The following is a 57,671-nucleotide window of genomic DNA, read 5'->3' on the forward strand; positions in this document are numbered from 1 at the left end:
GTTTAGTTAAATAACCACGAGCGCCAGAGTCTAGTGCACTTTGAACAAAAGCAGGGGTGTCATAGATGCTTAAAATAATAGTGCGAAAATCAGGGCGCTTTTGTTTTAAGCGACTTTGGAGTTGTAGACCACTTTCGCCGGGCATAGAGAGATCCATAACCGCAACATCAATATCGTCATGTGCTAAATAAGGCCATGCTTCTTGCCCATTAGAATATTCACCCACGATGTGAATATCAGGCTCTAACATTAAGAGTTGTGCAAAACCAGAACGCACAACAATGTGATCATCTACTAAAGCAACTTTTATCATAATTTTTTATTAGTCAGAGGGTAGTTAGACAATACTTATATGATTTATAACAATCTACTGAAAGATAAGCGAGGAAAAATGGAGAAGAAACTCTGTTTTGAACCTGATATCTCGTTTTTATTAAGGGGGATCGTGACAAGCAAATAATAATGGGTTATTTATTGTTCTTGTTAATTGTTTCCCATAAGCAGGGAACCTCTGCCTATGGGAAGTGGAGCAATCATTTATGGGTTAAGCCACTTGGACGGGGACGGCTTTGGCAATGCGCTTCATTTCATTATTGTCTTCAAAATAGGCGATATTGGGTTTATGACTGCGTGCATCACTATCAGGGATCTGCACATAAGAACAAATAATTAAGCGATCACCAACCGCAGCTTTACGTGCGGCAGCACCATTGACCGAAATAATACGCGAGCCTCTTTCTGCGCAAATGGCGTAAGTTGAAAAACGTTCGCCATTATCAACGTTATAAATATCAATGGCTTCATTTTCAAGAATGCCCGCGGCATCCATAAAATCCTGATCAATTGCGCAAGAGCCTTCATAGTGAAGATCGGCTTGTGTGACTTTTACGCGATGTAGTTTGCCTTGTAACATTGTGCGTAGCATGGTTGTGTTTCCTATTGTTCTAATTATGAAGATTAAACAAGGTTAACTTGTTGGTTATCAATTAAGCGAGTATTACCCAGCCATGCTGCCATTAGGATCACTGCTCGACGGCTCTCTTCATTTAATGGAGTGAGGGTATCTGCATCACAAATAAAGCACTCATCTGCACGAAAACCTTTCTGCTCTAAGGTGTTTTTGGCACTTTGCAGTAGCTGATTAATGTCATGATTACCTGATGCTAATTGTTCTGCGATTTCTTGCATCGTTTGATAAAGTGCAGGCGCTTGTTGTTTTTCGTTATCAGATAATAGGCGATTACGTGAACTGAGTGCTAAACCATTTTTGTCACGTACGATAGCAACAGGAATAATACTCGTATCCATACATAAATCGTTTACCATCTTTTTGATGATTTGCAGTTGTTGGAAGTCTTTTTCACCAAACATTGCAACATCAGGTTGTACAAGATTAAAAAGTTTACTGACAACGGTTGTGACACCACGGAAATGACCTGGTCGACTTGCCCCTTCTAATACGCTAGATAATACAGGTACATCAACAGTAGTTTGATTTTCCATTCCGTGCGGATACATCTCTTTTGCTGAAGGCGCAAAGATAATATCGACTTGTTTATCACGCAGTAACTCACAATCTTCTTGTAAAGTACGAGGATAGTTTGCTAAATCGGCTTCTCTATCAAATTGAAGTGGATTAACAAATATAGATGTGATCACGACATCTGCGTGAATACGGGCTTCTTCAATGAGTTTCAGGTGACCTTCATGAAGATTACCCATGGTTGGAACCAATGCAATGCGTTTACCTTCTTGCTTTAACCGCTTGATTTCTCGGCGTAAGATAAGCGTAGTTTCAATAATTAGCATGGCGTGACTCCTTTACGATATTGATAATTAAGATAGTAAATTAGTTAAATGAATGTTTTTCTTCGGGAAACAAGCCTTGTTCAACGTGTTGAACATAAAGGCTAACAGCCCCTTTTAATGAGCCTGCTTCTTGTAAAAAATCTTTTGAAAACTTAGGCGCTTGAGGTGTTAAGCCCAATAAGTCATGCATTACAAGAATTTGTCCATCAGTGACATTACCTGCGCCGATACCAATAACAGGCATCGTTAATGCGTCTGTAATCGCTTTAGCCAGAGTAACAGGAACACATTCTAATACTGCCAATTGTGCTCCTGCATTTTCAAGGGCGATAGCATCTTGCTTTAACTGCTCGGCTTCATCATGTTCTCTGCCTTGGACTTTATAACCGCCAAAAACATTGACAGATTGTGGTGTTAATCCTAAATGGATACAGACAGGAACCGCACGCTCAGCCAGCATTTTTACTGTTGGAATTAGCCAGCGACCTCCTTCAATCTTCACCATATTAGCCCCTGCTTGCATCAGAATGCCGGCATTAAGGCAAGCTTGTTCAGGTGTTGAATAAGACATAAAAGGCATATCAGCAATTAAGAAAGCATTCGGCGCACCCGCTCTGACACAACGGGTGTGGTAAGCAATTTGTTCAACCGTAACAGGTAACGTGCTGTTATGACCTTGTAGTGTCATTCCTAAGGAATCACCAATCAACATCGCTTGAATACCTTCTTGTGCAAAAAGGCGAGCAAAACTTGAATCATAAGCGGTAAGTGTGGCGAATTTTTTCTTTTCTTGCTTATAGCGATTCAGCGTTGAAAGCGTAGTGGGTTTCATTGCAACAAACTCCATCATTGTCGTTTTTTGTGTGTAGATAACATTATTGCTTAGTGTAATATATTGTTTATTAAGGAAAATATTTAGTTATCAAAATAAAGCCGCTTTCGATTGTAGCATTTAAGGATTAAAAACGAAGAAAAAGTAACGCAATGAGCAATAAAAAATAATAATTGTTAATTTTTATTTATATTTATCAATCGATTATAGGTTAAAAATAAATATGAAAGAGTTTAAAGATTGAGAAGAAGAGGTGAGTTTGAAAAATCGAGGGAAAGAAAAAGCGAAGTGATAGGTTGATACTGTTTATATTTTTTTACAGTATCAACCTTTAGCATTAAAGGCGTATTAGTGTGAAATTACCACTTTTCCATGCCATTTTCAGGCACTAGTGCCAATCTATCTGCTAATAACTCGCCATCAGGAAAGCGAAGATCTGGGGCTAATTCAGCTAATGGATAAAGCATAAATTCGCGTACTTTAAGTCCGTAATGAGGTACGGTTAATCGCTCAGTTTGGATCACATCATCACCAAATAACATAATATCAAGATCAAGCGTTCTTGGCCCCCAACGATGGCCTTCTTTTCTGACACGACCTTGTGCTAATTCAATCGCTTGTGTGTTATTAAGTAACTCTTCTGGTGTTAATGTTGTATCAATCGCAACAGCAACATTAAGGTAATCAGGCTGATCTTGCGGCCCCATTGGGCGAGTACGATACCAAGATGATTGTGCAATCAATGTTGTGTGCGGGATCTCACTGATTGCCTTAATCGCTGAATTCACCTGATTTTCAGGTGAATCCAAATTACTTCCCAAAATGATATAAACACGTTTTTTCTGCTTATTCATTGGTGTTCTCTTGTCTAGATGCAGATTTAGCACTTGGATGGCGAGGGCGTTTACGAGGACGCGGACGCCTGCGAACAGGTGCTTGACCTAATTCAGAGACCATTGAGCGTTGTTGCGTATTGTTAGATGCTTGGAAATCAGCCCACCAATTTGCTAATGCTTCAAGATCGGGATTACGTTGTACATTGGCACGTAATTCCAGTAAATCGAACGCGGCACGGAATTTAGGGTGTTCAAGTAATTTATTCGCACGACGACCTTGGCGTTTAGGTAAGCGTTGTTGTAATTGCCAGATATCACGCATTGTTGTGGTAATGCGTTTTGGTATTGCAATAGTACGGCATTGCTCATCTAAAATATCATTCATCGCCATAGAGAAAGAGTCATAGTAAGAAAGACCGCTTTCTTGGACTAATTTTTCAGCATGTTCAATTAATGGATACCATAGCATCGCGGCAAATAAGAATGCGGGATTAACTCGCATCTCTTTATTGATGCGGTAGTCCGTATTTTTGAGAACTTGATCTAGCATTCTCTCCATCGGCGTATCATGTTGCTCTGTCATTTTTGACGCAATCAGAGGAAACAGTGGCTCAATTAATTGATAACGGCACATTAACTTGTAAGTTTTATAGCCTTGCCCTGTTTGTAATAGTTTTAGTGACTCTTCAAAAAGACGAGCTGATGGAATATTACGCAATAAAGGGGCGAGTCTGCTAATTGGCGCTGCAGTTTCTGGCGCAATTTGCATATCTAATTTGCTGGCAAAACGAATGGCTCTCAGCATTCTGACGGGATCTTCGCGATAACGCGTTTCAGGATCGCCAATTAAGCGAATAATTCCCGCTTTTAGATCTGCTAAACCACCAACGTAGTCACGCACAGCAAAATCATCAACACCGTAATAGAGGCTGTTTAATGTAAAGTCACGACGAATGGCATCTTCTTCAATTGAGCCAAAAATATTATCGCGCAGTAACATGCCACTTTGTGCTTGCTGAGATTGGTTATTATCTGAAACTTCATGATCTTCATGAGATCCGCGGAAAGTCGCAACTTCAATCACTTCAGGACCAAACATAATATGAGCAAGACGGAAACGACGACCGACTAAACGGCTGTTACGGAATAATCGACGTACATCTTCAGGTGTTGCATTAGTGGCAATATCAAAATCTTTTGGTTTTTTTCCCAATAATAAGTCACGGACACCACCACCAACTAAATAAGCCTGAAAGCCAGAGTTATTTAAGCGATAAAGTACTTTTAATGCATTATCACTGATGTCTTTACGTGAAATTGGGTGTTGATCTCTTGGGATCACAGTCATTGGCAAATCACTCCCGTTCGCCTTTTCTTTATTACTCTTTTTTTTACGGGGACGGTCTGCGGATATAGCAGGACGCCGACGCACAGGTTTCTGTGTTTCTTGTATTGGTCGGTCAGATGCAGTGACTGGCCTTTCACTTGCTACCGGTTGTGTGTCTGATGACGTTGTTTGTCGCCCTAGCAGATTACGGCAGAAATGTGCTACTCGATTAAAAATATGACACCTCGAATAATAAATTCTAATAATTAAAAAAAATTAAGCGGCTAATCATAGCCTACTGAACATTTTTTGAGAATGCTTTGTGTGGTTTATTCATATCCTTGTTGCTGATGATTTTGTTTTAAAATCTCAGAAGGTGACCACTTCGCTATCGCAATCTCTAACAATGATGCTAACGAATAATCTTGCCAACCCGCAATAATAGGCTGATTTAGAAACTGTAAAGCATCGATAATGACAGGTCTTGGATCCGTATCAGGTAACGCATGTGCGTGATTTTGTTTTGATAATTTATTACCGTCATGATTTATTGCTAAAGGTAAATGAGCATAACGCGGAATAGGTAAATTCAGTTGTTTATGTAAACTGATTTGTCGCAATGTGGGATCAAGTAGATCGGCACCTCTAACAACTTCGGTTACACCCTGATAATTATCATCAATCACCGTTACTAGATTATACGCAAATAAGTTATTTTTTCTGTGAATAATCATATCTTCTAACACGATAGATGTATTCTTTGAATAATATGTACCTTGAATGACATCTTCAAAATGATAAACAGGGTGCTGTTGGATCAATCGCCATGCACTTTTTTTATCAAAGGGGGTCACATTATTTGTAAGCGGATGACGATGACGGCAGTGGTTATCATACGCGCCCCCTAGGTCATGTAAACGATGACGGCTACAATGACAGTGGTAGCAAACACCTTCTTTCCAAAGTGTGTGTAAAATTTCACGGTAAGCATCATGACGTTGCGATTGATAGAGGATCTCATCATCCCAGAACAAACCATAATGTTCTAATGTACGAATAATTTGGAATGCAGCGTCAGGAGGTTCTCTAAGAGGATCGATATCATCGATGCGCAGAAGCCAACGCCCATTGTGAGCGCGAGCTTGAAGATAACTGCCGAGTGCAGTAACCAATGAGCCAAAATGAAGTTGACCTGTTGGTGATGGCGCAAAGCGCCCAATATAGTCTGTAATCTCGTGCATCGAAAGATTCAGATTAACGCCTCAACGTATTAGGCTGAGGCGTTTACTTATTATTAGCCAGCCATTTGTTTTTCACGGATTTCAGCTAATGTCTTACAGTCGATACATAAGTCGGCAGTAGGACGAGCTTCTAAACGGCGAATGCCGATTTCTACTCCGCAAGATTCACAGAAACCAAAGTCATCATCTTCGACTTTTTTCAGTGTTTTCTCGATTTTCTTAATGAGTTTACGTTCACGATCACGGTTACGCAGCTCAAGACTGAACTCTTCTTCTTGTGCAGCACGGTCAACGGGATCTGGGAAGTTTGCCGCCTCATCTTGCATATGAGTAACGGTGCGGTTGACTTCATCCCTGAGCTGATTGCGCCAAGATTCAAGTATTAGCTTAAAATGCGCTAATTGGGCTTCGTTCATGTACTCTTCGCCCGCTTTTTCCTGATATGGCTCAACGCCAGCAATAGCGAGAATGCTCATGGACGATGTTTTACGCTTTTGCCCTTCTTGCATAATGCTTCTCCTACATACGCATTTCTGAATAATCCCCACCTTCAAAATAGGAAGGGGAAAAAATAGGGCGCTATAAATAGCAGATGCCCGCGCGGATAGCAATTATTCCTTTAATAAGTTTTCTCATGGTGTGAAGGCACGCAAGTAAATGTCCTTTTTTAGTTAAAAAATGCTTAACTAACACCATGAAAATCAATTAACCATTTGAAATAAAAGGTAATTGCTGTCCAATTGTTAAATCGTATTCACTAATATTGATGCGATAACACAAGATTTCAACCCCTGCATCAGTTGCTTCTTTTAGCAGTGAAGCATAGTTAGGGTCAATCTCTTTAGCAACAGTCACTTCCGTAATTCCAGTATGGGGAACTGCGTAGAATAAGACAGCCCTTAAACCCAATTTTGCGATGGCGGTCAACTCTCGAAGATGTTTCTGACCACGTTCTGTCTTTGCATCAGGGAAATAGCCCATACCGTTGTCAAGTAAGGTGACTGACTTCACTTCAATATAACAGTCAACTTTATGATTTGATTTAAGTAAAATGTCAATACGGCTGTTCTCACTACCGTATTTCACTTCTCGTTTTATTTCGTCATACTCAGATAATTCTGGAATGTCACCCGCTTCAATTGCATCAGCAATAATCCCATTCGCTCTTAAGGTATTTACACAAATCCAATCATCGGTTTGAGTTTGAGTTAATTCCCAACTATGTGGATATTTTCTTTTTGCATTTGTGGAGGTGGAGTACCAAACGGTATCACCGGGTGTCGCACATCCTGTCATTGCTCCAGTGTTGGCGCAATGGAGCGTGAATTCTTCCCCATTAGGGGTAACAACGTCTGCTAAAAAACGCTTATATCGTTTTAGTAAAGTGGCGGATTGTAGCGGTTGCTCAAATTTCATAACGACTCCGATGAAAATACGACCTTTAATAAAGCGCTAATGCTACAATGCCGAGCCAAGAAAGTTAATGAGCTATGGAGCCTCTGTGCATTTATTGCCAATCTTTGATGTAACAGAAAAAATCGTTACTGCGTTAAAACAATCCCCACAAGTTTTGCTGCATGCACCCACTGGTGCAGGTAAATCGACGGCACTCCCCCTCTATTTACTGGAGCAAAATGGCTTTGATGGCAAAATCATTTTATTAGAGCCAAGGCGAATAGCGGCTAAAAGTATTGCTTACCGTTTAGCAAGCCAGCTAAATGAAGACGTTGGAATTACGGTAGGTTATCGTATGAAGGCGGAAAGCAAAGTTAGCTCAAGAACTCGACTTGAAGTGGTCACCGAAGGCGTATTAAACCGGATGTTACAGCAAGATCCAGAGTTGACTGGCGTAAGTCTTGTGATTTTAGATGAATTTCATGAGCGTAGCTTACAAGCGGATTTAGCGCTGGCGCTATTGCTCGATGTACAGACAGGGTTACGTGAAGATTTGCGTGTTTTGATTATGTCAGCGACCTTAGATAATCAAAAACTGACCTCTTTGCTACCCAATGCCCCGATGATCAGTGCACAAGGACGCAGTTATCCCGTCGAAAGAGTGTATTCTCCTATCAGTACACATCAACCCTTTGAGCAAGAAATTGCCACAATGGCATTGCGATTATTGGCACAAGAAACCGGCTCTATGCTGATATTCTTGCCGGGAAGTGCGGAGATCATACGCGTGACTGATATTCTAAAAGATAAAGTGGATGACAATATTTTGCTATTTCCGCTTTATGGCGCGCTTTCATTAGCTGAACAACAAAAAGCGATTGAGCCAACTGAAAAAGGTTATCGAAAAATTGTCCTTGCCACCAATATTGCCGAAACCAGTCTGACCATTGAAGGGATCCGCTTAGTCCTTGATAGTGCTATTGAAAAACGCGCTCAATTTGATTTGAAAAGTGGTGTCACTAGCTTATTACGACAACGAATTAGCCAATCATCACAAACACAACGAGCAGGGCGAGCAGGACGTCTTGAGGCTGGCATCTGCTGGCATTTAATAAGCCAAGAACAGGCAGAACGCGTTGCTTCTCACCAGACACCTGAAATATTAAGTAGTGATTTATCATCGTTATGGCTTTCTGTTTTGCAGTGGGGATGCCGTGACATTCATCAGTTGAGTTGGTTAGATACACCGACATCACAAGCTTTACATGCCGCTAAAGATTTATTGTATCGTTTAGGTGCGATAAATAAACAAGGTGGATTAACATCACGAGGTTCACGCATGGTGCAATGGGGCATTGAGCCTCGATTAGCGGCAATTTTGGATTATGCGAGTGAGCAAAGTGACAATCATCTTGCGACGGCTGCACGTTTATGTGCAATCTTAGAAGAACCGCCACGAGGGCAAGAAATTAATCTTGAGTGGATTGTTCAACAAAAAAATGCCTTCTGGTCGCGACGTGAGAAACAGCTTTCTCAACATCGAAAAGGGACGTTTTGTCCTGAATTATTAGGTTTATTATTAGCGGTTGGATTTCCTGATAGGATTGCTAAAAATCGTGATAACCAAGGGCGATTTCGTTTAGCGAATGGGCAAGGCGCTATGATGGATGACAGGCACTCAATAAGTGATACTCAGTGGATCTTAGCGCCATTATTACTACAAAATGCACATTATGCCGATGTACGCATTTTATTAGCGCTACCCATAGATATTGATGAAATATCAGCGACCTTTCCTGCGCTTATTGAAAATAACACGACAGTTGAGTGGGATGAAAAACGCGGTACATTAGTTGCTTGGCAACAGCGTCAATTAGGGCGATTAACCTTAAGTCAGCGTCAATTCGATAAGCCCAATAAACAGCAAATACAACAAGCGCTATTGAATTGGTTAAGAGATAACGGTTTAAATGCGTTAGCACTGAGTGAAGAGACTCAACAGCTTTTTACTCGTCTTTCTTTAGCGAAAAAATGGTGCCCAGAAGCCTCATTACCTGATTTAAAAGAAACGGTGTTGCTTGAAACTTTAGAAACATGGTTGTTGCCTGAGCTGGGAGAAGTTCAGACATTAAAAGCATTACAACAAATTGATATTAATACCATTATTAAAAATCAATTAACATGGCATGAAAATCAGTTGCTTCAACGCTTATTTCCGACGCATTATTTGGCGCCAACAGGTACAAAAGTGATTATCAACTATGATTTGGAGTTACCTCCTGTGATTGCGATCCGCATTCAAGAGGTTTATGGCGAACAGCAAAGCCCTATTGTAGCGAACGGTCAATTACCTGTTGTGATGGAATTATTATCACCTGCTCATCGACCCATTCAGAAGACACAAGATTTAGCGACATTCTGGGCAGGAAGTTATAAAGAGGTGCAAAAAGAGATGAAAGGGCGTTATCCCAAGCATTTATGGCCTGACTCACCCGCAGATACAGCACCCACACGACGAGTAAAAAAATATAGCCAATAAATGAATATTCGTTTTACCCTAGTTTTATTCGTATTTGAGAGCTTTCTTGTGGGATCACACAGAAAAATAGCGACAATGTTAGGCTTCTTTATCCCGTGATAAAGGGGTTTTAATGAGAGATACAGTTCATGAGTAGAAAGAAAAGACCAGTGAAACAAACCAAAAGAGGTCGTTCTTGGTTTTGGTTATTTGTCAAAATCGCCATTGTGGTTGCGGTTTTAATGGGTATTTATGGTGTTTATTTACATTCTCAAATCAAAGAGCGCCTTGATGGTAATGTTTGGGAATTACCTGCTGCGGTTTACGGACGTACCGTTAACTTAGAGCCGGGCATGAATTATAGCCAAAAAGAGATGGTGAGCTTACTTGAGGGTATGCAATACCGCAATGTGAACAAAATCACTCGTCCTGGCGAATTTGTGGTAAGAGGCAATACAATTGAAATGTTGCGCCGACCTTTTGATTTTCCTGATGGTCATGAAGAGCAAATTTTAGCTAAATTAGCCTTTGAGCAGAATTCACTGGTTAGTATTACTAACATGGATAATCAGCGGCAGTTTGGTTTTTTCCGTCTTGATCCTAAGTTAATTACCATGATGCAATCTGCAAATGGTGAACAACGTTTATTCTTAGCAAGAGATAAATTCCCTCAATTATTAGTGGATACATTAATTGCAACAGAAGATCGCCGTTTCTATGAGCACGACGGTATTAGCTTTTATTCAATTGGACGAGCTGTCTTGGCGAATTTTACTGCGGGTAAAGCAGTTCAAGGTGGCAGTACCTTAACGCAACAGTTGGTAAAAAACCTGTTTTTGACTAACGAAAGAACGTTAAAAAGAAAGCTGAATGAAGCCTATATGGCGATCATTATGGATGCGAGTTATAGCAAAGATCGTATTTTAGAACTGTATCTTAATGAAGTCTTTTTAGGGCAAAGTGGCGATGAACAAATTCGAGGTTTCCCTTTAGCTAGCCTCTATTATTTTGGTCGTCCCGTTGACGAATTAAGCCTTGATCAGCAAGCACTTTTAGTGGGTATGGTTAAAGGGGCATCTGCTTATAATCCATGGCGTAACCCTAAAGCGGCGTTAGAGCGTCGTAATGTGGTATTAAAACTGCTGCAAACTCAAGAGATAATCGACCAAGAGCTTTATAATGTGCTTAGTGCACGTCCTTTAGGTGTGAAGCCACGTAGTGAAGCGTTGACGCCTCAACCGGCATTTATGCAATTAGTTCGCCAAGAGTTACAAACAACTCTTGGCGATAAAGTGAAAGATTTATCAGGTACGAAAATTTTCACCACATTAGATCCTGTTTCACAAGATGCAGCTGAAAAAGCGGTTGAAGTGGGTGTCGCGGATATACGCAAAGTGCGTAAAATTGATGATCTTGAAGGGGCAATGGTGGTTGTGGATCGCTTAAGCGGTGAAGTGAGAGCATTAGTAGGAGGATCTCAACCACAATATGCGGGCTTTAACCGTGCATTATCGGCTCGTCGCTCTATTGGCTCTTTGGCAAAACCCGCAACTTATTTAACGGCATTAAGTGAACCCGATCGTTTTCGTTTGAATACATGGCTTGCTGATGAGCCTATTTCCGTTCCTATTCCGGGAGGTAAGCCTTGGCAACCACGTAACTACGATCGTGGTTATAAAGGTAAATTAATGCTGGTGGATGCATTAGCAACCTCACGCAATATACCTACTGTGAACTTGGGTTTAGAAGTGGGATTAGACCAAGTTATCAAAACGTGGATTAACTTAGGTGCACCAGCAGAAAATCTGGAAAAAGTACCAGCGATGCTATTAGGTGCATTAAACTTAACGCCAATGGAAGTCGCTCAAACTTTCCAAACAATTGGTAGTTTAGGTAATCGTGCAAAACTATCATCATTGCGTTCTGTGATTGCTCAAGATGGCACGGTGCTTTACCAAAGTTATCCTCAAGCTGAAACGACAGTTTCACCCCAAGCGGCTTATATGACGCTATTTGGTATGCAACAAGTGGTGAATTCAGGAACAGCATGGCGTGTATTAAAACCGAAATTTGGTAATTACCATCTTGCAGGTAAAACGGGTACGACTAACGATTTACGTGATAGTTGGTTTGCGGGGATTGATGGCAAGGAAGTGACGATTTCATGGATGGGGCGCGATAATAATGGCCCAACGAACTTAACGGGTTCAACAGGGGCATTATTGCTGTATCGTAATTATTTAGAAAATCAGGCACCACTGAAATTAAATCCACCTGCACCAGAAGATATCGCAGAGATGTCTGTTGATGCTCAAGGTAACTTTGCTTGTTATGGTGGTGGTGTTCGTACTCTACCTGTATGGACAGCAAATCCAGATGGATTGTGTACGCCTGTTCAGCAAGATACCGATGAAAGTGGTGCGCCAAAGTGGTTACAAGATCTGTTTTCTGAATGAGTGATCCTGTCAGTGGGCTAAAATAAAAAACGGCACGTAACGTGCCGTTTTTATTGACTATAATGTCATTATTTTTAGTCAATTTATCAAAAAACTAATTGAATCTTAGCCTTTCATTTTATCAAAAGCATACTCTGCGGCATCAATAGTACGTTGAATATCTTCTTTGGTATGCGCAATAGACATAAAGCCAGCTTCAAATGCCGATGGTGCAAGATAAACACGTTTTTCTAACATTAAGTGGAAGAATTGTTTAAAGCGTTCAACATCGCAGTTCATTACATCTTGATAGCAAGTCACTTCTTTAGCATCTGTAAAGAACAGACCAAACATACCACCCACATGGTTGATAACCATTGGAATACCCGCTTGTTGTGCTTTTTCAAGTAAGCCATCTGCTAGCATTGTGGTGAGATCATCCAATGTTTGATGAACACCGGGTTGTGAAACTTCGTGTAAACAGGCTAGACCTGCTGCCATTGCAATAGGGTTGCCTGATAAAGTACCCGCTTGATAAACAGGGCCAATTGGTGCGAGTTTAGACATCACTTCCATATGTCCCCCAAAGGCACCGACCGGCATACCGCCACCGATGATTTTGCCTAAGCAGGTTAAGTCAGGATCAACATCGTAATAAGCTTGTGCGCCGCCTAATGCTACGCGAAAGCCTGTCATTACCTCATCAATAATGAGCAATGCACCAAATTCATCACATAGTGCACGCAAACCGGGTAAAAAGTCTGCTTTTGGTGGTACGCAGTTCATATTGCCTGCAACAGGTTCAACAATGATACAGGCGACTTCATCTGGGTAGTTTTCAAAGGCTTGGCGTACCGAATTTAAATCGTTGTAAGTACAGGTTAAGGTGTGTTTGACAAAATCAGCAGGTACACCCGGTGAATTGGGTTGTCCCATCGTTAATGCCCCAGAGCCAGCTTTGACTAATAAGCAATCTGCATGACCGTGGTAGCAACCTTCAAATTTAATAATTTTGTCACGACCCGTGTAGCCACGAGCAAGGCGGATCGCACTCATTGTCGCTTCTGTGCCTGAATTCACCATACGAACCATATCCATTGAAGGAACTAGTTCAGTAACGAGGTTTGCCATTTCAACTTCAGCAGCCGTTGGTGCGCCAAAACTTAACCCTTTTTGTACCGCATCAGTCACGGCATCACGAATAGCGGGGTGATTATGACCTAAAACCATGGGTCCCCATGAGCCAACATAGTCAAGGTAAGCACGTCCATCGACATCATAAATATACGCACCATTAGCACGTTCAATAAAAAGCGGGGTTCCACCTACACCGTTAAATGCTCTAACAGGTGAGTTGACACCGCCGGGGATCACTTGTTGTGCGAGATTATAAAGCGTTTCAGACTTGCTCATGTCAGACTCCTAATGATGGGTGAGCGTAAGATTAAGGCGTATTCTAAAGCACCGCGCAGATGAAGCCAAATACACGACAACAAGATTTTGATTTATCACTGTTATTGAGGGGATGTGGTTTATCGTAAAAAGTGATAGGTAGCAAAAAGTGTATTTTGTCCACAACAAACTTGAAGGTTATGAGCAGGTATTAGATAATCATCACATTATATCAGCAGGAAAGATAAATTTTTGCTGGCTGTTTTTTTGCTGGAATACCCAGTCTGGAGTGAACAATGAGTGATGATATGGCTCTGCCGTTACAATTTACTGACGCGGCTGCAAATAAAGTAAAAGATCTGATTGCAGATGAAGAAAATCCAAATCTGCGTTTACGTGTTTATATCACGGGCGGCGGTTGTAGCGGATTCCAGTATGGTTTTACCTTTGATGATGCCATGAATGAAGGTGATATGACCATAGAAAAACAAGGCGTTGCTTTAGTGGTTGATCCTATGAGCTTACAGTATTTAGTGGGCGGTTGTGTGGATTATACCGAGGGGTTAGAAGGTTCGCGTTTCATCGTAACTAATCCTAATGCTAAGAGTACCTGTGGTTGCGGCTCTTCTTTTAGTATTTAATCTGGAAGGTTGTGGCTGCGTCAAAGTTATCCTTTGTTAGACAGTGCGCTCACAAGACTCACATACTTATGTATGCTCGTTTGTTGCGCACTGTCTGTCGCGGATAACTTCTTGCTCGCTCACAACTTTTGTCGGTGGGATTTTTTAAAGATAAAATTTTAAGAACAACACCTAAGAATAAAACCTTAAACGTTCAATTTCCTATTGTTAAATCCTTTCTTGTTTTTCAACAAAACGTAATTTAACTTTTCGCCACTGCCTCACAAATTTGCTGTGCTGCATTAATAATACGGGGTGTCGGGCGACTAAAACTATCTTCATCAATAGCAATAATAGGAACAGTCAACTGGGGTTGCCAAAAGGCTTGTATTGTCGGTATTTGAGTTGCTTTACCACTGAATATGATCAAGTCAGGCTGTTTTGTAAGGACTTGCTCACGGCTTACTTGAGGCCATGCCACAGGGCTACTAGCAAAGATATTTTCTCCACCACAAAGCTCTGTAATAGCGCTCTGCAATGTGCCACTTGATGTGGTAAATAAGGGTTGCATTCCAAATTGAATAAACACCTTTTTCTTGGGTTGATTCGATATATTTGATATATATTTTTGCTGTAACTTCTGATATTGCTGGCGCAATTCTTGGGCATTTTTTATTGCAATATCAGGATGATAGCTATAATTAGAAAGAGTCACGAGATCGTCTGCGATTTCTTCAATACTTTGTGGATCTGAATAAATAATAGGGATACCCAAAGCTTTTAACTGATCTAACGAACGTTGTGGATTACCCCCTCGCCATGCAATCACTAAATCAGGCTTTAATAATAGAATGCGCTCAATATTAATACCTTGCCAATTGGCTACTTGTTCAATATGTTTGGCATCTTCTGGATAATCAGAGTAAGCACTAACTCCGATAATATTATCGCCCATGCCTGCGGCATAAGCCATTTCAGTGGCTGATGGTGATAGTGTAATAACGCGATCAGCTGGTGTGATAGCAATGGCAAAATTGAGCCAAAGTAATGAACAGAATAATAACCCCAAATTGATAAATAAACGCATTACTTTTCCAATAGTAAAAAAATACCCACCTATTTTTTATCTTAGAAAAAGTAAAAAATAAAGGCGGGGTATTGATAAAGCGATATTAGGATTATCTCGACTTAATTAGTCTTTTAATTTATCCAACATCGCTGTCACCATTATGCTTGATTGTTCTGCAGCAACAGATAAAAACTCATCAAAACTTAAATGCGATTCTTTATCGGCTACATCAGAAATAGCACGAACCACAACAAATGGCGTGTCGAACTGATGACAAACATGGCCAATTGCAGTTGATTCCATTTCTACGGCTGCAACATCTGGGAATGTGCGACGGATACGAGCTAAAGGTTCTGCACCATTAATAAAAGCATCACCACTACAAATTAAACCACGAACCGCATTTAATTTTAGCGATTCAATGCATTCTTCTGCGATTTGAATAAGTTTAGGATCTGCAATAAAAGCGGGGGGACATTGCGCCATTTGACCAGGTTCATAACCAAACGCAGTAACATCAGCATCGTGATAACGTACTTCTGTTGAAACAACGATATCACCGACATTTAATCTTGAGTCTAAACCACCCGCAGAGCCAGTATTGATAACGACATCAGGACGAAAATGCTCAAGTAATAACGTTGTGCCAATCGCGGCAGCAACTTTACCAATACCCGATTTTAATAATGCAATATCAACACCGTTGATGGTACCTGTATAAATTTCACAACCACCACGCGATAAGATTTGGCAATCTTCAATTTTCTCTCGCAGAAGTGTGACTTCTTGCTCCATTGCACCTATTACGCCAACTCTCATTGTGTCATACTCACTTGTAGGTTAATAAAAAAATAGAAATAGAGTTTAACATCTATCGGAAAAACACGATATAACACAAAGAATAGAGAATTCGTTTCATCGAAACCAGAAAGAGGACAGAAATGATCGATTTTAAGCTGAAGTTAAATTATCAACGTAAATATAACAGCAGTGATATCGATATTAACGATGAAATACAGGTTTCTCGTCAATTTGAAAGTGATCGTGGGCGTATTATTAATTCTGCAGCCATTCGCCGTTTACAACAAAAAACGCAAGTCTTTCCTTTAGAGCAAAATTCTGCAGTCCGTAGCCGTCTTACTCACTCTTTAGAAGTTCAACAAATTGGGCGTTATATCGCTAAGCAAATTATTGGTGAATTAAGAAAACAAAATAAACTTGAAGCGTATGGCTTAATTGATCGTATCGATAGCCTTGAAAGTTTAATTGAGATGGCGTGTTTAATGCATGATATTGGTAATCCACCTTTTGGTCATTTTGGCGAAGCTGCGATTAAACATTGGTTTCAAAAAGTGTTATCGCCAGAAGCGAGTATTGAGTTTGATTGTTGCCCGTTTATCCCTATGCAGTATTCAGCTAAAGTGCAATTAAATAAATTGCGACAAATGTTACGCCAAGATTTATGCCAATTTGAAGGAAATGCCCAAGCGATTAGAATGGCGCATCATCTCCTTAAATTAAATTTAACCTATGCACAGATTGGCTGTGTATTGAAATACACTCGTCCTGCTTATTGGCAAGGTGAAATTCCCAAAGAATATAGTTACTTAATGAAAAAACCAGGGTATTACTGGTCTGAATTAGCATTTGTAAAAGAAGTGCAAGAAAAATTAGATATGGGGGAATTTTGTCGCTTTCCTCTCACTTATATTATGGAAGCTGCCGACGACATCTCTTATTGCATCGCGGATTTAGATGATGCGGTAGAAAAGGGGATTTTTGATATCAATCGTCTTGTTCAGCTTTTACGAGATGCATGGCGTGAAAATGGTGATGTGTCTGAAGGTGATTTATTTAATATAACAGTGGATCGTGCTTATAAAAAAGTTGATCAAAATGAAGCAAAACGCAGTATGCAAGATCAATTTTTTATGTATTTAAGAGTTTATATTACAGGAAAATTAGTCCCTTATACGGCGTACCGTTTTATAAAAAATCTTCCTCAAGTGTATGAAGGGAGTTTTAACCATGCCTTATTGGAAGGGAATAGTGCTGAACATCGATTATTAACAACATTAAAAAGCGTCGCTAAAAAATGGGTATTTAGCCATCCTGAAGTTGAAGAGCTAGAAATGAAAGGATATCGCGTGATCAGTGGATTACTTGATATCTATAAGCCCTTGCTTTTATTATCAACTGAAGACTTCTTAAGATTGCATAAATATAACGAACATCCTAAATATGTTATTGAGACGCGCTTATATCATAAGCTTTCTGTTAAACATAAACTGGCTTATAACGAAATGTTAGAAAAGCTAAGTGATATAAATACTGAAAGAGGAAAAATTTTAGAGTTTTATTATCGCACAAGATTAATTCAAGATTATATCAGCGGAATGACCGATCATTATGCTTATGAGGAATATAGAAAATTAATGGTTTGTGATTAATTTATAATCATTAAGAAAAACACTATCTAATTGATTGGTGATATTTTTTAGAGTTTTCTTAATGATAATAAAGATTTATTAAAATAACAGAAAATAGATGTTATTAATTGTAAATATATTCAATATCTAAGTTATATATAATATTTGTTAGTTATAGAACAATATAAAATTCATAAAACGTGTGTCTTAGGTTGTTGTCATTAAAAGTTTTTTCAATTTAACAAAAATATTGCTTATATCAGTTAAGTAAATAACTTGTTCGATGTTATACTCTTTCTATGTTTTCTTTCGAAATGCATAGTCATTCATGTCACGCTGAAAAACATACAGCGTATTCTAAAACGATGCCATTTCACTGTTAATCCGTCATTGATACTTAATTTAATACTATGGTGCAGTTTTATTCTCCTAAAAAACGTCCTGTGAAAAAACAGGTGACAACTCTGGAAGTGACCGCCAGTGCATTGGATGCAAATGGTCAAGGTATTGCTCATGCTGAGGGCAAAACGATTTTTGTAAAAGGACTTCTTCCACAAGAAACTGCTCGTATTCGTTTAACAGAAGAAAAGCGCCAGTTTGCTAAAGGTGAGGTTATAAAGCGTTTTACTACTAGCGAACAGCGTATAACACCTCTTTGTGAATATTATGAACGTTGTGGGGGGTGTCAGCAGCAACATGTACCTATCGCGTTACAACGTACAACAAAAGCCAGTGTGTTATCACATCTTATTAAACGCGAAACGGGTGTGGTGATTTCAGCGGAGCCTGTTATTGCAGGTGCCGAATATGGTTACCGTCGTAGAGCAAGATTAGGATTGCGCTATCAACCAGAAAAAGGGTTGGTGATGGGCTTTCGTCAAGAGCGTTCTAATGATTTGGTCATGATAAAAAAATGCCCAGTATTAAAACCTCAATTAAATAATTTATTGTCTCCTCTTTGGGCATGCCTTAAAAAATTAACATCAGTACGTGATTTAGGGCATGTTGAAATAGTGCTCGCCGATAATGGGCCACTAGTTATTTTACGTCATTTATTACCATTGCCAGAGAGTGATAAACAGAGTTTGCGTGATTTCTCCCAAACTCATCAAGTTACGATGTATCTTGCAGGCGATAATAGCGAGATAGCACGATTAACCTCAATTGAGAAGGAACCCTTCTATCAAATAGAAGGTCTAAATTTACGTTTTGCACCTACTGATTTTATTCAAGTAAATGATGAAATAAATCCTAAGATGGTTGCTCAAGCCATTGAATGGCTTGATTTGTCGTCAGAAGATCGCGTGTTAGATCTATTTTGTGGTATGGGTAACTTTACTTTACCTATTGCAAAACGCGTGAGCGAAGTGGTGGGGATAGAAGGTGTGCCCGCACTGGTTGAGATGGCGAAAAAGAATGCAGAATTAAACCATCTAGGTAATGCGCATTTTTGGCATGCAGATTTATCAGCTGATTTTTCTGCCATGTCGTGGTCGAAGAAAGGGTTTAACAAAGTGTTGTTAGATCCTGCAAGAGCAGGGGCTTTAGAGGTAATGTCACATATTGTGAAGTTATCCGCAGAAAAAATCGTGTATGTTTCCTGTAATCCGACCACGTTAGCCAGAGATAGTAAGATATTATTAGATTCTGGATATCAGCTAACCAGTTTAAAAATGTTGGATATGTTTCCACAAACGGGTCATCTGGAATCAATGGCACTGTTTAGTCGAAAATAAATTGATTTGAAAATAGACAGTTAGCCAGTAAATAAGTCGCAAATAAGATTTATACCGTGTAGGGAGAGAATATGGTTGCAGTAAGAAGTGCTCACTTAACACCTGCAGGAGAGTTTGCTGTTGATAAATGGGTCAACAGCTTGAACTTAACCCATGCCAATGCGGGTAGTGAAATCATGCAAACCTGGGAATACTGCCATCGTACTGTTCAAGGGCGTGAAGACGCTGAACTGCTATTATGGCGTGGTGTTGAAATGGTTGAGCTTCTTTCGACACTCAGCATGGATAAAGACAGTATGAGGGCGGCGCTTCTTTTCCCTCTTGCTGAAGAAAATCTTATTGGTCAGGAAATCATCACTGAACACTTTGGTGAGGCTATTTGGAGCTTAGTGCGTGGTGTTATGGAAATGGATGCCATACGCCAATTAAAAGCGACACATACCAATGAAACAAGCTCGGTTCAGGTAGATAACGTGCGTCGTATGCTGTTATCTATGGTAGAAGATTTCCGTTGTGTGGTCATTAAACTCTCAGAGCGTATAGCCCATTTACGTGAAGTAAAAGATGCCACTGAAGATGAGCGCGTACTGGCAGCTAAAGAGTGTTTTAATATTTATGCTCCATTAGCCAACCGATTGGGTATTGGGCAATTAAAATGGGAATTAGAAGATTTTTGTTTCCGCTATCTTCATCCTGATGAATACAAAAAAATAGCAAGCTTACTTCATGAGCGCCGTATCGATCGCGAACAGTATATTGATAATTTTGTCAGTACAGTTCGTGGTTATATGAAAGAAGAGAATGTCGATGTAGATATCTATGGACGTCCCAAACATATCTATAGTATCTGGCGCAAAATGAAGAAAAAAAACCTCGCATTTGATGAGTTATTTGATGTGAGGGCTGTTCGTATAGTCGTTGAACGTCTTCAAGACTGCTATGCCGCATTAGGGATTGTACATACGCATTTCCGTCATTTACCTGATGAATTTGATGATTATGTCGCAAATCCAAAACCCAATGGCTATCAATCTATTCATACCGTTGTGTTAGGGCCTGAAGGTAAAACAGTTGAAATCCAAATTCGTACTCGCCAAATGCATGAAGATGCAGAATTGGGAGTTGCTGCGCACTGGAAATATAAAGAAGGTGCAACAGGGGCTGCGACGAAAGGCGGTACAGGCAGTTATGAAAACCGTATTGCATGGTTACGTAAACTGATTGCATGGCAAGAAGAGATGGCGGATTCTGGCGAAATGCTGGATGAAGTCCGTAGCCAAGTTTTTGATGATCGAGTGTATGTCTTTACACCAAAAGGTGATGTTGTTGATTTACCCGCAGGCTCAACACCGCTCGATTTTGCTTATCATATTCATAGTGATGTTGGTCACCGCTGTATTGGGGCAAAAATTGGCGGGCGTATTGTACCGTTTAGCTATCAATTACAGATGGGTGACCAAATTGAAATTATTACGCAAAAACATCCTAATCCAAGTCGCGATTGGTTAAACCCTAACTTAGGTTATGTCACGACAAGTCGTGGTCGTGCGAAAATTCATAATTGGTTCCGTAAGCAAGATCGCGATAAAAATATTCTTGCTGGCCGTCAGATTTTAGATAACGAATTGGCGCATATGGATATCAACATGAAAGAAGCAGAAAAACTGCTGATTGCACGTTATAACGTTCATAGTGTTGATGAAGTATTAGCAGGGATTGGTGTCGGTGATATTCGAATCAACCAATTAGTGAACTTTATTCAAAGTAGATTGAATAAAGCCACTGCAGAAGATGAAGATAAAGAAGCGTTACGGACACTCGAAAGTAAAACACCAGCACCAAGAACCACAGGATCAGGTGGAAGCATTGTTGTCGAAGGTGTAGGTAACTTAATGCACCATATTGCACGCTGTTGCCAGCCTATTCCGGGTGACAATATTGTTGGCTTTATTACAAAAGGCCGTGGTATTTCGATTCACCGAGCAGACTGTGAACAACTTGCAGAGTTACTTTCTCATGCGCCAGAGCGTATTGTTGATGCAGTATGGGGTGAGAATTACTCTAGCGGTTATTCACTTGTCGTTCGTGTTGTTGCCAATGATCGAAGTGGATTATTACGCGATATCACGACTATTTTAGCGAATGAAAAAGTCAATGTACTCGGTGTCAGTAGCCGTAGTGATGTGAAGCAACAAATTGCAACCATCGATATGAATATTGAGATTTATAATCTGCAAGTATTAGGTCGTATTTTGGCAAAACTGAATCAGTTGCCTGATGTGATAGAGGCGAAACGCTTTTCTCACTAATACATTAAAATGATAAGATGCCGAGACAACTGTTCTCGGCATTTTTTTATCAAAAATGTGTTAAACAGGATAACGCCCACTCTTATTTAAAAGGCAATATGATGTCAGAAAATCGTGAAATCTTTCGTTTATTAGAAATTATGGCGCAGTTACGTGATCCTGATACGGGATGCGAATGGGATAAAGTGCAGACTTTTGACACTATCGCACCTTATACATTAGAAGAAACCTATGAAGTATTAGATGCTATTGCCCGTAAAGATTTTGCTGATTTAAAAGAAGAGTTGGGTGATTTGCTTTATCAAGTTGTTTTTTATTCACGAATGGCGCAGGAGCAAAAGTTATTTGATTTTAATGATGTTTGTGAGGCCATGAGTAATAAGCTAGAGCGTCGTCATCCACATATTTTTGCCTCTGAAAGTGAAAACAATTTATCAACAGAAAAACATCGCTGGGAAAAACTCAAAGCGCAAGAGCGTGAGGCAAAAGCACAATTTTCATTATTAGATGATATTCCTGCCGCATTGCCTGCTTTGATGAAAGCCGAAAAAATTCAAAAACGATGTGCTTCTGTCGGGTTTGATTGGAATGAACTTGAACCCGTTTTAGGTAAAGTGTTTGAGGAAATTGATGAAGTGATAGCAGAAGTAAAAAGAGAACCTCAAGATGTGTCTAAAATTGAAGATGAATTAGGGGATTTACTCTTTTCAGTTGTCAATTTATCTCGGCATTTAAAACAAAAACCTGAGCAAGCGCTCAATCGAGCATGCCGAAAATTTGAGCAACGCTTTCGTTTTGTTGAAAAGACACTTTCAGATGAAGGTATAGGCATAGAAAATGCCTCATTGGAAGAGATGGAGATCTGCTGGCAGAAAGCAAAAGAACAACAGATTGAGTGAATTGTGACACGAAAATTAACGTTAGTGTGACATAAAATGCGATAAAAATAACCTATAACATCTCGTTTTTTCAGCTGTTTTTATAAAAGTTTTTAAAAGGCGAAATTATAAAATGTAATTTCGCTTTTTTGTTTTTGGGTGATTTAAAATTTCATATTTGCATTTTATTGCATTGGAAATGTGATTGACCTCAAAAAAATTAAACGCATGATCATAAGCAAAAGATCTCGCTATAAACCTGCTACACTTAATATCGTGAAAAAAATAAAGCATCTCTTCTCTAAAAGTGATATCTTAGCTGAAAGGATTAAGCTAAAATGCTTGAGAAATATTTTCACGGGTTTAGTTAATTGAATTTTTACTGTTTTTTCGTGTTTAAACGGATAAGTGGCGTGATGAAAAAGAACTTTATACTACTAAGAATGTTTGTAGCGAAAATAAGGTTCGGGTATACTGTGTTCCCGTCCAGTTATATCCATCATCCTAATACACCTAAACTTTCAGGTTCAGCATGAAAACGAATTATATTTTTGTGACCGGCGGGGTCGTATCCTCTCTGGGTAAAGGCATTGCCGCAGCCTCTCTGGCGGCTATACTCGAAGCCCGTGGACTCAATGTCACCATGATGAAGTTGGATCCGTATATCAACGTCGATCCAGGTACTATGAGCCCAATTCAGCACGGGGAAGTTTTCGTCACTGACGATGGTGCTGAAACTGATCTCGACTTAGGGCACTATGAGCGCTTTATTCGTACGAAAATGACCCGTCGTAATAACTTCACGACGGGACGCGTATACTCTGAAGTATTACGTAAAGAGCGTCGTGGTGACTATCTTGGGGCTACTATTCAAGTTATTCCTCATATCACTAATGAAATTAAAGAACGCATCATCCGTGGTGGTGAAGGCCATGATGTCGTTTTAGTTGAAGTCGGCGGGACTGTTGGTGATATCGAATCTTTACCATTCTTAGAAGCGATTCGCCAAATGGCAGCAGAAGTGGGCCGTGAGCACACATTCTACCTGCATTTAACATTGGTGCCTTATTTAGCCGCTTCGGGTGAGGTGAAAACCAAACCAACTCAGCATTCTGTAAAAGAATTACTGTCGATCGGTATCCAGCCTGACGCATTGATTTGCCGTTCAGACCGCGTTATTCCTGCAAACGAACGTGCCAAAATTGCATTGTTCTGTAATGTACCTGAGAAAGCGGTTATTTCATTAAAAGACGTCGATTCCATTTATAAAATCCCTGCACTATTGAAATCACAGGGATTAGATGATTATATCTGTAAACGATTCAGCTTAGATTGCCCAGTCGCAAATCTTGCCGAGTGGGAACAAGTTATTTACGAAGAAGCGAATCCTGAAGGCGAAGTGACCATTGGTATGGTTGGTAAATATGTTGAGTTACCCGATGCCTATAAATCAGTGATTGAAGCATTGAAACATGGTGGTTTCAAAAGCCGTGTTACCGTAAATATCAAACTCATTGATTCACAAGACGTTGAAACTCGTGGCGTAGAAATGCTTAAAGGGTTAGACGCAATCTTAGTACCCGGCGGTTTTGGTGAACGTGGTATTGAGGGCAAGATTATGGCTGCTCAATATGCGCGTGAAAATAAAATCCCTTACTTAGGCATTTGCTTAGGTATGCAGGTTGCTATGATTGAGTTTGCACGTAATGTTGTTGGTATGGAAGACGCAAACTCCACTGAATTTGCGCCAGATTGTAAATATCCAGTTATCGCATTAATTACTGAATGGCGCGATGAAGACGGTAATGTTGAAGTGCGTTCGGAAGAGAGTGATTTAGGTGGTACGATGCGCCTTGGTGCTCAGCCTTGCCATTTAAGTGGTGATAGCTTAGTTCGCACACTGTATGGCAAAAACACCATTACAGAGCGTCATCGTCACCGTTATGAAGTAAATAATCTACTATTAAAACGTATCGAAGATGCGGGTTTACGTATTGCTGGTCGTTCAGTAGATAACAAACTGGTGGAAATTATTGAAAATCCAAACCATCCTTGGTTTATTGCTTGTCAGTTCCACCCAGAGTTTACCTCAACGCCGCGTGACGGCCATCCGTTATTTGCAGGCTTTGTGAAAGCGGCCTTTGATCACCAGAAAGGCCTGCTGAAATAGGATATATGAGAAGAGATAGAGTATCTCTTCTCGGAAATTTAACTTGTACAGAGGAAAACCGAATGTCCAAAATCGTTAAAGTACTTGGTCGTGAAATTATTGATTCTCGTGGCAACCCAACAGTTGAAGCAGAAGTTCACTTAGAAGGTGGTTTTGTTGGTATGGCGGCTGCTCCATCAGGCGCATCAACAGGCTCTCGCGAAGCGTTAGAATTACGTGATGGTGACAAATCACGTTTCTTAGGTAAAGGTGTTCTGAAAGCGGTTGCTGCTGTTAATGGTCCAATCGCTAAAGCGATCCTTGGCCAAGATGCAAAAGACCAAGCTAACATCGATAAAATCATGATCGATTTAGACGGTACTGAAAACAAATCAAACTTTGGTGCAAACGCAATCCTAGCGGTTTCTTTAGCAAACGCAAAAGCAGCAGCTGCTGCGAAAGGTATGCCTTTGTACGAGCATATTTCTGATTTGAACGGTACTCACGGTCAATATTCTATGCCTCTGCCAATGATGAACATCATCAACGGTGGTGAGCACGCAGATAACAACGTTGATATCCAAGAATTCATGATCCAACCTGTTGGCGCGCCTTCTCTGAAAGAAGCTGTGCGTATGGGTTCAGAAATCTTCCATCACTTAGCAAAAGTGCTGAAAGCAAAAGGTATGAACACTGCAGTTGGTGACGAAGGGGGTTATGCACCAAACCTAGAATCTAACGCTGCTGCATTAGCTGCTATCAAAGAAGCCGTTGAGAAAGCAGGTTACGTTTTAGGTAAAGACGTTACTCTGGCTATGGACTGTGCAGCTTCTGAATTCTACAACAGTGAAACTGGTAACTACGAACTGAAAGGCGAAGGCAAAACCTTCACTTCACAAGAGTTTACTCATTACTTAGAAGAACTGACTAAACAATACCCAATCGTTTCTATCGAAGATGGTTTAAACGAATCTGATTGGGATGGTTTCGCATACCAAACTAAAGTTCTTGGTGACAAAATCCAACTGGTTGGTGACGACCTGTTTGTGACTAACACTAAGATCCTGAAAGAAGGTATCGACAAAGGCATCGCTAACTCAATTCTGATCAAATTCAACCAAATCGGTTCACTGACAGAAACTTTAGCAGCAATCAAAATGGCGAAAGATGCAGGCTACACAGCAGTTATCTCTCACCGTTCTGGTGAAACTGAAGATGCAACTATCGCTGACTTAGCAGTGGGTACAGCAGCAGGTCAAATCAAAACAGGTTCTATGAGCCGTTCTGATCGTGTTGCTAAATACAACCAACTGATCCGTATCGAAGAAGCATTAGGCAACAAAGCACCTTTCAACGGTCTGAAAGAAGTTAAAGGCCAAGCATAATCTTGCATCTTTGATTAAAAAATCTTATTGAACTGAAAGAGGAGAACTTAGCGTTCTCCTCTTTTTTTTATTTTTTTACAGAAAAAACAGAATATTTATTCTTAACACCTTTGAAAAAAGTGTGATACGTAAGAGAAAATAGTGTTCAATTATTGCTCTTTTATTAATAAATTGGTTAATTCTCGTGGATGAGATCCCAATTATTAGTTTTGCGCATTTTCAATGGCGAGAAATGTTTTTATATTTCACATATAACCTATTTCGTTAACAATTATGGCTTAATGAACCCAATGTTCATATCAGCTAATGTGGAGTATTATCATGGACGCGTCCAATTTAGCCCCATCGGCGAAATCAAGCCCGATAAACAAGCGAGGGTTAATCATTCTGGCAATCGATGTAGTTTTATTATTACTTTTGCTAGAATTTTTACCTTATGATCCCAAGGCCAATGCAGGTTTAGCATTAATGGTGTTTGTGGGGGTGTTATGGCTAACAGAAGCTATTCACGTTACGATCACTGCATTATTTATACCTATATTAGCCGTTGTGCTTGGGCTAATGAATACCAATGAGTCATTAAAATCATTTGCGAATCCCATCATTTTCTTATTCTTCGGTGGCTTTGCGTTAGCGACAGCGCTTCATATTCAAGGGTTAGATCGCTTAATTGCTAACCGCTTGCTGATGATCGCAAAAGGTAAACTGTCAATCGCTGTATTGCTTTTATTTGGTGTTACGGCATTACTCTCAATGTGGATCAGTAATACAGCAACAGCTGCGATGATGCTGCCTCTAGTATTAGGTATTTTATCTAACTTAGATATTCGTTCAGAGCGTAATACTTTTGTCTTCGTATTATTAGGTGTTGCTTATAGTGCAAGTATCGGGGGTTTAGGTACGTTGGTTGGTAGCCCACCAAATGCGATTGCAGCAGCCCAACTGAACTTGGATTTCATCACGTGGATGAAGTACGGTATTCCAATCATGCTAGTGTTATTGCCTATCATGTTTATTGTGATGTATCTGATGCTGCGTCCTAACTTAAAACATAAATTTGACCTAAAATTAGAAGTGTTAGAATGGAATAACAAACGTGTTATCACCATGATTATCTTCTTAATTACCGTCGTATGCTGGATCTTCAGCTCTTTCATCAGCAGTGCTTTTGGAGGTGTTAAAGATTTAGATACCGTTATTGCAGTCAGTGCCGCAATTGTTATCGGTGTAACAGGTGTCGCGAGTTGGAGCCAAATTCAAGAAAACACTGAGTGGGGTGTGTTAATGCTGTTCGGTGGTGGTTTAACACTGAGCGCTATTTTACAGTCTTCTGGTGCAAGCCTTGTAATGGCTGATTTTATGAAAGAAACTTTTGGTACAAGCCACTGGTTCGTGATTATCCTTGCAGTAACAACCTTTATCATCGTATTAACTGAATTTACCAGTAATACTGCGAGTGCCGCGTTATTAGTCCCCATCTTTGCAACAGTAGCACAAGCATTAGGTATGCCAGTAATGGCGTTAACGATGATTATCGGTATTGGTGCATCTTGTGCGTTTATGCTACCTGTTGCAACACCACCCAATGCGATTGTCTTTGGTTCTGGCTACATTAAACAGACAGAAATGGTACGTGTCGGTGGTGTGCTGAATTTAGTCTGTATCTTAGTTATCTCTCTGTTTGCTTGGTTCTTCTGGCTGTAAATTAGCCTATTAAATTAGTCAAATAGAGATAAAAACGAAGCGCTTGATAGTTAAATATCAGGCGCTTTTTTGATTACTTACTCTGCCAAATGGTCAAGAAGATCATCTTCAAACGAACTAAAGTAGAAGGAATGAAACAAAGGTGCCTTTTGGGGAAAGGGTGACTAATTGATAAGAAAGAAAAAGCCATCTCTATTTATCACCGCTAGGGTATGGAATATATCGATGGCTTTAAAGTAGCTTAAGTGTCGAAAACTATTTTATATACAGCGTTAATTGAGTCCCCGGCTTTAACATTTTAATATCAGCATTCCAGCTCATTAACTGTTTTAGGTTAATGCCGTGGCGACGGGCAATACTGTAATAAGAGTCACCTTGACGTACTTTATAGTAGCTTGGTGAAGGTTTCGTTGTTGTGGTTCGACTAATACCACCTGCATTATGAATTTTTAATGTCTGACCAACCAGCAATGTGCTCTTTGCATTTAATCCATTAATACGTTGTAAATCTTTTACACTCATATTGTAGCGACGAGCAATCGCGTAAAACGAATCCCCTGAACGAACCTTATAAACGCCTTCTTGCTTAATAGATTGATTCGTTTTGGCAACCGCTAAGCGAATAGTTTCTAATACAGCAGCATCCTCAAAAGCATTACGGAATTGGTCAAGTTTATTACGAGGCAACATAATGACATGAGGACCATTTGGAGCGGTTATTCCACGTTTATAGCCGGGGTTATAATCTTTCACGGTATTAATAGGTAGCTGACTTAATTCAGCGACTTTATTTAATGTGATTTGCTCGCCAACATCAAATGAGGCTAATGCTTTATCGCGATAGTTACTTTTTGGAAAGGTAATGGTTTGTTCGTTTTCACGGATCACTTTGCTCAGCGCGAGAATTTTGGGTACATAATTCATCGTTTCTTTGGGTAAAGAAAGTGACCAATAGTCTGTGGGTAAGTTTTGCTTTTCATTTGCCTTTATTGCTTGCATAACACGGCCTTCACCAGCGTTATAAGCAGCAAGGGCAAGTGCCCAATCACTATCAAACATGACATACAAGCGTTCTAGTAAATCAAGGGCGGCTTTAGTTGATGCTATAACATCACGACGTCCGTCATACCATTGGTTTTGTGCTAAACCATAGTAATTACCTGTTATCGGTACAAATTGCCATAAACCGGCAGCATTTGCAGAGGAAGTAACATGGGGATTAAACGCACTTTCAATGACAGGAACAAGTGCCAACTCCATCGGTAATTCACGTTTTTCAATTTCATCAATAATCGAATACATATAAGGTTCAGCGCGGGAAGCAACGCTCTGTATATGTTTAGGATTATTTAAAAAATATAATTCTTGCTGCGAGATCCTTTCATTTTCAGGGAGGTCCATTTTCAATTCACTTATCACATAACCCCATAAATTGGTTTTTACATCATATTGAGGTTGGTGAGAAGTTGAAGTCCCTTTCGTTGATATCGGTGTGATCGCAGACAAATTAGGTTTTATGTTCTCAGATTGCTGACAGCCAGCCAATAGCAATATGGAGAACAAAATCGCTTTTGTCTTCATAATAGAAAAATTCATCCTGTGTGTTTTTTGAACCAAATGATACTTAGAGTGCCCAAATAAAACAATCACTAGAAATTAAAAGTTGTCTTTTAATTCCCTTAATTTTGTAAATGTCTTAATTGGAGCATAAGTATTAGTGGTTATACCTAAAATCCTTTGCAAATCAATATCGTCAGATTTCAAAAAAAGATTAATGTTCTTTTCGTTTTTCAGCGTTATTGGCACAGTAGGTTGCAAATTTTTACGCATTTCACTAACTTGGGTTAAATAATCGGTAATAAGTGTATTTTCTGGCATGATATGATGTGCAAAGGTCATATTTGATAGAGTGTATTCATGAGCACAACAAATTAATGTGTTATCAGGTAACGCACTCAATCTTTGTAATGAACTAAACATTTGCTGTGCAGTGCCTTCGAATAAACGACCGCAACCACCAGAAAAAAGTGTATCCCCACAAAATAAATATGGCTCACAATAATAAGCAACATGACCCAATGTATGACCTGGTGTGCCAATCACATTAAAAGTGAAAGTACTCACAATGATGCGCTCTTGATTATGAATAATCTTTTCAGCCCCTTTACTTTGTGTTTCTTGTGGGCCAAAAACGTCAATGTTAGGATATTTTTTGACAAGTTCAGCAACGCCACCAACATGATCTTCATGATGATGGGTTAATAAAATCGCAATCGGGGTTAGTGAGCGTTGTGAGAGCATTTCAATAACGGGATTGGCTTGTGACGGATCCACAATCACACATTCATTATTTTCATTACTTAATAGCCAAATGTAGTTATCGGATAAAGCAGGAATTCTGATAAGCTCCATATAAGTTACCTTACTTATAAAATATAAAGGGTTAAACGATGAAAGCAGCGCGTTCAGTAAAACCAATTACAATGCCAGATTCTTGGCGTGATATCCCTTGGGGGGAATATTATCGCATGGCGATTGAATTGCGTTTACAAAACTGGTGGTCGAAAATGTATGGCTTTCATTTACTGAAACTCGGTCAACTCAGTGCCGAATTAGATACCAAATTAAGTATCGTTTCACATCAAGTCAATGTGACATCAAATGCAGTAAATGCGGATGTTATCGCATCTTTAGATTATCTACCCTTTGAAAATAAATCGATTGATGTTTGTCTTATGGCTCATGTGCTTGATTATAGTGCAGATCCCCATTGGCTATTAAGAGAAACCGACCGTGTTTTAATTGATGATGGCTGGTTAATATTAACAAGCTTTAACCCAATCAGTTTATTAGGATTGGGGAAATGCACACCTTTTTTACGTCAAAAGCAGCCTTATTCAAGCCGTATGTTTTCACTTCGACGCCAAATTGATTGGCTTAGTGTGCTAAATTACGAAGTGATGACACAACAGAATTTCCAGATTATGCCATTTTCAAGACCAATAAAACGTGATGGTAGCCGCTATCACACTGGTGGCTGTTTAAATTTAATTATTGCTCGTAAAAGAACGCTGCCTTTAACACCCACGGCATTGAAATTTGCCTTGCCACGCATGAGTGTAAAAGGTCGAATATTAGGCGCTACACGCAATCATTCAGAGCCGTAAAGCATTACTTATTGTGTTTTGTCTTTCTGACTTTCGATATAACCTGTGTCTTCTTGTGTCGGTGATAGCGCCGCCGCTTTTGCTAATTCATCACAACGTTCATTTTCATCATGACCCGCATGGCCTTTTACCCAGTGCCATTCAATTTCATGACGAGTAATAGCACTATCTAAGCGCTTCCATAAATCGACATTCAGCACAGGGCTTTTGTCTGCTTTGCGCCATTGGCGTTTTTTCCAGCTATGGATCCACTGTGTGATACCTTGTCTGACATATTGGCTATCGGTTGTCAGTGTAATTTTACAAGGGAATTTTAATGTTTCTAATGCTACGATAGCGGCAAGAAGTTCCATTCGGTTATTGGTGGTCATAAAAAAACCTTCACTTAGGGTTTTTTCATGTTGTTGATAGCGTAAAATAGCGCCATAACCACCGGGACCAGGGTTGCCTAAGCATGAACCATCGGTGAATATTTCTACCTGCTTGTGCATAAAGGCGACTTATCCTTTTTGATTAATACGAAAAACTAACCCTAAGTCTGACATAAAAACGGATTATGAGCACTCCAATCACACGACAAATTGTACTTGATACCGAAACCACCGGTATGAATAAGCTGGGCGTTCATTATGAAGGTCATAATATCATTGAAATTGGTGCCGTAGAGGTTATCAACCGTCGATTAACAGGGCGAAATTTCCATGTTTATATTAAGCCTGAAAGATTAGTAGATCCCGAAGCATTTGAAGTTCACGGTATTAGTGATGAATTTTTAGAAGATTGTCCTTCTTTTGCTGATATTGCTGATGAGTTTTTAGAATATATTCGTGGCGCAGAGCTGATCATTCATAACGTATCGTTCGATATCGGCTTTATGGATTACGAGTTTAGAAAGCTTAATCGTGATATTCCGCCGACTGAAACGTTCTGCCAAATAACCGATAGTCTTGCTATGGCAAGGGCATTATTCCCTGGCAAACGCAATAATCTTGATGCTTTATGTGATAGATACTTAATAGATAACTCTAAACGTACTCTTCACGGCGCATTATTGGATGCTGAAATACTTTCTGATGTTTACTTGGCAATGACCGGTGGACAAACCGCATTAGCATTTTCAATAGAAGGTGAATCAAGTAATGAGCAAGAGCAAAATGATATTCAGCGTATCGAGCGTCCAGCCTCTGGACTCAGAGTAATAAGAGCAACTGCAGAAGAACTTGTTGAGCATGAATCTCGATTAGATTTAGTTGAGAAGAAAGGTGGGCATTGTTTATGGCGTCCTGCGTCAAATGATGAGGCAGTTTGAATATAAAAAAAGCGTAAAGAGTTAGTTGAGATTAAAAACTGTCCAAATGCATCTTTTTGTTAGAAAAACAGTTGACGACAAGGTAATAGATTCGTAATATTCACTTCGTCCGAAAGGATACGCGGAGCGGTAGTTCAGTTGGTTAGAATACCTGCCTGTCACGCAGGGGGTCGCGGGTTCGAGTCCCGTCCGTTCCGCCAACATTCCAAACCCCAGCATTTATGCTGGGGTTTTTGCGTTTAGAGTATCAAACAATTTCCTTTCTCCTGAGCTTGGCTCAATCAGTATTCCTTGCATTCAATATTTGATATTACTATCTTAGAATTTATTAGTAATACTAACACTATGCTTAATGCTATTTCGCTGAGTAATCAATATGGAAAATAGAGTACATTTATGGATTGGCAGTAATTTTTCTTCTGAAGAAGAATATATGCATTATTTTGAGTTAGATTATTCTGCTGAAGACGGAATAGATTCTCCTAATTATAGAGTGTGTGGATTTTGCAAAGATCTGGGAATAATGTGGTACGACGAAGATTTTATTGGTGTTATTTCTCGCTTTGATAACAATGTTACGCTTGATGAAATTCTAGTAGATGCTGCTGTCGATGAAAGTGAAATACCATTAATTAAAGCTAAATGTGAAGAGCTAGGAATTAAAAGTGCCAATGCGATATTTTGGTATCAAGATCCTGAGCTTGTTATCAATCAGTGCGATAATCAAACCTATAATAATTTACATTATATGGGCGAATATAATGGTGATTAACAGGTTTAAAAATACCCTTAGGCTGAGCTGATCATGCTATTAACGCTTGATGAAATTACAAAAAAGCTAGAAAACAAATTTTCCCCTTTAGGTGAAGATTTTGATGATTTAATGCTTTTTAAAAGAACAACACCACTTAGTGATTTAGAGACGTTAGAACAAAAATTAATGCTTTCTCTTCCTGATGATTTTACCTCTTTTATCTCTCTCTATAATTTAGATAATTTTTCATTATTTAATATCAGCTTTGGCTGTGGTGAAGGCTATCTTGAAAGACTGTTTATGCTAAATAGTCCTAATGGGTTTGAACAATGGTGGATTGGTAATAAGCGACCTGAAAATATGATGGTTATTGCACTGTCAGATCCTTATACCCTCTTATTAAATACTCAAACAGGGAATGTTTTTGCAATGACGAGTGAGTCATCTATGGATAGTTTTGAACATATCGCGATGAATTTTTTTGTTTTTTTTAGAGCAGTTGCCACACTGTTTTTAACGGATATTTCGTTAGATAAGATTATTGAACTTACATCATCTCAAACAACCTCATTTTGGTATCAGCTAAAGCCTGAATAAGATGAAAAATATAAAGAAAAAAGCGCTTATATATGATGGTGTTGAAGATGACTTTTATCAACAGAGTCACCTTATTCAATGCCCTTATTATGATGAAAAAATGTTGATTAGCGTAACGCAATTAATCGATTTAAATCGCTTAAACGAAGAGGTAAAACAACAGGTGATAAGTAAGGTTAAAGGGCTGACTTTAAATCAAGGAATCCACTATACCTACGATGGCTTATCGGTAATGTGTGACCTCCAAAAATCAAAAAAAGAGAATATTCAGTTGCTCGGTTTATTTGCTATTGGTGAAAGACAACCTGCACGGTATCAAATCATCGTTTTAGGGATATTTAGGATTCATTTATGAAGCAGGAATTTCATTTACGTTTAAATACGCTATCTAAAGAACTTGATGACTTTTATTATCAAGAATTTGAAACTGAACAAGCCGAATACAGTAAAAATAAACAGATAAAACAGGCTATTGTTCAGTTTATCCTTGAAATGAAAGAACATGGTGAATACACACTAATTGATGAAGCGCTAAACCTTATATTTCATAATACTGGTTGTCATATTGATTGCGAAATTCTAGATGAGATCATGCTTCCTGTTATTGAAAAAAATATTATTACACAGGAATTGATTAATAAAAATCTAAGAGAGAATTCCCCTATGGGACGTTGGTTTTAATATAAGGATAATAAAATGAGGCCGGTTTATTGGGATTTCTCAGGATTTAATTTATTTATGCAAAGTGATTATCAGGATCTTTATCAACTCGAAGATAATAGTAATAAACTTTATGGTAGTAGTAATTTTAGTGAGTTAGATACATTAGATTGGTTTTTATTAGATAAAAACAGTCATGAAACTTCATTTTTGTTATTGACCGTAAATTCTAATATTGAAGTAATAAAAGATGAAAATAGTTATAATCTTAATGAGTTGGAAAATATCGATTTTAATATAAGTGTCAATTCTTTTATTAATAAAATTGAAATACCCTCTATTTCTTGTTTTTATTTTAAATCCAATCAATTAATTTCATTCTCAATATTATCAAGAATAAAATATAAAGTATTAATTTCAGATGATCTCTATTTTTTATTAGATAAAGATTTTTCATATCAAGGATATGTGTTGGAGAAAGCGACTCATCACATTGTTGGCTACAATAAGGATATAAATTCTCATTTGTTCGATTGTTATTTAGAAAAAATTTTTTCTTTTTGTACTGAGGAGAGTTATGAGAAGTTAGATGAACAAGATATTCACTCTTTATCAATATTAAATGAATTAGAAAAAAACTGTTATTCTAATCAACAGAAGGACAGAAGAATTGAGGCGATTATAGTATTTATCCAATTGTTAAAGTCTAATTTTTATAATATAGATAATTAAAATTAAATTTCAGCATAATAGAAGAAGGGAAGATATGAAATTTTTTAAAGATACTCAAATAATATTTGAGCAATCATTAAATGGACTCACAGAAAATGAAGTGAATTCTTACTTTCCTCAATTCTTTCAAGGTAAAGACTTATTTATTGAATTCTATAAACAAACTAATGGCGGGTACTTTACTCATGGAGCAGTTTTTTACCGAGATCATTTTAATATCGATAATCTTAAAGATTACAATGCAATGGAAGTTGAATCATTTAATTTTATAAAATCGAATCAATATGTTAAGTCTGATTACTTACTTTCTATTTGTGAAGTGATTAGATACAGATCTAATGCATCATCGAAGTTGCAAAATTTTATAAAAAATAATATTCCTTTTGCTGGCGATGCGGGTGATAATGATTATTGGATAGAGATCCCAACAGGACGTATCAGATATACACATTCTACGGATCCTGATTGGGCTGATAATATTATTGACATTGCGCCTTCATTTTATGACTTTTGTCTATATTTACAGTCTAAAAGACGAGTCTTATAATAAAATATAAATAAGAGTAGGTGCTTTATTATGGATAAATATTATTTAAATGTAGATGGAGATAATATTGCTATAGTGATAGATGATGGGATTATATTAACATCAGAGTTAACTTGGGATTTCTATAATATTAGTATATCGGACAATCTATTTCCTGACGATTTATCTCTTTTTTATTCTGATGATTATATAGGAAGTAGCCATTATCTTAGTGATAACGGTTATGTTTTTGATAGGCATTACTGTTTAAAAGAACTCTCTTTATATGTTCCTGAAAATAATGTTTTTGATACGGAAAAAATAAATACTTTATTAAGTAAACCAGTGCGAGACGCTCATATAAAAATAGTGGAACCTATTAAATTCAATGCAATATCACCTTGTGATTTTAGATGTTTTAGTGAAAATGGAGAATATTTATTATGTTTGAAAGATATTTATTTTAATAAAAGCAGTCATATAGAAAGAATTAAGATACATAATAAATTAGAAATTATCTTTCTAGATGGGAAAGAAATAGGGTTCATGATTTTAGAACCGTTTGAAAATATTTTTTTTGATCTAAATCTTATTGAAAATAAAAATATAAAGCTCAGTTTAAAAGAAAAAATGTTGTTTTTAAAATATTTCCATCTAATGGATGAATCTACGTGGAATAAGCTCAATGAGAAAGATACTTCTGTTTATTTTGCGTTACATTCTATACAGGATGAAGTTTTAGATATGATGTCTGATAATAGTAAATTACGACATTTAAATAATCAATTATCATTTATTTTAGATAACTATTAAACTATGAAAAAAGACGAAAAAATTATTGTTGAAATATATAAAGAAATATTTGAAGATAATTTTCATCAATACAGTAAAAGATTGAATAGACAATCGATTGAAAATAATAAAGACGACACTTTTTCTCAAGTGAATAAAATTTTTATAAGCCTGTCAGAAAAAGAAAAAAATGCAATAATGAATATGATAAAAATCGTTATTTCGGATACTGCATCTACAATATTAGGTACATTAGATGGTACTCATATGGTTGATAATATAGATAAAGATTTTCAGTTAATTTATGATAATGAGGAAATTCAAGGCGATCTACAAGATTTGTTTTTAGCGTTAGTGTAAGATAATAATGACATCATCTGAATTTCTAATTTTATTAGAAAATTTTAAAAAGTTTATGTTGGATAAAGGCTTCTCTGTCATAGGGTGTTCTGATGAGCAAATTCTCCAATTAGAAGATAAATATGGAAAATTACCTTGTTTTTATAAAGTCTATTTATCTATATTCGGTTTAGAGGCAGGTGATTTTAAAAAAGGAACCGATATTTTATATTCTGAATTAGATGATATCAATATATATTCTATTGAGTTACTTGAAGAAAATGACATTAGGATACCATTGAATTTCTTTTTATTTTTATTACATCAAGGTTATTCCTGTCTATTTTTTATAGATAGGCAATGTGATGATCCTGATGTTTATGTTTACACGGAAGGTGATAAAATAAGAAAAATAAAGCTTAAGTTTTCAGAATGTCTATTAGCTGAAATTGATTATTATAAAGAGTAAAAAAGAAATACTTACAGATTTAATAACTATTAATTTAATATACTTGAGATAAATGAGAATGAAAAAAATAGAAATTTATTCAGAAATGTTATGGTGGTCATTATCACACATTCGAAACGTCCAAACACACAGTTTTATTCGTAAAGGAAAAAACAAATCCTGTGGTTTTGAAGCTGAATTATTACATAATGTTGTTGGTACTTTACCTACCGAAGAGATGACTGATAACGATATCTATTTTCTTAATGTACAAGCCAAGTATTACTTAGATAATGCTAGTGAAAGAATTTGTGATAATTATAATGTACATAAGGAAAATATTAAGCGTTTATTTAAGATTGTACCCGAGCATTTAAAAGATCAACTAAAGTGGGATGGACCAGAATAAGAATGAAATATTTTGCTAGAGTTGTTGCTCTCAATCCTTATGTTGAAGAAGAAGTTACACTCTCTTTTGGTGAATATGAAATTTGTTGTTTTATTAATGAGCCCAATTTATTTGTGATAGGGGAAGTCTATTTAGTCGAGTTAGTATTAATGTTTTTTGATGATATTGAGATTAAATTATCAAATGATCACGATATGTCGTTGACTCAAATTGGAAATTCTTTTGCTTATCAATTAAATGGTAAATTGCTTGATAATAAGTTTATTGTCACTAATTTAGTTTTTGAAGATGATCTATTTTATCAATATTCATATACTGAGAATCAGTTTGTTATGTTGAAATCAGACAGAATTAACGTAGAAATAATTGAGCCTATCAGCCATGAACTTTTTTAACGAAGTCCAACAAAAAATCAGCATTACACCTTTTTTTTCTAACATGGGGAAAGCGGACTTACAGGCTGATAATGTGATTGTGTTTCCCGATTTAAAAAGTTTGCTGCTTTCTCCGTTAGATTTTGAATGGTTACCGACTTCACCTACACAAAATGATCCTTTTTATGCTAAACAAATCCTGCCTAAAGCATTAATAGAACAACGTATAAAGATAACGCGTTGTGTGATGGATTGCGTGAAAAATATCCCGTGTACCTCATTTCAGTATGATGCCCATGATTTCAATATTGCAGCTAAAAATGCGATTTGTTACGCATTTCGCCAATACTTATCAGAAAAACACTTTTCTCTTGGAGACAACTGGGAAAATATTGTTTATATCTACTATCAAGGATATTGGCCGATAGGGACCTACTATAATAAAGTAGTAATTATTTGAATTTTATCATTTTTAAGATTAATAATATTAGGATATAGAGAAATGGATATCACTAAAATTTATCAATATAAATTAAGAAAATTATTTAATCCAAGAGCACTTCCTTTTAAACATGATATTTTATTTTTACAGTCTTGGGACGGTGAACGGGATGAAATTATTTCAGTAAAACTAAAAAATAAACCCGCTCTTTATCTCTCGTGGTGGAATGAGCTTTTTAATTCAAAAAAAGTAGGTGAGATTATTAGTGATGATCCTTATGATCAAAATTATTATCAATTTTTTTCTTTTATGAGGATTTTGCCTAATTTATTATCTATAAATAGAACTGAAAACTTTTATAATAAAAATTTATTTTCAAGTTATATCGTTTCACAGTTAAAATCCGATCTTTCTTTTTTAGGTAAAGAAAAAGAGAATAACTATAAAACTGAACTTATTAACTATTTATTCTATGATATGGGATTTGCTGATTTTTATTATCACTATTTCATTGTTAAAGATAATAAACTCTATTTTCGTTATTCTAGTGATGAAATAATAGAGGTCGATGAGCTAATCAATACAACCTATGATCTTGTATTAAAGCACAGTAATGAAAAATATTATGAAGATCTGAATATAATTAAAAAACAACAAATAGAAATCATTAAATTTCTTCTAGAGAAAGACGAAGATTTTATTTTTACACTAGAAGATCAATGTTTAATTTATCTATCACCTGAAAAATTTATTAAAACGTATAAAAATGATACGGATAAAATATTTAAAATCTTAGCCAGTTTCTTAAGTAAAGATCAATCAGCACTCAATACCTTTGTGTCTAAAATGATTATCATGAATTACAATTATTATATTTTGAAAAATAATCCAAAAGAAATCTTGAAATTAAAAGCTTTTTGTAGAAGAGATAATTTAAAATTTTTTCTATTATTAAAATCAATTATTAATTTGCATTTTTTTGTCAGAAAAGAAGATTTTAAGGAGTTACACTTAGAATATTATTTATCTAAAATTGATTGAAAATAGGTAGAATATATAAATAATTTATTTTTATAAAATGAGTAACAAATACGTTACATGATGCTTTCCTTTTATTTATATAATGTAAATAATATTTTTATTATTGAATCAGTAAATTATTTGCTTTTTATATTTTTTAATTATTTATAATTCTATGTTCTTGTAACAAGTTCAGTCAATTATTAGGCTATAATTAAAACCATACGGTATTTCTTTGATTTGATGGATAATTCAGCAATAAAATTTTATCTTGATTAGTCATATCAAGCTAAGGTTTAATAGCACGCTTCTCAATTGCGCAAATTATTATCTTTTTCCCTTTTTGTTGCGCAACAATGCGGTGGTGTAATGTTATTTTCCGCTTTAATCGTAAAAAATGCATAGCAAATCAAAGAATTATTGCTTTATGTTAATTACGATAGCCACCTTTGTGGATTTTTTATATTGCGGTTTTTTGCCCGCATTGAGAGAATCAGCTATCTAGATGCTTTTTATCCGACTTGGAGTAGAAAATGACCACTCGTAAAACCCTTGCTAATGCGATCCGTTTTTTAAGTATGGATGCTGTGCAAAAAGCTAAATCAGGACACCCTGGCGCCCCTATGGGTATGGCTGATATTGCCGAAGTATTATGGCGTGATTTTTTAAATCATAACCCAACTAACCCTAACTGGGCTGATCGTGACCGTTTCGTTTTATCTAATGGTCATGCATCAATGCTGATTTATAGCTTATTGCACTTGTCTGGTTATGAAGTTTCTTTAGATGATCTGAAAAACTTCCGTCAATTACATTCTAAAACACCGGGCCACCCAGAATATGGTTATACCCCTGGTGTTGAAACAACAACGGGTCCTTTAGGTCAAGGTATTGCAAATGCAGTGGGTTTTGCAATTGCAGAACGTACATTAGCGGCTCAATTTAACCGTCCTGGTCATGATATTGTTGACCACTACACCTACGCCTTTATGGGTGATGGTTGTATGATGGAAGGTATCTCTCATGAAGCGTGTTCTTTAGCTGGAACATTACAATTAGGTAAACTAATCGCATTTTATGATGACAATGGTATCTCTATTGATGGTCAAGTCCATGGCTGGTTTACTGATAACACCGCAGAACGTTTCGATGCTTATGGCTGGCATGTCATCAGTGGTATTGATGGTCACGATGCAGCAAGCATTAAAGCTGCCATTGAAGCTGCAAAACAAGTCACAGACAAGCCTTCACTACTAATCTGTAAAACGACTATCGGTTTTGGTTCTCCTCATAAAGCGGGTACGGCTGATTCTCACGGTTCTCCATTAGGTGATGCAGAAATTGCTGAAACACGTAAAGCGTTAGGCTGGGAATACGGTGCATTTGAGATCCCACAAGAAATTTATAAAGAGTGGGATGCGAAAGAAGCAGGTAAAGCAAAAGAAGCGGCATGGGATGCTAAATTTGCGGCTTATGCAGCACAGTTCCCTGAATTAGCGGCTGAATTTAAACGTCGTATTTCTGGTGAATTACCCGCAAACTGGGAAAAAGATGCCAAAGCATTTATTGAAAATTTACAACAAAATCCTTCAAGCATTGCAAGCCGTAAAGCATCTCAAAATGCATTAGAAGCATTCGGTAAAGTATTACCAGAATTCATGGGTGGCTCTGCGGATTTAGCACCAAGTAACCTGACTATGTGGTCTGGTTCTAAAGCGCTGAATGAAGATAAAGCGGGTAATTACATCCATTATGGTGTACGTGAATTCGGTATGTCTGCAATTATGAATGGTATTGCATTACATGGCGGTTTTGTTCCATATGGTGCTACATTCCTGATGTTTATGGAATATGCACGTAACGCTGTGCGTATGGCTGCACTGATGAAGATCCGCAGTATCTTTGTTTATACACATGACTCCATTGGTCTCGGTGAAGATGGTCCAACTCACCAACCCGTTGAGCAAATGGCAAGCCTACGTGTCACTCCAAACGTGAGCACATGGCGTCCATGCGACCAAGTTGAATCAGCAGTTGCATGGAAATATGCAATTGATCGTAAAGATGGTCCAACAGCGCTGATCTTCTCTCGTCAAAATCTTGCACAGCAACCACGTACTGCAGAACAACTGGCAAATATCGAGAAGGGGGGGTATATCCTGAAAGATTGCGCTGGTACTCCAGAATTAATCTTTATTGCCACTGGTTCTGAAGTTGAATTAGCCGTTAGCGCTTATGAACAATTGACCGCTGAAGGCCGTAAAGTGCGTGTTGTTTCTATGCCAGCAACAGATGCATTTGATAAACAAGATGCAGATTACCGTGAAGCGGTATTGCCAACATCAGTGAAAGCACGCGTTGCTATTGAAGCGGGTATTGCTGACTACTGGTTCAAATATGTTGGTTTAGATGGTGTGATTGTCGGTATGAATAGCTTCGGTGAATCAGCACCTGCAAACGAATTATTTGAAGAGTTTGGTTTTACTGTTGAAAATGTGGTTACACAGGCAAAATCTTTACTTAAATAATCAATAAATGTTAACAAGAGCACATTTTTGGGAAGAATTTCTCAGATGTGCTCTTTTTTTATTCTTCTATCTTTGTTTACTATTGCGATCTTCTCTCATTTCTCGTAATCTGATTAACCATAAGCTGAACCGTTTCAGTTACTCCCGAAATGTCGGTGACTGCACAATTTCTAGATTTACTTGATTTATCATTGTTGATTAGTATCTTGCTCTATTATTCTAAGCGGTTGCAAATCACTAGTTATCAAGGAAGTCACATGACAATCAGAGTCGCTATTAACGGTTTTGGTCGTATAGGGCGTAATGTGTTAAGAGCGCTTTATGAATCAGGTAAACGTGCTGAAATAACGGTTATTGCAATAAATGAATTGGCTGATGCTCAAGGCATTGGGCATCTTCTCAAGTATGATTCCAGCCACGGTCGTTTTGCTTGGGATGTACGAATAAATAACGATTTATTGCAAGTGGGTGATGATACCATTCGTTTATTTCATCATGCGGATATTACCGATTTGCCTTGGGGTGAACTTGGTATTGATGTTGTACTGGATTGTAGTGGTGCTTATGGTTCCCGTGCTGATGGTGAAGCACATATTGCACAAGGCGCAAAGAAAGTCCTGTTTTCTCATCCCGGTACAACGGATTTAGATGCAACGGTTGTTTTTGGTGTGAATCAACACGAACTTAAAAAAGAGCACCGAATTGTTTCAAACGCATCTTGTACAACAAATTGCATTATTCCTATCATTAAAATGATGGATGACGCGTTTAATATAGAATCAGGAACAGTAACAACAATCCATGCAGCCATGAACGATCAACCCGTGATTGATGCATACCATAAGGATTTACGCCGTACTCGTGCAGCAGGGCAATCTATTATTCCTGTTGATACGAAATTGGCCGCAGGAATTACTCGAATTTTCCCGAAATTTAAGGATCATTTCGAGGCAATTTCTGTACGAGTTCCTACAATTAATGTGACAGCCATTGATTTAAGTGTCACTGTAAAAACTGCTGTAAATGTGTTAGATGTCAATCGGTTAATTCAAAAATCAGCAACTGGCGCATTTCGTGGTATAGTGGATTACACAGAATTGCCATTAGTCTCAACTGATTTTAACCACGACCCTCATAGTGCAATCGTTGATGGCACACAAACACGAGTCAGTGGGCAACACCTGATCAAGACTTTAGTCTGGTGTGATAATGAATGGGGCTTTGCTAACAGAATGCTCGATACAACGTTAGCAATGGCTACAACTGGTTTTAAATAATCATGTTTTAATGACGGTGTCGCGTAATAATACAAGGCACTGAACAGAAGATTACTAAATTTTAGAGAATCAATGAGAGGATTCATCATGTCTGTAATTAAGATGACCGATTTAGACCTAGCGGGTAAACGAGTTCTTATCCGTGCTGACCTGAACGTTCCAGTTAAAGATGGTAAAGTCACTTCAGATGCGCGTATCCGTGCTTCTTTACCAACAATTGAAGCCGCGTTAAAACAAGGCGCTAAAGTGATGGTAACTTCTCACTTAGGTCGCCCTACCGAAGGTGAGTACAACGAAGAGTTCTCTTTAAAACCAGTTGTTGACTATCTGAAAGATAAATTAACTGCCCCAGTTAGCCTTGCTAAAGACTATTTAAATGGTGTTGAAGTTAATGCAGGCGAATTAGTTGTTCTTGAAAACGTTCGTTTTAATAAAGGCGAAAAGAAAGACGACGAAACGCTGTCTAAACAATATGCTGCATTATGTGATGTTTTCGTAATGGATGCATTCGGTACAGCTCACCGTGCTCAAGCATCAACTCATGGTGTTGCTAAGTTTGCGCAAGTTGCTTGCGCAGGTCCATTATTATCAGCAGAACTTGAAGCATTAGGTAAAGCATTAGATAAACCCGCTCGCCCAATGGTTGCAATTGTTGGTGGTTCTAAAGTTTCAACTAAACTGACTGTATTAGATTCTTTATCAAAAATTGCTGACCAATTAATCGTTGGTGGTGGTATTGCAAATACCTTTATCGCAGCGGAAGGTCATCCAGTAGGTCGCTCTTTATATGAAGCAGACCTTGTTGATGATGCTAAAAAACTGATGGAAAAATGCGATATTCCAGTACCAAGCGATGTTCGCGTTGCAACTGAATTCTCTGAAACTGCAGAGGCTGTTTTAAAATCAGCAAGTGATATCAAAGACGATGAACAAGTCCTGGATATCGGTGATGTAACTGCGGAACGTTTAGCTGAGATCCTGAAAAACGCGAAAACTATCCTGTGGAATGGTCCAGTAGGTGTGTTTGAATTCCCTAACTTCCGCAAAGGTACAGAAATCATTGCTCATGCAATCGCAGAGAGCGAAGCATTCTCTATCGCAGGGGGCGGTGATACGCTGGCGGCTATTGATTTATTTGATATCGCAGACAAAATCTCTTACATTTCAACCGGTGGTGGTGCTTTCTTAGAATTTGTTGAAGGCAAAAAACTTCCTGCTGTTGCAATGTTAGAAGAACGCGCTAAACAGTAATTAAGTCAGCTCATACAGGTAGAAAGTTATTTTCTACCTGTTCCAAATATAGGATCTTATTACATGTCTAAAGTTTTTGATTTCGTGAAACCGGGTGTCATCACGGGTGATGATGTACAAAAAGTATTTGCAGTAGCAAAAGAAAACAAATTTGCTCTGCCTGCGGTTAACTGTGTAGGTACTGACTCAATCAATGCTGTGTTAGAAGCTGCTGCGAAAGTTCGTTCTCCTGTTATTGTACAGTTCTCTAACGGTGGTGCTGCATTTATCGCAGGTAAGGGTCTTAAATCTGATGTGCCACAGCAAGCGGCTATTCTAGGCGCAATTTCTGGTGCTCATCATGTGCATCAAATGGCTGAATACTACGGTGTTCCTGTTATTCTGCATACTGACCACTGTGCAAAAAAATTATTACCATGGATTGATGGTCTGTTAGATGCGGGTGAAAAACACTACGCTAAAACAGGGAAACCACTGTTCTCTTCTCACATGATTGACTTATCTGAAGAGTCATTAGAAGAAAACATCGAAATCTGTGCTAAATATTTAGCGCGTATGGCTAAAATCGATATGACTTTAGAAATCGAATTAGGCTGTACGGGTGGTGAAGAAGACGGCGTTGATAACACCGGTATGGACAGCTCTGCGCTTTATACTCAACCAGAAGACGTTGCTTATGCCTACGAAAAACTGAGTGCGGTAAGTCCTCGTTTCACTATCGCGGCTTCTTTCGGTAACGTACATGGTGTTTATAAACCAGGTAATGTTCAGTTAACACCAAAAATTCTACGTAACTCACAAGACTACGTATCTGAGAAATTCAATCTGCCACACAATAGCTTAGATTTCGTTTTCCACGGTGGTTCTGGTTCTTCTGCTGCTGAAATCAAAGAAGCTGTTGACTATGGCGTTATCAAAATGAATATCGATACTGATACTCAGTGGGCGACTTGGGATGGTATCTTACAGTTCTACAAAAAGAACGAAGGTTATCTGCAAGGCCAGTTAGGTAACCCAGAAGGGGCTGATAAACCTAACAAGAAATATTACGACCCACGTAACTGGTTACGTCACGCACAAGTATCAATGGTTGTTCGTTTAGAACAAGCATTTAAAGAGCTGAATTCAGTTGATGTATTGTAATTAGATCATTCTTGATGATTAAACTAAACCCGCTTATTTGGCGGGTTTTTTATTATGGCTTTAGCCACTATTAGCAATACTCACTAATATGAAATGCGATTTTTGAGATAATACAGCGATAAAAAAGCGCCTATTCATGAATAGACGCTTACAGCAAGCAATATAGTGATGAGAAGATTAACCTGTGACTTTACCGTCTTTGTTTTTTTCTTTCATCATACGATTTAATAAAGGTACGGTTGCCCACATAACGATACCTACAATTAAGGTCACAATACCAATTTTACCAAATACATCAGTATAAATAGGTAATGTTTGTAGTGGATCTGTAATACCTTCTGGTGCGGCTGTGAAAGTCGCTACATAACCGCCTAATAGATAAGCGGTCGCTTGTGTTAAGAACCACATACCTAAAATAAATCCCATCATGTATTGTGGTACGAACGCTGCAACCATTGCTAAACCTAACGCACTGATCATCAGTTCACCTAAGCTCTGGAATAAGTAAACTAGAACGATAAACCAAGGTGATGTTAAGCCTTGAGCATCGGCAAACCACATACCTGATGCTGCCGCGGTAAGGAATCCTAATGAGCACAGGAGCATACCCGCAGTAAATTTTGCTGGCATGGATAAATCTTTACCTTTCGCACCAAAATAACTGTAAGCGATAGCAAGGATTGGGCTAGCAACAATGATCCAGAAGGGGTTGAGTGCTTGGAAGCTGACAGGGTTAATCTCAAAGCCTAAAAGCGTGTGATGAACGTTATGAATAGCAAAGAAATTCAGTGAAGTTGGCATCTGAGCATACAGAATATAGAAAATAACAGCTTCTAACATCAGAACAAATGCAACATACATTTTATTACGAGCAACTCTGTCTTTTTGTTTAAACGCTTCACGGAAATAAATGAAGACAACAATAATAGACAGACTGACTAAGACGATATTTGCAATCATCACGTTGTGCAGTAACCATGCACAAATAAATACCATCACAATTGAGCCAACAATAACTAATAACAGCTTACTAAAGTTCATTGGTAAATGGTCTGGTTCAGAACCAATATTGGCAACCATTTTACGGCAGAATAAATAAACTAATAACGCCATGATCAAGCCAATACCGCAGATATTATAAGTCAGTGCATATCCGTAACGTTCTGCAAGTACAGGGGCGATAGATAAAGAAATTAATGAGCCGATATTAATCGACATATAAAATAGCGTAAATGCGCCATCAAGACGAGGGTCTTTAGGTGGATAACATTTTGCTAATAAGCTGGCAGGGTTGGCTTTAAATAAACCATTACCCACTGCGATAGTTCCTAATGCGTAGAAAATTAAATTAGGATACATAATTGACATACCAGTCATGAAATAACCGATAGCCAAAACAATCGCACCTAAAACAATGGTTCGTTTTGTTCCTAATAAGTGGTCACCAACATAACCACCAATAGAAATAAGCCCATAAACCAGTGCAGAGAAAGCACCAAAAGTAATGAAAGCCTGTTCTTGAGAGAAGCCTAATTTACTAACAAAATAAACGGCAAGAATACCTTGTACGCCGTAGTAACCAAAACGTTCCCATAATTCTACAAAGAAAATCATAAAGAACGGTTTAGGCTGTTGTAATAAACCGACTTGAGCGGGTTTATCCATATCTGTAATGCCCCTAATTATTATTTATTTTCAACAACGATGTTATTTACTCACATTCACGAAGAATGTTACACAACAGTAACATTATCTGTCGCATTTGGAGTGATGTTTGCAAATTTAAGAAGGTAATCAGCAAGTCGAGTAGACTAATATATTGATGAAATGACTTCTCAAAGGTTGATCACACTGTGAGTAAGATTAATACCAGATTGAAAAAAATATTCATTAATTTATTTTCAAATAAAGCCATTTAATTGATTTTTTGTATAAAATATAATCAATGAGATTATTATTGGTTTATATTTTAATCTGATTAAATTAAATAAAGATAAAAGGGAGAAGTAGAGAGAAAATATTTTTGATTATGTGACTGATTGATTATAGAAAGAATTTTTTCATTATAATTAAAAATTATTCTTTTATAACAAACGGATGTTAATAAGTGTTTAATAAATATCTAAAGATGAGTCAATATTGCTTCATTAAATAAATATTCAATTAATATAGATAAATATTTAATTTTATGATGTGATTATTATCAAAAAAAAACGCCCTTATAAAAAGTGCGTTTTTATTTTGAGGTAAAAGAGATGAAATTTAAACAGAGATTGTTACTTGTTCATTTTTAACAGAATGGAAACGACGTTTGAAATAAATAAGTCCATCACCATCTTCACGTACTGAAATATTCTTAATTTCGGTCATATAAACAAAATGTGTACCGACTTGGCGCACGTCATAAATATCGCCTTCTAAGCAGGCGAGTGCATTTGTTAATATCGGCTGTTGTAGTTGTCCGTTTTGCCATCCTGGTTGGGTAAAACGATCGGCCATCGCAAGCCCAGTCATTCCGGCGAAATGGCAGGCCATTTCTTCCTGCTCATGATTCAATATATTGATACTTAATTTTCCATTTTCTTGAAAAATGGTATTCATTTGGCTTTTACCGTTGATGCAAACCATCACGGTAGGCGGGTTATCAGTAACAGAACATACCGCTGTTGCTGTTAAGCCACAACATCCCGCATCGCCATTTGTTGCCACGATATTGACCGCAGCGCCTAAGCTGGCCATTGCATCCCGAAAAAGTGGGTTAGCCTGTTTTTCCTCAGACATTTTTTACTCCTACTGCCAGACTCCTCGTCTGTGGGCGTCTTCACTTAAACTAATTATTAGCTAGATAACTAAATAAATTATCTAACTACTTCGCTAACAAAAGTGTAATGTTATTGTCGATTTCTTTGTTGCGTTGTTTTAAAGCCGTAACGCTACCGCGCATGGACAAAGATAGCAATCTTTCTTTGTTACAACCTGTTAACTTTATCTCAAAAAACAGTGAGACAACCTTATCGCTAAGCGACATTATTCCTAATTTAGAGGCAGGATAATAGGCAAATCAGGCTACTTTTTTTGATTGGTAAAGAGATAACACAAATTGCCAACTCATAAAAATTGCGTATAGCTCAAGATGTTGGGAGAGATGAAGTTAACCGTAAAAAGGAACATGGGGTGATAAATTGCACTCAGGGAGGCAAATTGCAAAAATTGAGTCAACTTTATTTATTTGTTAATATGAATAATTGTAACAATTAGTCTATTCTTAGAATATAGTCATTTTATAAACTATAAGCACTGGTACTTTTTCACTGTCTATATTGAGTGATATTTTGTCATTTCACCTATAACACCATATAAAGAGCTTCTTGATTATGCATGAATCATTAACTATCGCGCTATTACAAGCACGGGAATCTGCGATGGGTTTTTTTCGACCTGTTCTCAAAGAGCATAATCTGACAGAACAGCAATGGCGGATCATTCGCGTACTAGCGGATAAACGCTCTATCGATTTCCATGAGTTAGCGCAAAAATCGTGTATTCTTCGACCAAGTCTAACGGGTATTCTCATTAGAATGGAAAGAGACGAGCTAATTTGTCGTTTAAAACCGGTAAGTGACCAACGTAAACTCTTTGTATCACTTTCTGCCAATGGACAAAGTTTATACGATAAAATTCAGCCTAAAATCGAAGAAGGTTATCAATTACTTGAGCAAAAGTTTTCGACTGAAAAACTACAGCGGTTATCCCGATTATTAAAAGAGTTGATTGCGCTTAACTTAGATGATGTAGAACAATCAGAGAAATAAGTTATTTGATAAAAAAAGGAGATGCTATGGCATCTCCTTTTTGTTGCTATCATGCAGATAAAATTATTGTTTACCTAATACATGTAAGAAGTGAATGTGTTTTTCGTACTGATCAAGAATATCGTGAATGATTTGTTCTTTCGTCCAACCCATTACATCGTAATCTTGTCCACCTTCTTTTAAATGAATTTCAGCACGATAATATTTGTGCTCTTCATCTTTTTCTTCATCACTGAGTCCTGCTAAAGCAAAGGCGGGTTGAGTATAAAAGCGTAGGCGAACTTCATAGAAGAAATTCATGTCATCGCCTAAGTCAACTTCAATAGCAATTCGATCATCTTCTTCATTATGGATAAAACATTGTGTCGCTTGCTTACTTAACTCAGCAGACACCATTTCCATTGAAGGCTGGATCACTTCATCCATAAAACGTTTTACATGAGAGCGTTTAGGGAAATAGGCAATATTTCTTAAACGACGTTGCCAAGGGATCGGATTGCGGCTTGCTGGTGGTGCTATTGTCGTTAGTTGTTGACTATCACGTTTATAGACATCGACTCGTAATGCTTTTATTAGCCCATAAATAGAAGCAAGTAATACCATTGAGAAGGGAAGTGCGCTTGCAATGGTGACGGTTTGTAGTGCAGTTAACCCCCCCGCTAACAATAAAGTAATCGCGGAAACCCCCATTAAAGCTGCCCAGAAAATACGTTGCCATACGGGGGTTTCGCTATCACCACCAGAAGCTAAAGTATCAACAACCATCGCGCCAGAGTCTGCTGAAGTCACAAAGAAGACAACGACCATCAGCATCGCAAAGAAGGATAAAACAGACGAGAAAGGAAAGTAATTTAAGAATTCAAATAACGCTAATGACACATCTTGCTGTACGATATTGGCGAGTGCTTCTGCACCTTTATCTTTGATTAAATGGATTGCCGTGTTACCAAAAACGGTCATCCAAAGTAAGGTAAAGCCTGCTGGAACAAACAGAACACCCACAACAAACTCACGAATAGTACGGCCTCGAGAAATACGGGCAATAAACATTCCGACAAAGGGAGACCATGAAAGCCACCATCCCCAATAAAGCAGTGTCCATCCCCCTAACCAATCACTCGATTTTGGCTCGTACGCGTAAAGATTAAAGGTTTTACTGACTATTTCGGATAGATATCCTCCCGTATTTTCAACAAATGATTTTAATATCAATACGGTTGGACCGAGCGTAATGACTAATAAAAGAAGAATAACCGCTAATCCTAAGTTAAGTTCAGATAAAAAGCGGATCCCTTTTTCTAATCCAGAAACAACAGAGATAGTTGCAAGTCCTGTTATTACAACAATTAATATGACTTGAATAGTTGGATTAATAGGTACATTAAAGAGGTGATTTAAACCCGCATTAACTTGGAGAACACCAAAGCCAAGGGAGGTTGCGACACCAAATACGGTACCCATAACGGCAAAAATATCAACAGCATGACCAATTGGACCATGTATGCGATCGCCAATAATTGGATAAAGCGCAGAGCGCAGTGTTAATGGTAAACCATGGCGATAAGAGAAGAAAGCTAAGATCAAGGCGACAATGGCGTAAATAGCCCATGCATGTAATCCCCAATGGAAAAAGGTTAATCTCATCGCTTCTTTTGCTGCTTCTATGGTTTGAGCTTCACCCGTCGGAGGCATCAGGTAATGCATAACTGGTTCAGCAACACCAAAGAACATTAAGCCAATTCCCATTCCTGCTGAAAAAAGCATGGCAAACCAAGCAAAATAACTAAAGTGAGGGCGAGCATGATCAGGTCCTAACTTGATTTGACCAAAACGGGAAAGACCTAAATAAGTCACACTCAGCAAAACCAATGCAACGGCTAGAATGTAGAACCAGCTCGCATTTGTGAAGAGGTTTTCCTGAAGATGACCTAGTTTATCATTAGCCAACTCTGGAAATAATGCAGAGAAACCAACGACAAGTAAAATTAACAACGCTGATGTATAAAAAACGGGAGGATTAATTTTCATCCTAACTTTTTGAGGGGTTATATCGTTTTGTTGACTCATAGTTAACCTATTTTTTGTTATTTTCCTAGAAAGAAACTTTTCGCTACCCATTATCTGATTGCTTATGTCATCAGAAAAGAAAAGTTCTTAAGAAAATTTGAATAAAACACTAAATTAGAAAAATGTTTTATAAAAGAACGGAAGTAAATTATTTTTTCCGTAATATGAAGAAAAATACTATTAAATCAATTTATTAACAATTTTTTATACTAGATGATTTCGCTCTTTAATAGGTTTCTCCTGTTGAAAAAAGGAGAACATAGTTACATTTTTTGCTTAACCGATCAACCCCTGTCTTTTTTTTGTACAAAAAAAGCCAGCGAAAATTTGCTGGCTCTCAATTCATCAAAAAAACTGAAATCAGATTATTTATTTTCAGTTTTTAAGTCATCAATCTTTTGTTTAGCTTGATCAGTTAATTGGTCCGCTTTATCAAGTGCTTTATTTTCAGTCTCTTGAGCTTGTTGTTTTACATCATCGCTGGTTTTTGATGCATCACCTTTTAGCTGATCAATTTTATTGTCTGCTTCTTGCATCAGATTATCTGCCGTTTTGCTCGCATCTTGTTTTAGCTCCGCGGCTTTTTCAGATAATTTATTACTTTCGGCTTCTAGGCTTTGCTTAATTTCTTCCGCTTTTGCCGCACTTGCATCTTTTAATTCATCGGTTTTTTGTGAAATGCTTTCTTTTAGCGTATCTGTTTTTTCATCCGTTTGTGCTTTTAATTCTGTGGTTTTTTGTTCTGCTTGATCTTTTAATTCTTGAGCTTGTTGTGTTAATTCATCTGCTTTTGCTGATGCATTTTCTTGCAAGTCGGCTGCTTTATCTTTTGCCTGTTCTGTTAATTCATTCGCTTTATCTTGTGCGGTTTCAGTGACTTGAGTTGCCGTTTCTTTTGCTTTATCAATACCTTCATCGACTTTTTTAGATGAGTCATCACAACCTGCTGTAATAGTAACGATACCCGCTAGAACCAATGAAGTAAGTAGTTTTTTATTCATTTTTTTCTCCAAAATATGTGTTCAAAAACAATTCAGTGATATCCCGCGTAAGTAGTAGTAAAGGCGAGAAGTTATTGTGTTGATAAAAAGATATTACTATCAAACTATCTTAATAAGTATAGTGTCAGTTTTAAAATCAACAAACCTAAGTATATTAAGTGTTTTTTCTTAGTCAAATGCCATGAAAAATAATTCAGATTTTTATCTGGGTAAGATTTTCTGCTTTATAATAAGTGTAGAGATTATTGGAAATGTGAGACGCATATGGAATATTATTTTCTGGTTATTATCAAATTTATTATTGGTTTTACTATCATATTAGCCCATATGAATTTATCAGGTAAAACACAACTCTCTCAATTAACACCTATTGATTTTATTGGTAATTTTGTACTTGGTGGCATTATGGGGGGGGTGATTTACACTGATGCAATCCCTCTTTATCAATATATTATCGTTTTCTTAATAGGTGTCTGTTTTATCTCTTTGCTTAATTATATTAGTAAGCGATTTAACTTTTTCCGAGCCGTGACCATTGGCAATCCTATTCCTATTATAAAGAAGGGCGAATTTATAATGGAAAACATTATGGAGAAAAAGAATAAAATAGATATTTTGAACATAACGTCTCGTCTTCATGCTCAGGGTATTCATTCGTTTCAAGAGGTCAATTACGCACAAATTGAACCTGATGGACAAATCACCGTAGTATGCGATGGTGCTAAAATGCCTTCGATTATTGTCATGAAAGATGGTGTTATTCGAACATCCGAATTAGCACAAATAGAAAAAGATGAAGCTTGGCTTCAAGAAGAGATGAAGGATCAGCATATTGATACGCCAGAAGATATTTTCTTAGCTGAATTTTGGGATGGAAAAGTCAATTTTATTTTACAAGATGGGAAGATAAAACGGACTACGTTATAGATAAATAATATCAATGCTGAGTTAAGTATGATTTACAACAGTGGCGATATAATATCGCCATTGTTATCTAGTGAAAACGTAATTACAACTTAACGACTTCAAAATCAGAAGCTATTTCAGTATTGCTAAAGATCTGTTGGCTTTCATTTAGCAATTCAGCGCACTCTTCAGGGGAATAGCGGCTACTAATATGCGTGATAATCAGCTTTTTGATATTAGCGTCTTTTGCTAACTGTGCTGCTTGTACTGTTGTTGAGTGACCACGACTATTCGCTTGCTCTACCATTTCATGTTTAAACGTCGCTTCATGAACAATAACATCGGCGTTATTAGCTAGCTTTAATGCATTTGGGGTGGGTTGTGTATCACCAAAAATGACAATACAACGGCCTTTTATTTCATCACCAATATAGTTTTTACCATCAACGATTCGTCCATCTGGCAATGTTATCGTTTTGCCTTGCTTTAAGTCTTGTAACCAAGAGCCTACGGGAATATTTTCCGCTTTCAGCTTTTCTGCATCTAATTTACCTGGTTTGTTTTCTTCTTCTAAACGATAACCAAAACAAGGCACAGGATGAGAAAGTGCTTCACAGCTGACTTTCATACCTTCTTCTTCAAACAGAAAACCCGCTTTATCAATTTCAACAATATTTATCGGGTAAGTTAAATAGGACTGACTTAATGTCAGCGCCGTTTCTATAAAGGCTTTTATACCCGTAGGGCCATACACGGTTAACTGTGTTTCCGTTCCACCCATTGAGCGACTGCAAAGTAATCCCGGTAAACCAAAAATATGATCGCCATGTAAGTGGGTAATAAAAATTTTATTTAAACGCGGTAATTTCACACGGGTATGCAATATTTGATGTTGTGTTGCTTCACCACAATCAAACATCCACATACTTTTTTGTTTATTTTGTAAATCAAGGACCATACTCGTGACATTGCGATCTTTAGAAGGAACGCCTGCATTGGTGCCTAAAAAAGTGAGCTCCATAATGAAATACTATTCTCCATGTCGAATTTGTTCCCAACTTAAATTGAATTTCGCAAGATACTTACGTAAGCGATCGGCATCGTTGGGTTGTTTTTTATTTTGTCTTGATACTGCGAAAAGTTTTCTACCTGCTTCTGAGAGTGTTGATGATTGCTGACACGTTTTGATCACTGTATTGAGTTGACTCAGATCGAAAAGATCAATATCAGTACTATTAAATAAAGAAGAGGAAACAACCCCCCAATTTTGTTTTAAACGATTAATTTCTTCATCAACAAGAGGAAGGGTAATGCGGCCATTTTCGGCAAGTGTTGCCATTCGGGTTATACTAGCACTAAGTTCACGGAAATTACCACGCCATAATGCCTGTTCAGATGTTGCAAATCGAATATAGTGTGATTTCGCATCAGCGTTAAAACGGATTGCCTTTTGATAAAGCTTTGCAAAATGATGCAATTCATAATCGATATTAGGCTCAATATCCTCTTTACGATCGGCTAAACCTGGTAGTGAAAAAGACCATAAGTTGATCCTTGCATAGAGATCTTCACGAAAAAGTCCTTTTGCAATTTGCTTGTCCATATCACGATGTGTTCCTGCGATGAGTTGAAAATCACTTTGTATCTCAGTATCTGAGCCATAAGGATAAAAAGATTTTTCTTCTATCGCTTTAAGCAACATTGCTTGCTCATCAAGTCCTAATTCTGCAATTTCATCAAGAAATAAAATTCCTTTATCGGCTTCTCTTAATAATCCTGATCTGGTTTGTAATGCCCCAGTAAATGCTCCTTTTACATGCCCAAATAAAGTGGACATAGCATTATCGCCACGCAAAGTAGCACAGTTAACAGCAATAAAACGACCTTTTACAAAATGGCGAGATTGTCGTAATTCATAAATACGTTGAGCAAGGAATGATTTCCCTGCTCCTGTGGGGCCTGTTAATAAGATGGGCGCCACGGAGCGCAATGCAACACGTTCAATTTGAGCAATTAACGTATTAAAACGCTCATTACGTGTGGCGATCCCCGATTTTAAGAAAGAGAGAGACTCATTATGGTAATGCTCAAATCGACTCGTTAGTTTTGTATAACGGCTTAAATCAAGATCAATAACAGCATAACTGCCCGTGGCTGATTGTACTGTTTTGATGTCCTCTTTATTTTCTGTTTTAGAAGAAGGCGAGGTTTGTAATAGTTTTGCAGGTAAATAATGTGCTTCAGTCAGGAGGAACCAGCAAATCTGAGCGATGTGTGTACCTGTGGTGATATGGACATAATATTCTTCATTTTCAGTATCAAATGGATAATTCACTGCAAAATCAAGAAAGTGACTATAAACCTCTTCCAGATCCCAAGGATCACAAATATCAATTTCGTAAGGTAATACTTCTGTATCAGGGGAAATAGTATGAATATCTTCAGTGATTTTTGACGCTAACATAGAGTCATTAGGTTGATGGAGCATGACCAACCGACTTACGGGGAAATCTTTTTGCTGACAAATCGAAATTGTTGGACGCCATGAGTTCCATCTTTTATGACTTTTACCTCGTTTATCTAATGTTGTGCCTAAAACACCAATCACCACTTTACGTTTCATTAAGTTATCCCTACTTATCTTCTTATCTATATTTATAAAAGTGTAGATAAAAAGATAAGTTTTTATCGTTTTTAATTCAACGGATAAATGTTCGAAAATTATGTAAAAAATATTTTTATAAGCAAAAACAATGAATTAAAAATATTTTTTGCAAATCACCAAAACTTGGCACGATCTTGGCAATATTATTTGTGTCTTGAGCAGATTTTAAATCTGGTAGGCACATAAAGAACACTCTGTGGTGTTATCTAAATGTGTTCCTCCACATCGGGACTCTGTAGGTGAAGAGGGTTATTTTCAGGTTCGATTCCTGACACCAAAACCATTACAAATCCAAATGTAAAATTAAATATAAAAAATCGTTGTGACAGCAGTACCGTCACCTTGCTTATCCACCAGCGACTACGCTGGATTGTAGGCAGAAGAAGAGACAAACAAAGTATCGTTCCTCTCTTGTTTTCCCTTCGATTTCGCCAAGTATGTTCGTGGAGAGCAAGTCACGATAAAAAAGTAATAAAAGAAAGCTAATAAAGAAGAGATAAGGGAGTCATGATGATAAGAACAACAATAAAAGTGAAGCAAGGACAACTGGGTTTATTAAAGAAGGATGATGAGTATATTGAAGTCCTCACGGCTGGTGAATATAAATTTTTCGATCTTCGTCGCCAATTAAGTGTTGAGCTGGTGGAGTTAAACGGTCCAGCCATTGAAAGGGAGAAAGCTGAATTTTTACGCCAGTATCATCCTGAATGGGTGAGTCAATATTGTTTTGATATTGTGCTATCTGATGAAGAGATTGGCTTACTTTATGAAAATGACTCACTCAAAGAGATCTTAGCGCCGAGCACACGGCGTCTTTATTGGAATTATACACAACGCTCAATGGAAGTGTTGTCAGCCAATGAATTAGAAGTTTCGCCCGCTTTGGTTAAAAAGTTGCAGTATCCAAAACTGCGTAATCAAACAGTCAAAGGCAGTGAAGGTATATTAAGTGTGGATATTCCGGCATGGCATGCGGGTATTATCCGTATTAATGGTGAAACTCAATCATTATTGCCTCCAGGATCAAAAGGTTATTGGCGTTATCAACACAAAGTTGATGTTGAAGTCGTTGATATGCGTTTACAAACACTCGATGTAAGTGGCCAAGAGATCTTAACAAAAGACAAAGTGACATTACGTATTAATTTGTCAGCGAGTTGGCGTTATAGCGATGTGCTTTCAGCGTATCAATTACTGAGTTCACCTCTTGAGTTCTTATATAAAGAGTTGCAGTTTGCTTTACGTGAAGCAGTAGGAACAAGAGCATTGGATGAGTTATTAGAGAATAAAACGCTAATTGACAGCTTAGTGAGTGAGAAAATCAGTGAAGTGACGAAAGGATATGGTATTGAAGTGGCTTCATTAGGGGTAAAAGATATTGTTTTACC

The 57,671-nt window shown here is 37.7% G+C and carries 53 protein-coding genes and 1 tRNA gene (2 of these 54 running past the window's edge); 33 read left to right on the plus strand and 21 right to left on the minus strand.

The features are described 5' to 3' along the window. The 9 genes from SB028_RS04080 to sfsA all read right to left on the minus strand — a co-directional run. Nucleotides 1-313: the 5' portion of a response regulator transcription factor gene (locus SB028_RS04080; RefSeq protein ID WP_069368507.1), read on the minus strand. It extends 320 nt beyond the left edge of the window; 313 of the gene's 633 nt are visible here — the first part of the coding sequence; the start codon lies at nt 311-313; its stop codon lies beyond the left edge, outside the window. Nucleotides 314-544: 231 nt separating this feature from the next. Then, complete coding sequence (gene panD, locus SB028_RS04085; RefSeq protein WP_036932765.1) at nt 545-925, minus strand: aspartate 1-decarboxylase; 381 nt, start codon at nt 923-925, stop codon at nt 545-547. A 32-nt stretch (nt 926-957) separates the two neighbouring features. Further along, nucleotides 958-1,809 (minus strand): pantoate--beta-alanine ligase, encoded by an 852-nt coding sequence (panC, locus tag SB028_RS04090; protein WP_069368506.1) that lies wholly within the window; start codon nt 1,807-1,809, stop codon nt 958-960. A 40-nt stretch (nt 1,810-1,849) separates the two neighbouring features. Further along, on the minus strand, nt 1,850-2,641 hold the full coding sequence (gene panB / locus SB028_RS04095; RefSeq protein WP_069368505.1) for a 3-methyl-2-oxobutanoate hydroxymethyltransferase: 792 nt from the start codon (nt 2,639-2,641) through the stop codon (nt 1,850-1,852). Between the two features lie 359 nt (nt 2,642-3,000). Continuing rightward, on the minus strand, nt 3,001-3,495 hold the full coding sequence (gene folK / locus SB028_RS04100) for a 2-amino-4-hydroxy-6-hydroxymethyldihydropteridine diphosphokinase (RefSeq protein ID WP_069368504.1): 495 nt from the start codon (nt 3,493-3,495) through the stop codon (nt 3,001-3,003). Beyond that, nucleotides 3,488-5,041 carry a polynucleotide adenylyltransferase PcnB gene (gene pcnB / locus SB028_RS04105; protein WP_409565715.1) on the minus strand — a complete coding sequence of 518 codons (1,554 nt, stop codon included), beginning with the start codon at nt 5,039-5,041 and terminating at the stop codon, nt 3,488-3,490. Before pcnB ends, folK begins: the two co-directional genes overlap by 8 nt. 92 nt (nt 5,042-5,133) lie before the next feature. Beyond that, nucleotides 5,134-6,045, minus strand: coding sequence for a tRNA glutamyl-Q(34) synthetase GluQRS (gene gluQRS / locus SB028_RS04110; protein WP_069368502.1), 912 nt, complete (start codon nt 6,043-6,045; stop codon nt 5,134-5,136). A 53-nt stretch (nt 6,046-6,098) separates the two neighbouring features. Further along, entirely contained in the window at nt 6,099-6,554 is a 456-nt protein-coding gene (gene dksA, locus SB028_RS04115; RefSeq protein ID WP_023580786.1) for an RNA polymerase-binding protein DksA, read from the minus strand. A gap of 196 nt (nt 6,555-6,750) precedes the next feature. Then, nucleotides 6,751-7,461, minus strand: a complete 711-nt coding sequence (gene sfsA / locus SB028_RS04120; protein WP_069368501.1) for a DNA/RNA nuclease SfsA — start codon at nt 7,459-7,461, stop codon at nt 6,751-6,753. Nucleotides 7,462-7,546: 85 nt separating this feature from the next. Here sfsA and hrpB point away from each other — a divergent pair, with 85 nt between their 5' ends. Further along, the gene (gene hrpB / locus SB028_RS04125) at nt 7,547-9,979 is read left to right on the plus strand and encodes an ATP-dependent helicase HrpB (RefSeq protein ID WP_077885122.1); all 2,433 of its coding nucleotides are present in this window, start codon (nt 7,547-7,549) and stop codon (nt 9,977-9,979) included. Between the two features lie 128 nt (nt 9,980-10,107). Next, a complete protein-coding gene (gene mrcB / locus SB028_RS04130) occupies nt 10,108-12,414 on the plus strand; it encodes a bifunctional glycosyl transferase/transpeptidase (protein WP_069368499.1) in 2,307 nt (768 codons plus the stop codon). A gap of 105 nt (nt 12,415-12,519) precedes the next feature. Here the strand turns inward: mrcB and hemL are convergent, their stop codons facing one another. Beyond that, nucleotides 12,520-13,806 (minus strand): glutamate-1-semialdehyde 2,1-aminomutase, encoded by a 1,287-nt coding sequence (hemL, locus tag SB028_RS04135; protein WP_069368498.1) that lies wholly within the window; start codon nt 13,804-13,806, stop codon nt 12,520-12,522. A 275-nt stretch (nt 13,807-14,081) separates the two neighbouring features. On the opposite strand from hemL, the gene erpA reads away from it, so the two are divergent. Continuing rightward, complete coding sequence (gene erpA / locus SB028_RS04140) at nt 14,082-14,426, plus strand: iron-sulfur cluster insertion protein ErpA (protein ID WP_006534944.1); 345 nt, start codon at nt 14,082-14,084, stop codon at nt 14,424-14,426. A 241-nt stretch (nt 14,427-14,667) separates the two neighbouring features. On the opposite strand, the gene btuF is transcribed toward erpA, so the two are convergent. Continuing rightward, complete coding sequence (gene btuF, locus SB028_RS04145) at nt 14,668-15,492, minus strand: vitamin B12 ABC transporter substrate-binding protein BtuF (RefSeq protein ID WP_069368497.1); 825 nt, start codon at nt 15,490-15,492, stop codon at nt 14,668-14,670. A gap of 105 nt (nt 15,493-15,597) precedes the next feature. Continuing rightward, nucleotides 15,598-16,293 (minus strand): 5'-methylthioadenosine/S-adenosylhomocysteine nucleosidase, encoded by a 696-nt coding sequence (gene mtnN, locus SB028_RS04150; protein WP_069368496.1) that lies wholly within the window; start codon nt 16,291-16,293, stop codon nt 15,598-15,600. Nucleotides 16,294-16,415: 122 nt separating this feature from the next. On the opposite strand from mtnN, the gene dgt reads away from it, so the two are divergent. The 7 genes from dgt (at nt 16,416) to SB028_RS04185 (ending at nt 28,064) form a co-directional block, all read left to right on the plus strand. Further along, nucleotides 16,416-17,924, plus strand: a complete 1,509-nt coding sequence (gene dgt, locus SB028_RS04155) for a dGTPase (RefSeq protein WP_069368495.1) — start codon at nt 16,416-16,418, stop codon at nt 17,922-17,924. Between the two features lie 389 nt (nt 17,925-18,313). Beyond that, on the plus strand, nt 18,314-19,639 hold the full coding sequence (gene rlmD / locus SB028_RS04160) for a 23S rRNA (uracil(1939)-C(5))-methyltransferase RlmD (protein WP_069368494.1): 1,326 nt from the start codon (nt 18,314-18,316) through the stop codon (nt 19,637-19,639). Nucleotides 19,640-19,710: 71 nt separating this feature from the next. Beyond that, the gene (gene relA / locus SB028_RS04165; RefSeq protein WP_069368493.1) at nt 19,711-21,948 is read left to right on the plus strand and encodes a GTP diphosphokinase; all 2,238 of its coding nucleotides are present in this window, start codon (nt 19,711-19,713) and stop codon (nt 21,946-21,948) included. Between the two features lie 101 nt (nt 21,949-22,049). Beyond that, entirely contained in the window at nt 22,050-22,847 is a 798-nt protein-coding gene (gene mazG, locus SB028_RS04170) for a nucleoside triphosphate pyrophosphohydrolase (protein ID WP_069368730.1), read from the plus strand. Between the two features lie 511 nt (nt 22,848-23,358). Further along, complete coding sequence (pyrG, locus tag SB028_RS04175) at nt 23,359-24,996, plus strand: glutamine hydrolyzing CTP synthase (RefSeq protein WP_069368492.1); 1,638 nt, start codon at nt 23,359-23,361, stop codon at nt 24,994-24,996. A gap of 62 nt (nt 24,997-25,058) precedes the next feature. Next, nucleotides 25,059-26,360 (plus strand): phosphopyruvate hydratase, encoded by a 1,302-nt coding sequence (gene eno, locus SB028_RS04180; protein ID WP_069368491.1) that lies wholly within the window; start codon nt 25,059-25,061, stop codon nt 26,358-26,360. Between the two features lie 321 nt (nt 26,361-26,681). Further along, nucleotides 26,682-28,064, plus strand: a complete 1,383-nt coding sequence (locus SB028_RS04185) for a DASS family sodium-coupled anion symporter (protein ID WP_318859875.1) — start codon at nt 26,682-26,684, stop codon at nt 28,062-28,064. Nucleotides 28,065-28,319: 255 nt separating this feature from the next. On the opposite strand, the gene mltD is transcribed toward SB028_RS04185, so the two are convergent. Both mltD and gloB read right to left on the minus strand, forming a co-directional pair. Beyond that, nucleotides 28,320-29,645 carry a murein transglycosylase D gene (mltD, locus tag SB028_RS04190; protein ID WP_069368489.1) on the minus strand — a complete coding sequence of 442 codons (1,326 nt, stop codon included), beginning with the start codon at nt 29,643-29,645 and terminating at the stop codon, nt 28,320-28,322. 75 nt (nt 29,646-29,720) lie between these two features. Further along, entirely contained in the window at nt 29,721-30,476 is a 756-nt protein-coding gene (gene gloB, locus SB028_RS04195) for a hydroxyacylglutathione hydrolase (protein WP_069368488.1), read from the minus strand. 38 nt (nt 30,477-30,514) lie between these two features. Between gloB and SB028_RS04200 the strand changes: the two genes are divergently transcribed. Next, nucleotides 30,515-31,231 carry a methyltransferase domain-containing protein gene (locus SB028_RS04200; RefSeq protein ID WP_069368487.1) on the plus strand — a complete coding sequence of 239 codons (717 nt, stop codon included), beginning with the start codon at nt 30,515-30,517 and terminating at the stop codon, nt 31,229-31,231. A gap of 8 nt (nt 31,232-31,239) precedes the next feature. Here the strand turns inward: SB028_RS04200 and rnhA are convergent, their stop codons facing one another. Next, on the minus strand, nt 31,240-31,722 hold the full coding sequence (gene rnhA / locus SB028_RS04205) for a ribonuclease HI (RefSeq protein WP_069368486.1): 483 nt from the start codon (nt 31,720-31,722) through the stop codon (nt 31,240-31,242). A gap of 65 nt (nt 31,723-31,787) precedes the next feature. On the opposite strand from rnhA, the gene dnaQ reads away from it, so the two are divergent. The 19 genes from dnaQ to fbaA all read left to right on the plus strand — a co-directional run bounded on the left by dnaQ (nt 31,788) and on the right by fbaA (nt 45,832). After that, nucleotides 31,788-32,540 (plus strand): DNA polymerase III subunit epsilon, encoded by a 753-nt coding sequence (dnaQ, locus tag SB028_RS04210; protein WP_069368485.1) that lies wholly within the window; start codon nt 31,788-31,790, stop codon nt 32,538-32,540. A gap of 123 nt (nt 32,541-32,663) precedes the next feature. After that, a tRNA-Asp gene (locus SB028_RS04215) sits at nt 32,664-32,740 on the plus strand. A 176-nt stretch (nt 32,741-32,916) separates the two neighbouring features. Further along, nucleotides 32,917-33,312, plus strand: coding sequence for an immunity 22 family protein (locus SB028_RS04220; protein WP_069368484.1), 396 nt, complete (start codon nt 32,917-32,919; stop codon nt 33,310-33,312). 33 nt (nt 33,313-33,345) lie between these two features. Continuing rightward, nucleotides 33,346-33,891: a nuclease gene (locus SB028_RS04225; RefSeq protein WP_069368483.1), complete on the plus strand. Its 546-nt coding sequence runs from the start codon at nt 33,346-33,348 to the stop codon at nt 33,889-33,891. Nucleotide 33,892: 1 nt separating this feature from the next. Beyond that, complete coding sequence (locus SB028_RS04230; RefSeq protein WP_069368482.1) at nt 33,893-34,246, plus strand: hypothetical protein; 354 nt, start codon at nt 33,893-33,895, stop codon at nt 34,244-34,246. Next, nucleotides 34,243-34,572: a hypothetical protein gene (locus SB028_RS04235; RefSeq protein ID WP_069368481.1), complete on the plus strand. Its 330-nt coding sequence runs from the start codon at nt 34,243-34,245 to the stop codon at nt 34,570-34,572. The genes SB028_RS04230 and SB028_RS04235 overlap by 4 nt, the downstream gene beginning before the upstream one ends. Nucleotides 34,573-34,587: 15 nt before the next feature. After that, nucleotides 34,588-35,283, plus strand: a complete 696-nt coding sequence (locus tag SB028_RS04240) for a hypothetical protein (protein ID WP_069368480.1) — start codon at nt 34,588-34,590, stop codon at nt 35,281-35,283. A 34-nt stretch (nt 35,284-35,317) separates the two neighbouring features. Then, nucleotides 35,318-35,830, plus strand: coding sequence for an SMI1/KNR4 family protein (locus SB028_RS04245; RefSeq protein WP_069368479.1), 513 nt, complete (start codon nt 35,318-35,320; stop codon nt 35,828-35,830). A gap of 30 nt (nt 35,831-35,860) precedes the next feature. Beyond that, nucleotides 35,861-36,622, plus strand: a complete 762-nt coding sequence (locus SB028_RS04250) for a hypothetical protein (protein WP_318859877.1) — start codon at nt 35,861-35,863, stop codon at nt 36,620-36,622. Between the two features lie 3 nt (nt 36,623-36,625). Continuing rightward, entirely contained in the window at nt 36,626-36,961 is a 336-nt protein-coding gene (locus SB028_RS04255) for a hypothetical protein (RefSeq protein ID WP_318859879.1), read from the plus strand. A gap of 7 nt (nt 36,962-36,968) precedes the next feature. Continuing rightward, nucleotides 36,969-37,409 carry a hypothetical protein gene (locus SB028_RS04260; protein WP_069368476.1) on the plus strand — a complete coding sequence of 147 codons (441 nt, stop codon included), beginning with the start codon at nt 36,969-36,971 and terminating at the stop codon, nt 37,407-37,409. A gap of 58 nt (nt 37,410-37,467) precedes the next feature. After that, nucleotides 37,468-37,797 carry a hypothetical protein gene (locus SB028_RS04265; protein WP_069368475.1) on the plus strand — a complete coding sequence of 110 codons (330 nt, stop codon included), beginning with the start codon at nt 37,468-37,470 and terminating at the stop codon, nt 37,795-37,797. 2 nt (nt 37,798-37,799) lie between these two features. Continuing rightward, nucleotides 37,800-38,192 (plus strand): hypothetical protein, encoded by a 393-nt coding sequence (locus SB028_RS04270; RefSeq protein ID WP_069368474.1) that lies wholly within the window; start codon nt 37,800-37,802, stop codon nt 38,190-38,192. Continuing rightward, nucleotides 38,179-38,631, plus strand: coding sequence for a hypothetical protein (locus SB028_RS04275; protein WP_069368473.1), 453 nt, complete (start codon nt 38,179-38,181; stop codon nt 38,629-38,631). The genes SB028_RS04270 and SB028_RS04275 overlap by 14 nt, the downstream gene beginning before the upstream one ends. Nucleotides 38,632-38,673: 42 nt before the next feature. Beyond that, nucleotides 38,674-39,654, plus strand: a complete 981-nt coding sequence (locus SB028_RS04280) for a hypothetical protein (protein ID WP_069368472.1) — start codon at nt 38,674-38,676, stop codon at nt 39,652-39,654. 512 nt (nt 39,655-40,166) lie between these two features. Continuing rightward, a complete protein-coding gene (tkt, locus tag SB028_RS04285) occupies nt 40,167-42,161 on the plus strand; it encodes a transketolase (RefSeq protein WP_069368471.1) in 1,995 nt (664 codons plus the stop codon). A 257-nt stretch (nt 42,162-42,418) separates the two neighbouring features. Next, nucleotides 42,419-43,438, plus strand: coding sequence for an erythrose-4-phosphate dehydrogenase (epd, locus tag SB028_RS04290; protein WP_069368470.1), 1,020 nt, complete (start codon nt 42,419-42,421; stop codon nt 43,436-43,438). Nucleotides 43,439-43,525: 87 nt separating this feature from the next. Continuing rightward, nucleotides 43,526-44,689 carry a phosphoglycerate kinase gene (gene pgk, locus SB028_RS04295; protein WP_069368469.1) on the plus strand — a complete coding sequence of 388 codons (1,164 nt, stop codon included), beginning with the start codon at nt 43,526-43,528 and terminating at the stop codon, nt 44,687-44,689. Nucleotides 44,690-44,752: 63 nt separating this feature from the next. Then, nucleotides 44,753-45,832, plus strand: coding sequence for a class II fructose-bisphosphate aldolase (fbaA, locus tag SB028_RS04300; protein ID WP_069368468.1), 1,080 nt, complete (start codon nt 44,753-44,755; stop codon nt 45,830-45,832). 177 nt (nt 45,833-46,009) lie between these two features. Here fbaA and dtpB read toward each other — a convergent pair whose 3' ends face one another. Together dtpB and hpaC are read right to left on the minus strand one after the other, a co-directional pair. Continuing rightward, nucleotides 46,010-47,497: a dipeptide/tripeptide permease DtpB gene (gene dtpB, locus SB028_RS04305; RefSeq protein WP_069368467.1), complete on the minus strand. Its 1,488-nt coding sequence runs from the start codon at nt 47,495-47,497 to the stop codon at nt 46,010-46,012. 597 nt (nt 47,498-48,094) lie between these two features. Beyond that, nucleotides 48,095-48,613 (minus strand): 4-hydroxyphenylacetate 3-monooxygenase, reductase component, encoded by a 519-nt coding sequence (hpaC, locus tag SB028_RS04310; protein ID WP_069368466.1) that lies wholly within the window; start codon nt 48,611-48,613, stop codon nt 48,095-48,097. Nucleotides 48,614-49,206: 593 nt separating this feature from the next. On the opposite strand from hpaC, the gene hpaR reads away from it, so the two are divergent. After that, nucleotides 49,207-49,644 (plus strand): homoprotocatechuate degradation operon regulator HpaR, encoded by a 438-nt coding sequence (gene hpaR, locus SB028_RS04315; RefSeq protein ID WP_069368465.1) that lies wholly within the window; start codon nt 49,207-49,209, stop codon nt 49,642-49,644. Nucleotides 49,645-49,707: 63 nt separating this feature from the next. Here the strand turns inward: hpaR and betT are convergent, their stop codons facing one another. Together betT and SB028_RS04325 are read right to left on the minus strand one after the other, a co-directional pair. Continuing rightward, entirely contained in the window at nt 49,708-51,711 is a 2,004-nt protein-coding gene (gene betT / locus SB028_RS04320; RefSeq protein WP_069368464.1) for a choline BCCT transporter BetT, read from the minus strand. A 365-nt stretch (nt 51,712-52,076) separates the two neighbouring features. Further along, nucleotides 52,077-52,712 (minus strand): hypothetical protein, encoded by a 636-nt coding sequence (locus tag SB028_RS04325; protein ID WP_069368463.1) that lies wholly within the window; start codon nt 52,710-52,712, stop codon nt 52,077-52,079. 264 nt (nt 52,713-52,976) lie between these two features. On the opposite strand from SB028_RS04325, the gene SB028_RS04330 reads away from it, so the two are divergent. Continuing rightward, nucleotides 52,977-53,639, plus strand: a complete 663-nt coding sequence (locus SB028_RS04330; protein WP_069368462.1) for a DUF421 domain-containing protein — start codon at nt 52,977-52,979, stop codon at nt 53,637-53,639. Nucleotides 53,640-53,721: 82 nt separating this feature from the next. Here SB028_RS04330 and rnz read toward each other — a convergent pair whose 3' ends face one another. Both rnz and rtcR read right to left on the minus strand, forming a co-directional pair. Further along, a complete protein-coding gene (gene rnz / locus SB028_RS04335; RefSeq protein WP_069368461.1) occupies nt 53,722-54,639 on the minus strand; it encodes a ribonuclease Z in 918 nt (305 codons plus the stop codon). Nucleotides 54,640-54,648: 9 nt separating this feature from the next. Continuing rightward, nucleotides 54,649-56,241 (minus strand): RNA repair transcriptional activator RtcR, encoded by a 1,593-nt coding sequence (gene rtcR / locus SB028_RS04340; protein ID WP_069368460.1) that lies wholly within the window; start codon nt 56,239-56,241, stop codon nt 54,649-54,651. Between the two features lie 555 nt (nt 56,242-56,796). Between rtcR and SB028_RS04345 the strand changes: the two genes are divergently transcribed. Next, on the plus strand, nt 56,797-57,671 hold the 5' portion of the coding sequence (locus tag SB028_RS04345) for a slipin family protein (protein ID WP_128860390.1). It continues 265 nt past the right edge of the window; the window shows 875 of its 1,140 coding nt (coding positions 1-875); the start codon lies at nt 56,797-56,799; the stop codon falls past the right edge of the window.

It is taken from the genome of Proteus vulgaris (assembly GCF_033708015.1).
Taxonomy (GTDB): Bacteria; Pseudomonadota; Gammaproteobacteria; order Enterobacterales; family Enterobacteriaceae; genus Proteus.

What these genes read in the sequence shown, in the direction of transcription:
- panD (WP_036932765.1), bottom strand. Translation starts at nt 925, where the DNA reads ATGCTACGCACAATGTTACAAGGCAAACTACATCGCGTAAAAGTCACA.
- panC (WP_069368506.1), bottom strand. Translation starts at nt 1,809, where the DNA reads ATGCTAATTATTGAAACTACGCTTATCTTACGCCGAGAAATCAAGCGG.
- panB (WP_069368505.1), bottom strand. Translation starts at nt 2,641, where the DNA reads ATGAAACCCACTACGCTTTCAACGCTGAATCGCTATAAGCAAGAAAAG.
- folK (WP_069368504.1), bottom strand. Translation starts at nt 3,495, where the DNA reads ATGAATAAGCAGAAAAAACGTGTTTATATCATTTTGGGAAGTAATTTG.
- gluQRS (WP_069368502.1), bottom strand. Translation starts at nt 6,045, where the DNA reads ATGCACGAGATTACAGACTATATTGGGCGCTTTGCGCCATCACCAACA.
- dksA (WP_023580786.1), bottom strand. Translation starts at nt 6,554, where the DNA reads ATGCAAGAAGGGCAAAAGCGTAAAACATCGTCCATGAGCATTCTCGCT.
- sfsA (WP_069368501.1), bottom strand. Translation starts at nt 7,461, where the DNA reads ATGAAATTTGAGCAACCGCTACAATCCGCCACTTTACTAAAACGATAT.
- mrcB (WP_069368499.1), top strand. Translation starts at nt 10,108, where the DNA reads ATGAGTAGAAAGAAAAGACCAGTGAAACAAACCAAAAGAGGTCGTTCT.
- hemL (WP_069368498.1), bottom strand. Translation starts at nt 13,806, where the DNA reads ATGAGCAAGTCTGAAACGCTTTATAATCTCGCACAACAAGTGATCCCC.
- erpA (WP_006534944.1), top strand. Translation starts at nt 14,082, where the DNA reads ATGAGTGATGATATGGCTCTGCCGTTACAATTTACTGACGCGGCTGCA.
- btuF (WP_069368497.1), bottom strand. Translation starts at nt 15,492, where the DNA reads ATGCGTTTATTTATCAATTTGGGGTTATTATTCTGTTCATTACTTTGG.
- mtnN (WP_069368496.1), bottom strand. Translation starts at nt 16,293, where the DNA reads ATGAGAGTTGGCGTAATAGGTGCAATGGAGCAAGAAGTCACACTTCTG.
- dgt (WP_069368495.1), top strand. Translation starts at nt 16,416, where the DNA reads ATGATCGATTTTAAGCTGAAGTTAAATTATCAACGTAAATATAACAGC.
- rlmD (WP_069368494.1), top strand. Translation starts at nt 18,314, where the DNA reads ATGGTGCAGTTTTATTCTCCTAAAAAACGTCCTGTGAAAAAACAGGTG.
- relA (WP_069368493.1), top strand. Translation starts at nt 19,711, where the DNA reads ATGGTTGCAGTAAGAAGTGCTCACTTAACACCTGCAGGAGAGTTTGCT.
- mazG (WP_069368730.1), top strand. Translation starts at nt 22,050, where the DNA reads ATGTCAGAAAATCGTGAAATCTTTCGTTTATTAGAAATTATGGCGCAG.
- pyrG (WP_069368492.1), top strand. Translation starts at nt 23,359, where the DNA reads ATGAAAACGAATTATATTTTTGTGACCGGCGGGGTCGTATCCTCTCTG.
- eno (WP_069368491.1), top strand. Translation starts at nt 25,059, where the DNA reads ATGTCCAAAATCGTTAAAGTACTTGGTCGTGAAATTATTGATTCTCGT.
- SB028_RS04185 (WP_318859875.1), top strand. Translation starts at nt 26,682, where the DNA reads ATGGACGCGTCCAATTTAGCCCCATCGGCGAAATCAAGCCCGATAAAC.
- mltD (WP_069368489.1), bottom strand. Translation starts at nt 29,645, where the DNA reads ATGAAGACAAAAGCGATTTTGTTCTCCATATTGCTATTGGCTGGCTGT.
- gloB (WP_069368488.1), bottom strand. Translation starts at nt 30,476, where the DNA reads ATGGAGCTTATCAGAATTCCTGCTTTATCCGATAACTACATTTGGCTA.
- SB028_RS04200 (WP_069368487.1), top strand. Translation starts at nt 30,515, where the DNA reads ATGAAAGCAGCGCGTTCAGTAAAACCAATTACAATGCCAGATTCTTGG.
- rnhA (WP_069368486.1), bottom strand. Translation starts at nt 31,722, where the DNA reads ATGCACAAGCAGGTAGAAATATTCACCGATGGTTCATGCTTAGGCAAC.
- dnaQ (WP_069368485.1), top strand. Translation starts at nt 31,788, where the DNA reads ATGAGCACTCCAATCACACGACAAATTGTACTTGATACCGAAACCACC.
- SB028_RS04220 (WP_069368484.1), top strand. Translation starts at nt 32,917, where the DNA reads ATGGAAAATAGAGTACATTTATGGATTGGCAGTAATTTTTCTTCTGAA.
- SB028_RS04225 (WP_069368483.1), top strand. Translation starts at nt 33,346, where the DNA reads ATGCTATTAACGCTTGATGAAATTACAAAAAAGCTAGAAAACAAATTT.
- SB028_RS04230 (WP_069368482.1), top strand. Translation starts at nt 33,893, where the DNA reads ATGAAAAATATAAAGAAAAAAGCGCTTATATATGATGGTGTTGAAGAT.
- SB028_RS04235 (WP_069368481.1), top strand. Translation starts at nt 34,243, where the DNA reads ATGAAGCAGGAATTTCATTTACGTTTAAATACGCTATCTAAAGAACTT.
- SB028_RS04240 (WP_069368480.1), top strand. Translation starts at nt 34,588, where the DNA reads ATGAGGCCGGTTTATTGGGATTTCTCAGGATTTAATTTATTTATGCAA.
- SB028_RS04245 (WP_069368479.1), top strand. Translation starts at nt 35,318, where the DNA reads ATGAAATTTTTTAAAGATACTCAAATAATATTTGAGCAATCATTAAAT.
- SB028_RS04250 (WP_318859877.1), top strand. Translation starts at nt 35,861, where the DNA reads ATGGATAAATATTATTTAAATGTAGATGGAGATAATATTGCTATAGTG.
- SB028_RS04255 (WP_318859879.1), top strand. Translation starts at nt 36,626, where the DNA reads ATGAAAAAAGACGAAAAAATTATTGTTGAAATATATAAAGAAATATTT.
- SB028_RS04260 (WP_069368476.1), top strand. Translation starts at nt 36,969, where the DNA reads ATGACATCATCTGAATTTCTAATTTTATTAGAAAATTTTAAAAAGTTT.
- SB028_RS04265 (WP_069368475.1), top strand. Translation starts at nt 37,468, where the DNA reads ATGAAAAAAATAGAAATTTATTCAGAAATGTTATGGTGGTCATTATCA.
- SB028_RS04270 (WP_069368474.1), top strand. Translation starts at nt 37,800, where the DNA reads ATGAAATATTTTGCTAGAGTTGTTGCTCTCAATCCTTATGTTGAAGAA.
- SB028_RS04275 (WP_069368473.1), top strand. Translation starts at nt 38,179, where the DNA reads ATGAACTTTTTTAACGAAGTCCAACAAAAAATCAGCATTACACCTTTT.
- SB028_RS04280 (WP_069368472.1), top strand. Translation starts at nt 38,674, where the DNA reads ATGGATATCACTAAAATTTATCAATATAAATTAAGAAAATTATTTAAT.
- tkt (WP_069368471.1), top strand. Translation starts at nt 40,167, where the DNA reads ATGACCACTCGTAAAACCCTTGCTAATGCGATCCGTTTTTTAAGTATG.
- epd (WP_069368470.1), top strand. Translation starts at nt 42,419, where the DNA reads ATGACAATCAGAGTCGCTATTAACGGTTTTGGTCGTATAGGGCGTAAT.
- pgk (WP_069368469.1), top strand. Translation starts at nt 43,526, where the DNA reads ATGTCTGTAATTAAGATGACCGATTTAGACCTAGCGGGTAAACGAGTT.
- fbaA (WP_069368468.1), top strand. Translation starts at nt 44,753, where the DNA reads ATGTCTAAAGTTTTTGATTTCGTGAAACCGGGTGTCATCACGGGTGAT.
- dtpB (WP_069368467.1), bottom strand. Translation starts at nt 47,497, where the DNA reads ATGGATAAACCCGCTCAAGTCGGTTTATTACAACAGCCTAAACCGTTC.
- hpaC (WP_069368466.1), bottom strand. Translation starts at nt 48,613, where the DNA reads ATGTCTGAGGAAAAACAGGCTAACCCACTTTTTCGGGATGCAATGGCC.
- hpaR (WP_069368465.1), top strand. Translation starts at nt 49,207, where the DNA reads ATGCATGAATCATTAACTATCGCGCTATTACAAGCACGGGAATCTGCG.
- betT (WP_069368464.1), bottom strand. Translation starts at nt 51,711, where the DNA reads ATGAGTCAACAAAACGATATAACCCCTCAAAAAGTTAGGATGAAAATT.
- SB028_RS04325 (WP_069368463.1), bottom strand. Translation starts at nt 52,712, where the DNA reads ATGAATAAAAAACTACTTACTTCATTGGTTCTAGCGGGTATCGTTACT.
- SB028_RS04330 (WP_069368462.1), top strand. Translation starts at nt 52,977, where the DNA reads ATGGAATATTATTTTCTGGTTATTATCAAATTTATTATTGGTTTTACT.
- rnz (WP_069368461.1), bottom strand. Translation starts at nt 54,639, where the DNA reads ATGGAGCTCACTTTTTTAGGCACCAATGCAGGCGTTCCTTCTAAAGAT.
- rtcR (WP_069368460.1), bottom strand. Translation starts at nt 56,241, where the DNA reads ATGAAACGTAAAGTGGTGATTGGTGTTTTAGGCACAACATTAGATAAA.